The following is a 57,671-nucleotide window of genomic DNA, read 5'->3' on the forward strand; positions in this document are numbered from 1 at the left end:
CAGCTGATAGAAACAGAAGCCACTGGAGCACCTCAAAAACACCATCATACACTAAATCAGTAAGTTGGCAGCATCACCAATTTTGTCAAAGAGGGACTGATAAACACTGCGTTCACTGGTCGTGGTGGTCGCGGCTGAAGAGGTATGTTCCTGAACAGACATCAACATATTCCTTTTATGTTCCTTTACTATTCCTGCCGATTTAGCGGAGGAAACCCTGTAGAGCGTTAAATCTCTTCTGGCATCATAGTTGCCAGCTCATTACGCAATTCCTGACTCAGGGCTGGATCCTTAAGGATTGTTTCCAGCTCGCGACGAAAAGCAGCGTTATCGAGTAAGTTAGATTTCAGGTCACGTAGTAAGTTACGCATAGCCAACAGAACACGTAATTGTGGGATATTTCGTGCGACCTGCTCAGGTTCAAAATCGCGGATATTCTTAAAGGTAAGGTTAATATCGTCCTTTCTGTCATCATCAGCTAACGTATTTTTAACACTTAAATTAACCACTGGTGAAAACTTGGCCAACACATCGTTAAAATTATTTTTATTAATATCTATCTTTTCACGCTCAGATAATGGTCGCTGCTCTCTGCCATTACTGAAATCACCGACAGTTAGTAGTTTTAAAGGCAATTCAACTTTCTTTTGAACGCCTCCGGTGTGTAAATCTAACTTAATATTAACGCGTGCCGTCGGCACTTCATTCTGAAAACTGTCACCCATACGTCCCTCTCAGACCGGCGACTCCTGCCGGTATTTTGCGTTTCCTAATGGAGCACGTTCCAATCGCTCAACATGTTTCTTACAACGTCATTTCTGCAGGCAGTTAACAATGGCTGTTGATGACAATTAACTATTATAATTATCACGCTAATGCAATCCGATATATTCCATAGGTAAAAACATGATCAATGTCATTAATTAATCGAATAACACATTATGTTTTTATATTTAAAATGACAATCAAGAAGATATTTATCTAATACAAACAACAATAATTATTTAATGATTGATGCATTCATTTAACGAATGCATTAATCATTAAATATCATTTACCATGAGAATATTTACTGTCATTTATATAAATATAGATACTCATTTAAATATAAGTGCTATCAATCTAATCATAAATAAAAAAAACCGGAGATATACTCCGGCTTTTCATATCTCACTCATGAGCGAGCAGAAAGATTAGTCTTCCTTCACCACAATCAGCGGTTCGATATCGCTCTCTTTTTTAATCACCAGCGACTCGTCACCACGCAGGCAGGTACCGCCATAGTTACCACCTACGGTAAAGGTACAAACCTGGATATATTTACCGGCAACTTTTGGCAGACACCAAAGCTGCTGATAAATGTTCTTCTGCTCGGCAAACTTACCGCTGGTTTTATCCAGTAGCTCTTCCTGATGACTCACCAGATCGATGTTGCTGCCACAACGTCCTGCAATAGGTTTCACCGCATAACCGGTTTGCGCCAGCTCTTCATTAACAGTGAAATCCGTATCAAGCAGATAACGGTGGTGCGGGAACAGTTGCCAAAGGATCGGCAGAATCGCTTTGTTGCCAGGGATAACCGTCCACAGAGGTTCGAAGACCAGCACTTCCGGGCGCAGCAACACATCGATTAAGCGCACTTCCTGATTCGTATGCCCGGTACGAATTGGCACCGCGGCGTACTCCGTTTCGCTAACCTCGCGCACCTGTTCAATTGCGGTTTCCCACGCCCAGGTCTTCCAGACGCAGTTCACCAGACGACCGTCCCCGTCAATCAATTGACCGGCGTCATCCCAGCGCAGTTCATCCAGACCTCGCAGAATTTTGCTGTCAAACCCGGCCTGACGCAGCGCCTGCTGCATAAACTGCGCGTGATAGTTTTCCTCGATATCCTTATCCTGCATGATGTGGACAAACGGACGTGCGCGGCTGTGCTTCCAGGCACCTGCCAGTTCGTTGATCAACCCTTCAGCCGGGTTGTGTCCCTGCCCTGTGTAACCACGCTCGGCCCATCTTTCGAGAATCAAACCGGCTTCGGTATGGCACGATGCGGAATCGGCGTTGTACTCATACACCTTCAGTCCACGTTCATCCATACAGAAATCCATACGCCCCGTAATCATATGATGCCGACGACGCTGCCAGGAAAGGCGCAGGCGCGGCCAGAGGATTTTCGGGATATCAAACAGCGCCAGCAGGTTGTCGTCTTTCAGCACCTTGTCGGTCGCATGCAGATACATCAGGTGCAGCTCGTTGGTGGCTTTAATCAGCTCCTGCTCGGCGCTCTCGGTAATGGTGAAGTACTGATGAGGGTCCTGATTAATCACATGCCCATTCGCCAGCACGTAGGCTTTTTGCAGCGGATCCTGTTCATCCAGCCATTTGCCGTCAAACTGCCCATTATCTTCCAGTCGCGCACCGCTGATTTTCAGCGAGTCATTGGCGATCTCCGGCTGCGGCAGGCTGTAACGGGTATCATCGGTCTGAATCATCCAACCAAGGATAGTGGTGTCGTCAAAGGTATCACACAGGGTATAACAACCGTTCTCAACCACCATCTCCAGTTCGCGGGTCCACTGCTGTCCGGGAGGCAACGGCGTATGGAGCACGTTCTGCTCGGCAATACGGATTTTGTTTTCCAGCAACTGGGTGACGACCGCCACATGCCCGGTATCTTTAAATTCGCCGCCTTTTTGCCAGATAAGCAGAGCGCCTGCTACCGGCGCGCGGGGCGAACCATTCGGAAATGCCTGTAACGGTAGGATGTTGTCATTCACTACTTCGCGCAGGAAGCGTAAGGAGAAGATCTCCCAGGCCATACCCACATCGGTGAAGACCATGCCATAGTTTAGGAAGAGAAAGCGGCGTGCGAACTCTACGCACTGCCATTTGTGGCCCATGTATTCATCGTCGATATAGCTGCGAAATGCCGCATCATCGTCGTAGTCCCGTGGGTCGAGGGAGCTGTAATCTGAAGAGTAGATTGCTACGCCACCTGGGGCGTAGCCCAATAATGTCCCGAATGGGGCATCCTGACTGGTCGTTCCTTTGCTCATGCACCTTACCTCAAAACAATACAGCCTGAGCAGGTTGGCGTGAATTTTTCGCTCTGGTTGCCTGCTCTGCGACACTAACCGGACAGAGGTCGACATCATCATACACCTCAACGCAGCGGCTGGCGCTCAGAGGCGAAAAATTCACAGCAGGAACTACGCTTTGGTCAGGGTGACCGGTACGCTTTTATACGCCGGAGTCAAACTTTGTGTATCTACTGCATCCAGCGAAAGCAGGACATTCGCTTCAGGCAGATAAGCGCCAATTGAGCCAGCCGCCATGTTGTAAATCACCACCGTTAAGCCGTACATGATGCGATCCGCGCAGGGCTGACCGTTGTCGTCCAGCGCCTGAACGTTGACCACATCACCCTGGCTCAGACCGCGGCTCGTTGCTTCTTCGGCGCTTAAAAACACCACATCCCGACGACCGGTAATGCCACGATAGCGATCGTTCATACCATAAATCGTGGTGTTGTACTGATCGTGGCTACGCAACGTCGCCAGCACCAGCGCATCGGCAGGCTGATGTTCCCGCTCCACCGCCCGCTGATTACTGACGATAAAGTTGGCTTTGCCATTCGCCGTTTGCCATTCACGGCGCGAAGCAGGCGTATCCATACGAAATCCGCCCGGCTCGGCAATACGTGCGTTGTAATCGTGGAACGCCGGGATCACGGCTTCAATGGCGTCACGGATCAACGCGTAGTCCCCGGTAAATGCTTCCCAGTTGATCGGTGAACGCGGTAGCGTGGCACGCGCCATGCCCGCCACAATCGCGGGCTCCGATTTTAGCCAGCGGGAAGCCGGCTTCAGCGCGCCGCAGGAAGCGTGAACCATCGACATAGAATCTTCGACGGTCACCGACTGGATCCCCGTCGCCTGCATGTCGCGCTCCGTTCGGCCTAATGCAGGTAGCAGGTAGTTATGCTTTGCCAGCAGCAGATGAGATCTGTTCAGTTTGGTCGCCACATGGACCTGCAGATCCAGATTTTTCATCGCCGCAAAGGTACGCTGCGGCTGGGGCATCGCTACCGCCAGATTGCCGCCCATGCAGATGAGCGCTTTTGCATCTCCCCGCTCGATGGCCCGAATACTCTCCACGCTGGAGCGGCCATGTTTGCGCGGAACACGGATAGAAAAATGCTTCTCAAGGCGTTGCAGGAAGTCTTCGGACGCCGCTTCGTTGATCCCTACAGAACGATCGCCCTGCACGTTAGAATGACCGCGTAACGGGCAGATCCCCGCCCCCGGCTTACCCATATTGCCTTTCAGCAGCAACAGATTTACCAGCTGCTGGACGTTCTCGGTGCCGTTTTTATGCTGAGTGATGCCCAGACCATAACAAACAATCGTGGCGCTGGATTTACTGTAGCTGTGCGCCAGATCTTCCATCTGACTGCGCGTCAGGCCCGAGTCCTGTTCCAGCTCAGCCCAGTTATGCTGACGTAAGTCGTCATACAGCGCTGCATATCCCGCGGTATGTTGGTCGATAAACGCATGATCGAGCGTCGGCTGCTGATCCAGTAGGATCCGCGCTTCGTCCATTTCGATTAGCGCCTTCATTATGCCTTTGAGCAACGAGGCGTCCCCGCCCATTTTTACCTGGTAGTAGTCGTTGCTCAGCTCCGTCGCCTGACCGGTGAACATCTCTTTCGCGCTTTGCGGGAAGCTAAAGCGCTCAAGCCCCCTTTCGTTCAGCGGGTTGATGGAGATAATTTTGGCTCCTCGTTTGGCAACGTCGCGCAAGGTGGTCAGCATGCGCGGATGGTTAGTGCCAGGGTTATGCCCGATACAAATCACCAGATCGCAGTGGTCAAAATCATCAAGTTCAACGGTCCCTTTCCCAAGGCCAATAGCGGGCGTTAGCCCTGCGCTGGTCGGTCCATGGCACATGTTTGAGCAATCAGGGAAGTTACTGCTGCCATATTCGCGGGCAAACAACTGATACAGGAACGCCGCCTCATTTGACGTTCTGCCGGAGGTGTAAAACTCAACCTGCTCCGCTGAGTCATAGCTGCGCAGACGCACGCCGATCTCCCGAAAGGCGATATCCCAATCCACCGCCTGCCAGGTGTCTGACGCTGCATCGTATTTCATTGGATGCGTCAAACGTCCAATGTTTTCCAGCTCATAATCGCTGTAGTGCCACAGCGTGGAAACCGGGTGACAGCTGAAAAATTCCGGTGACGCTTTCTTACTGGTTGTCTCCCAGGAAACCGCCTTAACGCCATTTTCGCATAGCTCCATTGGCGCACGATGCCCTGGGTCCGGCCACGCACATCCCGGACAATCGAACCCTTTCACCTGGTTCATTTTGAACATCGCGATAATGTCGCGCGCAACAGCCTTTTGCGAAAACACCGAAGCAGTGACGGCTTTTACCGCGCCCCACCCACCCGCAGGGCCCTGATAACCGCTTACTCCTGGAACACCATTTTTCATTATTACTGCTTATTCGCCGCCAATTTTTGATGGTGAATACGGTAGCAATTTCCGTCCAACATTGATTTCCTCTTCATGGAGTACGGGCCAGGTACAATGAACGGGTTAGATTTATCTTCCCCTTTCAGCACAAAGCGACATAAAGTCCCAATCTGTTAAATTGAGTTCTACCTAACTGCTACACTGCATCAACACAACCACTCAGAAGGCAGGTCAATATGTCAGACAATACCTATCAGCCCGCGAAAGTCTGGACGTGGGAAAAGTCGAACGGCGGCGCATTCGCCAATATCAACCGCCCGGTTTCCGGTGCCACCCACGAGAAAACGCTGCCGGTTGGCAAGCATCCGCTACAGCTCTATTCGCTGGGTACGCCAAACGGGCAGAAAGTGACGATTATGCTGGAGGAGTTACTGGCGCAGGGCGTGAAGGGCGCGGAATACGATGCCTGGATTATCCGCATCGGCGATGGCGATCAGTTTTCCAGCGGCTTTGTTGAGGTGAATCCGAACTCGAAGATCCCGGCACTGCGTGACCACTCGCAAAACCCACCGGTTCGCGTATTCGAATCTGGCGCAATACTGCTCTATCTGGCGGAAAAATACGGTTATTTCCTGCCGCAGGATTTGGCAAAACGTACCGAAACGCTGAACTGGTTGTTCTGGTTACAGGGTGCGGCGCCGTTCCTCGGCGGTGGTTTTGGTCACTTTTACAACTATGCGCCGGTAAAAATTGAGTACGCTATTAACCGCTTCACTATGGAAGCCAAGCGCTTACTCGACGTGCTGGATAAGCAGTTAGCACAGCATAAGTTTGTGGCTGGAGATGAATACACCATTGCCGATATGGCGGTCTGGCCATGGTTTGGCAATGTGGTGCTGGGTAACGTGTACGACGCGGCAGAGTTCCTCGATGCAGGAAGTTACAAGCACGTGCAGCGCTGGGCAAAAGAGGTTGCCGCGCGTCCGGCAGTTAAGCGAGGTCGTATTGTAAACCGCACTAACGGGCCGCTGAACGAGCAGCTTCATGAACGTCATGACGCCAGCGACTTCGACACCAATACCGAAGATAAGCGCCAGGGTTAAAATGCCTGATGGCGACGCCGGGGCGTCTTATCAGGCCTACAAAGATGCCATGCCGTAGGCCGGATAAGGCGTTTGCGCCGCCATCCGGCATAAAATCACGCGCTGGTGACGTCGTACTCCATGCGGCGAAGTGCGTCTAACGTGGCTTTAGCTTCATCTTCATCAATGATGCTCATGGCGAACCCTACGTGCACCAGCACCCATTGCCCGACCAGCTCAGCGGTATCACCTTCACAAATTAGGGCAATATTGACATCACGTTTGATGCCGCACACTTCAACCTGCGCAAGCTGGTGAATATCTTCACCAACGGCCAGAACCTGACCAGGGACTCCAATACACATATCTGACTCCGCCCCATAGCAACCTATGGGTTATTCGACTTCAATACTTTTCACTTTCAGTGAATCGCCTGCATCAACCCGCAGACGATCGCCCTGACATAGTGGACACTGCGCATCATGCTGGGTGATTTCCACAACCTGACTGCAATCCCAGCACCATGCCTGGGCTGGTTTGTAATCAATATGCAGCTCACACCCTTGCGCCAGCGTGCCCTGACAGACGATGTCGAAACTGAAACGGACGGCGCTCTCTTCAACGCACGAGAGCGCTCCGATTTCCAGCCAAACGCCGGTTACACGTTTGACACCGTGCTGCTCTGCCTGCTGTTGAACAATCTCAACCGCGCTCTGACAAAGGGACAGCTCATGCATTTTCGCAGTTCCGACGACCCAGCAGTAGCGCGCGACGATTTAGCTGCGGCGCATTCGGATCGCTCACCGGCAGCGATAACAGCATGCGCGCGCAATCGTCAGTCAGACGCACACCTTCTTGCGCCGACATGCTGTGCGAAAGCGGCGACATCAGTGAACAGGAAAGGTATTGCGATACGCCATCCAGTTCACCAACGGTAAAGGTCATCTCGCCATACGGCAGACGCAGCCCGATTTTTTCGCTGACTTTACGCACCGGCCAGATCTGGTCCGGCCCGGGGAAAATCAGTGCGCTGAGCATCCAGGGTGTGATAACACACCCCGTCCACTGTCCTTCAAACAGCGTAAAATCAGAGACATACACCGGCATGTTCGGATGCAAGAAAGAGAGATCGTGCATCGAACGCCGGGCAACCTCTTCAAACGCTGCCTGAATCTGCGTCTTCGGGGCCGTCTGAAAACCGACAAACTCCTCAGACATGAGCCGCCTCCCGAGGGATCGCTTCAACGCCTGATTCGCGAAGCGCGGCAAGAACCTGCTCCAGCGCCGGTTCAATCATCGCTTCAACCGTTGGCGTTAGCCCGATATGCGGTTCCAGCGATTCCGGAATAACGCCGACTAAGGTCAGCTTTTTCGGAAACTCGCCGGTAAAACGCAGGGCCGACAATACGTCGGCCAGGCCAAGCTGGTGCGGTGAGATTTTGTTGGTAAACAGCGCCGGGATCTCTTCATCCCGCAGGATCATCATCGTTCCTGGCGTGTTTTTCTTCGACACAATGGCGTCAGCAATGATCAGATGATCTCTGTTCGCCATATCGCCGAGAAGCTCCATCCCAGCCGTACCACCGTCCAGAACATCAACAAAGTCTGGCAGGATGTACCGTTGCTCTAATGCCTCAACGATACGTACCCCGATGGCTTCGTCGGTCAGCAAAATATTGCCGACCCCTAAGACTAATATCCGCATTACAGAACCTTAACTGAGACCACTTCGTTCCCGTCAACGTCCACCACATGCACCGCACATGACATACAAGGGTCGAAGGAGTGAATGGTACGAACCACTTCCAGCGGTTTGTTTGGATCGGCAATCGGCGTACCTACCAGCGAGCGCTCATATGGTCCCACTTCATCATTAAAGTTACGTGGGCCAGAGTTCCAGGTTGACGGTACAACCGCCTGGTAGTTGCTGATAATGCCGTCTTTAATCACCATCCAGTGAGACAGCATACCGCGTGGCGCTTCGAGGAAACCAACACCTTTGAATTCACCCGTTGCCGGAATATCCGGTTTCACGAAGGTGGTGTGGTCGCCCTTACCGATGTTCACAATCAGCGCGTTGTACTGATCCTGCAGAACGTTCTGCAGTTCACAGCAGTGAACGGTACGGCCAATAATACGGCCCAGCGTAGAGTGCAACTGCGACACTTCGATAGTTTTACCAGTCAGCTTGGTGTAAATCGCGATGATTTCATTCAGCTTGGCATGGGTAGACTCGCGTTTGGCCGCCAGTTTACACAGCATGTTGGCCAGCGGACCCACTTCAACCGTTTTACCGTAGAAGGTCGGTGCTTTAACCCAGGAGTATTTGCCGTCGTCTGACCAACCGGTGTAATCAGGAACCGTTGTGCCTTCCCACGGAGCCTGCGGCGCTTCGTCTTTGTACCACGCGTGTTTCGCACTCTCCTGAATCCCTTTGATCAGGTACTCATCTGAGTGAGAGGTGATCGGACGATAGGTCGAAAGATCGGCATCGGTGATATAACCGCCCGGGAACAGGAAGCTGCCGTTTTTACCGTCTGTCGGGAATTCCGGCGCACTCAGGTAGTTAACCGCACCCTGACCACGTTCCAGCCACTCAGGATAGAACGCAGCAATAACCGCGGTATCAACCTTGTACACCTGCTCAACGAAGTCGCTCAGCTTATCGATGAAGGACTTGATGTACATCAGGCGTTCAAGGTTCAGCACGCCGAGGCCGTCAAGGTTAATTGGGTTAGCAACCCCACCTACCGCCAGGTTCTGGATGTGCGGCGTTTTACCGCCTAACAGTGCCACAACGCGGTTGGCATCACGCTGGCATTCCAGCGCTTGCAGGTAGTGTGCGACCGCAATCAGGTTCACTTCCGGCGGCAGCTGCATTGCCGGGTGACCCCAGCAACCGTTAGCAAAAATGCCTAACTGACCGCTGGCAACAAGATCTTTGATCTTGTTCTGAACCTTGGTGAACTCTTCTGCGCTATTCAGGTGCCAGGAGGACACGCCGTTCAGCATGGCAGACGCTTTCGCTGGGTCGGCTTTCAGTGCAGAAGTGATATCCACCCAGTCCAGCGCAGACAACTGATAGAAGTGAACAATGTGGTCATGCGTGGTGTGCGCGGCCAGAATGATGTTACGGATATACTGTGCGTTCACCGGAACATCAATATTCAGCGCACTTTCTGCTGCACGAACGGAAGAGATAGCGTGAGTGGTCGTACAAACGCCACAGATACGCTGCACAATCATCCAGGCATCGCGCGGATCGCGGTTTTTCACGATCTCTTCCATGCCACGCCACATGGTGCCGGAAGCCCATGCTTTAGATACCACGCCATTTTCGATTTCGCAGTCGATGCGTAAATGACCCTCAATACGGGTTACCGGATCAATAGTAATTCTCTGGCTCATGCTTTGCTCGCCTCATGACGATTTTGATCGTTTTGTTTTAAAGGAGGAAGTATCGGCAGTAGACGAATGAGTACGATGTATGCACAAATCTCAATAGCCACAAAACCAATAGAAATCAACAGCTCTTCCCAGGTCGGGAAGTAGTGGTAGCCACCACCAGGATTGAACGCCACCAGCGAATAGGACAGACGCCATGTTGCACAACCCAGCAACGCGCTCAGCGCAGACAGATACAGCATGCGCGAGTCATTACGCAGCTTAGTGACGCGCAGCACCACCAGCGGGAAGACCATCAGCACGACTTCAAGCCAGAACATCAGGGAGTAAAGATCGCCTGAGAACGCATAGGACAGCTTGTCGCGATAGATCAGTTCGCCAAAGCGCAGGACGACGAAAATCGCCAGCAGCACGCTGATGGTATTCGTCAGCTTGATGAACAAACTTTTCTCGTCCGGACCGTTACCTTTCAGACCGGCTTGTACCAACGAGCCTTCAAAGATGACGATCGAGAAGCCCATAATAAAGGCGGTTAATACCGAGAAAAGCGGCAGCATTTCATAAGCTTGCCATAGCGGATGCACCTTATAACCCGCAGAAATCATCAATGAACCCATTGAAGACTGGTGCATGGTTGGCAGCAGCGCGCCGAGGGCAATAATAAAGAACATCACTTTATTCAAACGTTTGAGGGAAACTTTCCACCCCAGACGTTCAAACAGAGCCGGAGCAAATTCCAGCGCCATGATGCCGATATAGATGGTCATACAGACCGCCGTTTCGAACAGTACCGAGTTCACGTTGAAGTGGCCCGGAATGTAGAAATACGGCAGGTTCCAGTAACGACCGACGTCAATGGTGATCGACAGACCACCCAGCGAGTAGCCAAACAGGCTCGCCAGCAGCGCCGGACGAACCAATGGATGGTATTGTCCTCTGTTGAAAACGTACACCGCCCATGCCAGCGCCCAACCGCCGCACGCGAAGCCAGTACCAATCAACAGGTCAAACGCGATCCATACACCCCATGGGAAACCGCCGTTCAGATCGGAGACTGAGCCCAGTCCGAAGACCAGACGTTTCACGATCAGGAGCATACACAGGACGATAAGCGGCCCAAAAATAATGACCGGTTTGCTGATTATTTTTCCGCCCAGCGGTTTAGGATCATGACTCATGATCGTCTCCTCCATCGTGATGGTCGTTTTTCGTGTTACGACGAACCAGCACGGTTAAGCCCGCCAGCGCAGCCAGGGGTAATATCATGCCCTTGTACAGGGAATGTTGAACATGTTCGGAACGCGCACCAGTTGAAAGATCATCCAGCTTCGGCAGATCCAAATCCTCGTAAGGAACACCCGTCAGTACCATAACCTGCGTACCACCGCCTTCTTTCTCACCGTACAGGTGCGGGTAGTACTTCGGTACCGTATGCAGATAGGTATCGCCTGCTTTCACCGTCTGACGCGGATAGTGGTATTCGCTACCAGGCTTCAGCGCGAGACGTTTTTTCGCCTCAGCCATCAGCTCTTCACGCGTACCAAAAATCACCGCACCGGCAGGGCACACTTCAACACAACCCGGTAAACCACCTTTGTCCAGACGCTCAACGCCTTTCTGGTTACACAGTTCACATTTGTGAAGCGCACCAAACGGGTTGTTGTAGTCGTACTTAGGCACGTTGTACGGGCAGGCGACCATACAGTAACGACAGCCCGTGCAGACATCTTTGTCATAATGGACGATGCCGGTTTTCGGATCTTTCTTCAGCGCGGAGACCGGGCAAACGGAAACGCAGTTCGGATCAACACAGTGCATGCACTGTTTCTTGATGTATGCGTAGCCATTTTCTTCCTGGTCTTTGTTAACGCCTGTTCCGCTACGCCACACCTGAATGATGTTATTGGTATACGGCGACAGTTTGTCGTTGTTCGACCAGGTTTGCTCGCCTTCCGGGTTACGCGCCGGGAAGTTGATATCCTGACACTTGGTGACACAGGCCTGGCAGCCTACGCACAGCGTCGAGTCATAGAGCATCCCAAGAGAACCTGGGATCGGCGGACGGTTTTCTGCAGCCGCATGGCTGATGGACGGCGCTGCGCCCAACAGCAATGCCCCGCTGGAGGCTGCTTTTATAAAGTTACGTCTGTTCACGGTTATTCTCCCCGTGAGTCAGCGTTATCTTTCTTCTGCTGACGCCCCAGTTCACGAACCGCCATCACGCTGACACCGGCAACCAGTCCTACTACGCCACCCAGCAGTCCAATCGCCCCGGCAGAAACATTGCCGCCTTCTTTCATGTTGACGTCAGGTTTCTCGGAACGCGGCGTTTGGTTTTCCACATGAGCAAGCTGGTGAATACCTTTATGGAAGCCGACGCCTTCTTCGTTACAGCCGTAGCAAGGGTGACCGATAGCCACCGGCCACACGCCACCCACATCGCAGAATTGCAGCGTTGAGCAGTTGCCGTAGGTTTCTGGCCCTTTACAGCCCAGATGGTAGAGGCACCAACCTTCACGGTGGCCTTCATCACCAAACTCTTTAGCAAAACGACCAGCATCGAAGTGCGGGCGACGTTCGCAGTGTTCGTGAATCAAACGGCCATAGGCGAATGTCGGACGGTTTTTGGTATCCAGCTTCGGCGGCTTACCATAAGTGATGATATGCGCGACCGTTGCGAGGAAGTTATGCGGGTTCGGCGGACAGCCGGGGATGTTGATGATGGTTTTGCCTGGCAGAACTTCTTGCAGGCCGACGGCACCCGTTGGGTTAACGCCAGCGGCAGCAACACCACCCCACGCGGCGCAAGAGCCGATGGCAATGATAGCGGCTGCGCCTTCTGCGGCCCGGCGGATGTGATCCACGATCGGCTCACCGGCAACCATGCAGTAAATACCATTATCTTTCAGTGGGATAGAACCATCTACTACCAGAACATATTGCCCTTTGTACTTCTCCAGAGCGTTATGTTTGTTCTCTTCGACCTGATGGCCGAAGGCGGCAGAGAGCACCTCATGGTATTCCAGAGAGATTGTCTCCAGAACGAGGTTTTCCACTGTAGGGTGTGTCGCGCGAAGCAGCGATTCAGTACAACCCGTACACTCCTGAGCACCAATCCAGATAACCGGTGGGCGCTGAGGACGAGAAACTGATTCGGCCATTTCTGCGGCGGCTTTGCTACTGAGCCCCATGGTAGCGGCCAGTGCTGCACAAAGCTTCATGAAATCACGGCGATTAATGCCGCTCGAATTGATGAGAGAGTTATCTCCAGTCATTTTATAGTTATTCCGTTGCGAAGACCTGGCTTTTATTTTGCACCATTCGCATGTTGCATATTGCGATCGGCGCGCCATTACCACACTTTTTATATGGTTATGTGCATTATAATACTTCGGCGGAGCAACAAAACGAAGGCGTAGGTCAATAGTGTAATTAATTAAAGCAAGATAATACCCCTTTCGGATCAAGCTTCGAGTCGATAGCCGGCCATGAAAAACCGAATTGTTGTACTGGACTGGTTCTCTTTAAAGAAATCCATCACCATCTCTTTATCCAGCCCATAACGGCGCGTCAGGATCCCCGCTTCCCACGCGCTGAGCTGTCGATCGCCCGTTTTTTCAAACATTCGATGTGAAAATCCCAGCACAAAACCACGCTTATAATCCGCACAAAAATTCGCCACCGAGCGTGCACTATCCGCACTTGAGGCGTTTAATCCGGCCATCAGACCTTTACCAAAATGGTTGTCCATGCATAACCTCCAATCGCTATATAATAAATTATATAGCGATTTTTTAAGCAAAGACCAGAGGTATCACGAACTTTTTATAACGGCTTAAAAGGACACCCACTCATCCGTTTTAGCGGCCGCAGACGTTTTGCTGTCTGCTGAAGAGGAAGCGGTTTGGCTGGCTGTGTATTGCACATCATTAGCGGAAAGGCGGAACTGTTGCACCGAACGTTGCAGCTCCTCTGTTTGTCGTTCCAACGCTACTGCCGCGGCGGAAACTTGTTCTACCAGCGCAGCATTCTGTTGCGTTACGCTGTCCATCTGCGTGATCGCCACGCTCACCTGCGAGATACCCTTATTCTGTTCTTCCGAGGCAGAGGCAATTTGCTTCATGATGACAGTCACTTCGGTGGCGCCGCGCAGAATCGCCTCCATGGTTAATCCTGTTTCTTTAACCAAACGAGCACCCTGATCAACACGACGCGATGACTCGCCAATCAGCGTCTCAATCTCTTTCGCCGCCCCGGCGCTGCGACTGGCAAGGTTGCGTACTTCACCGGCAACGACGGCAAAACCGCGCCCCTGCTCGCCTGCCCTGGCTGCTTCAACCGCCGCGTTCAGCGCCAGAATGTTGGTCTGGAAAGCAATGCTATTAATAACTGACGTGATTTCCGCGATCTGTTTAGAACTGGCGGCAATGCCGTCCATCGTCTCAACCACTTCCGAAACCAGCGTGCTCCCTTTGCCTGCCGTTTCTGTGGCCGTATCGGCAAGCTGGCTGGCTTCACGCGCATTTTCTGCGTTCAGTTTTACCGTTGCGGTCAGCTGCTCCATGCTGGCAGCGGTCTCTTCCAGTGCCGCTGCCTGTTCTTCAGTACGTGAGGAGAGATCGTTATTCCCGGTCGAAATTTCCGTCGCCCCTCGCCAGATATTGTCACTACCTGAACGGATGGTACTGACGGCTTCACGCAGGCTATCCTGCATCGCGCACAATAACGGCACCAGTTGACCCACACAGTTACGACCAAAATCTTCGATGGGATGGCTGAGATCGCCCTGCGCAATCTGCTGGAACTGTTGGCGAATACGTCCCAGCGGTTTCACCATCATGGAAACAAGGTAGCGGTCGGTAAAGAAAAGGAGGGCAATCCCAAGGATAACGGCGGTGATAATTAGCGTCCGGATGATAGAGGTTTTGCCATCGACCATCACGCGGGTGGTATCGAGTCGCTCGCCTGCCGTGGCGTTAAAACGCTCGGCACTGGCGCCAAATTCACGGCTCAAAGCGGGTGTAATAGTGCTGGCATGCTCCGCAAAGGCCGTAAGCGTACCCTGCTGCGCCAGCTGCATTTGCGGGATCACGCCGTTGTCCAGCAGCGCCTGCCACTTCGTCAGTACTGCGTTAGCGACGTCAGGGTCCATAGGGCCCGGAGATAATGTTTTCATCTCCTGGAGTTTTTTGCTCATATTCTCAAGGGACTGTTGCGCCGGCGCAAAATCAGGCGTTCCGCCACTCATTTTGACATCCATGGCGCGACTTAAGCGCGTTACGAAGCGAAAGTACTGATCGTTGCCCTGACTGAGAACCGTCATCTGATGGACAAGATGACGGTCAATATCATTGCCTTCAGATATTTTTGATAACGAATGAAGACTGAATAAACCCACGCCCGACCAGAGCAGGCAAAAAAGTCCCAGTATTGCCAGCATGACAATACGAATAGTGAAGTTTTTCAGCAAACGCATAATAATTTCCTTGCCGTTGATGAGGAATTCGCCATCAGGCGATACTTATCCTTGTTATCGGCAGGCAGTAGAGAAGATATAATGCGTTCTTTATTTTTTTACTTTCTTAAGTACATCCACTCTCTCTCCACACTATATCAATATGAATGCTAATGAAATTAGGTAGCATTATTATTCAGGTAATTAGTTATAAGCATTAAATAATCTATTGTTTTCTATCGCAAATATTTGTTAAACCACGCAAGAGTACGTTCCCAGGCTAAATCAGCGGCAGCTTTATCATAACGGGGGGTCGAATCGTTGTGAAAGCCATGATTAACGCCGGGATAGATATAGGCTTCATAGACTTTCTTATTGGCCTTAAGCGCCGCTTCATAGGCAGGCCATCCCTCATTAATACGTGTGTCTAATTGCGCATAGTGCAGTAATGAAGGCGCGTTTATTTTGGGGACATCTGATGCAGGAACCTGCCGCCCATAAAAAGGCACCGCGCAGGCCAGTTCAGGGAAAGCTACAGCAGCGGCATTCGACACACCACCACCGTAGCAAAATCCGGTGATACCTACCTTTCCCGTCGTCCCTGAATAAGATTGCATAAATTCAATGGCGGCAAAAAAATCGTTCATCAACTTTACGGGGTCAACCTGCTGCTGCAATTCCCGACCTTTATCATCATTGCCAGGATATCCCCCTACCGAACTTAATCCATCCGGCGCAAGTGCCATAAAGCCCGCCTTCGCCACCCGCCTCGCCACATCTTCAATATACGGATTCAGCCCACGATTCTCATGCACTACCACCACCGCCGGAACTTTCCCTGTCACCTTCGCAGGTTTAACTAAATACCCCCGCACATCACCATGCCCTTCAGGCGAAGGATAGGTAATATATTCCGCCAGAATATCGGGATCGGTAAATTCTACCTGCGTTGCGAGGGCATAATTGGGTTTCAATAAATTGAATAAAGCCAACGCCGTCATGCCACCCACTGCATATTTCGCTGCCAGATTGAGAAACTCGCGTTTCGTTATTTTGCCATGCGCGTAATAGTCATAGTAGTCGAGCAGTTCTTGCGAAAAATCTTTGGCAGTCAAACGCGGCATCGTCGCACTCCTGATTGATGTTTTTTTAAGCAAAGCACAGTGACCTGTTTTTGCCCAGTTTTTCATCTCAGTGTGACCTGGTGAACGGGATATTCACCGTGAACCCGCTAGAATAGAAACGTTGTTTCGAAATTCACCTGCACTAAGGAGATCTCATGGCCTGGTTTGCCAATCCTGAACGTTACGAGCAGATGCTCTATCGCTACTGTGGGCGCAGCGGTTTGCGTTTACCCGCGCTATCGCTGGGTTTATGGCACAGTTTTGGGCACGTTCAGGCGCTGGATTCACAGCGAGCCCTGTTGCGTAAAGCATTTGATTTAGGCATCACGCATTTTGATTTAGCCAATAACTATGGGCCGCCACCAGGCAGCGCAGAAGAGAATTTTGGCCGATTGCTGCGCGAGGATTTTGCACACTATCGCGATGAACTGATTATCTCCACCAAGGCAGGCTATGACATGTGGCCTGGGCCATATGGTTCTGGCGGTTCGCGCAAATACCTGCTCGCCAGCCTCGACCAGAGTCTGAAACGCATGGGTCTCGACTATGTCGATATCTTCTACTCTCACCGCGTTGACGAAAATACGCCAATGGAAGAGACCGCCTCGGCGCTGGCCCACGCCGTGCAAAGCGGTAAAGCGCTGTATGTCGGCATCTCATCCTATTCCCCGGAACGTACGCAGAAAATGGCCGAGCTGATGCGGGAATGGAAAATTCCATTGCTGATCCATCAGCCGTCTTACAACCTGCTTAACCGCTGGGTAGACAGCAGCGGCCTGCTGGATACGCTGGAATCCAACGGTATGGGCTGCATCGCATTTACGCCGCTGGCTCAGGGACTGCTGACGGGGAAATACCTTAACGGTATTCCGGAAGGTTCACGCATGCAGCGTGAAGGGAAAAAAGTTCGTGGGTTAACGGAAAACATGCTGACGGAAGAAAACCTTACCAGCCTGCGTTTGCTTAATGAGATGGCGCAACAGCGTGGACAGTCGATGGCACAAATGGCCTTAAGCTGGCTGCTAAAAGACAACAGGGTAACGTCGGTATTGATTGGCGCCAGTCGACCGGAGCAACTGGAAGAGAACGTTCAGGCGCTGGCGAATCTGACGTTCAGCGCCGAAGAACTGGCGCAGATCGATAAGCACGTCGCGGACGGTAAGCTGAACCTGTGGCAGGCCTCATCTGACAAATAACCGTAGGTAATCCCGTGCCGGGTAGCAACGTTGTTCTTCCCGGCACGTAATACGGGCCAGCCAGCTCCTCACACCTCTTCTGCTTTGATTTCTGGGCGCTGATATTCCGGCCACACCAGCGCGACAAGTGCAGGATAGGCTTCCAGGCTGAACTCCCTGAAGCACTGACGTAAGTTAAGCACGTCCAGATCGGCATGCGGGACTTTCTCGCCACTTAGGCAGCGTTTTTTAATATTGTCGTAATATTTATACACCGCAGAGTTGAGATCGCTGCAACGCCGCTGTGCATCAAATAGCCCTGGCGTCTCATTCAGCTCCACCATTGTCATCCGTTTGATCGTCGAGTGGATAAAATCGATATATTCGTGATTGACACGCCAATACCAAACCGGAGTAATCGAATTCATCAGTACCGAGAAATGATCTTCACCCTCTTCTTTACTCAGTATTTCCGGCTGGTTTTCAGCGTATCCATTTTCTGCATTACGGTTTTTATTTGCACTGTGCATCAACAAAAGTACCCCGCAAGTCAGCAATAGCAGGGTAATAACAGAATAAAATATACTGTTCATATACTGGCTCCATTTTTTTTGATTTTAAAATTACGCCATGCTATTGTCAACGCGGCATGGTTTATTTAAAACAACATATCATTGGCATCAAAGGATATTTCAACATGCTTCCCGAGCATCTTGTTCCCTCGCGTTTTCACTTATCCAGCTCACCTGACAATACCACCTCTACAGATAATAGTGAAAATTTGACTCAGGGGAAGATAACATTAAGCGATTACGAATCCGATATTTTGATTAGCTCAACCGCTACCGGTCAGTCACGGAATATGCTATTTGAAGAGTGCGACCGCCATTTAAAAGAGCGTCTATTTCGTGCAGCAAAAATTGAGTCATTCTCTCGCCTGCTCAATTCACTACAGGCAGAAGGCGACATTAATGCACAAGAATTAAGTAAAATTTTGACTCAAAAAACAGCCATCATAAATGAACAGGGCAACAAAATTTGGCTTAATTTAATTACCCGTGAAACCAGCGATCCTATTTTTTATTCTCTGGAAGAGAAATAAAATGAAAGATGTTGAGGATAATAATGTTTATTTGGCTTTAGATAACCATAAAAGCGATGAGTTTGTCTTAAAGCAAAATTTAGCCGTGTTGATTGCCAATAAAAACACGACACTGGAAAGCGTTGCTCAGGAGATAGTCTCTATTCCCGCTGCACTGGTGCGGATGAAATGGCAAAATCGCCGTGAAATATACTCGCTACAGGCTAAAGAAGAGATCTACGGTGCCGCGATCGAAGCCATTATGGAGCAGCAACCAGAACTGCGGGACAAAATCATGGCCCGACTGGAAAGCACCTACCAGCATATACTCGCGCGGGAAACGGCCACCTTACGCCTGACGCGAAAGCTGTCTGAAGGGAACTACGAACCCACCAGAATAACCACGGTCGCGTTAGATGAGAACAGATAAGAACAAGTGTGCGAGGGAGTTGAATCAGGAGAGGCACGCCGGGTAAGGCGGCAACCATTACCCGGCATGATGAGGATTACTTCGCTTTCACAGTCTCTTCGCCAACCAGACCAATCTTCAGGAAGCCCGCCTGATGCAGCGTATCCATCACCTTCATCATGGTTTCATAATCAACGGTTTTATCTGCCCGGAAGAAAATCGTGGTGTCTTTCTTCCCTTCAGTTAGCGCATTTAGCTCGTTAATCATGGTTTCATCCGTCACCTGATTGTTGCCAATAAACATACTCTTATCGGCTTTAACTGACAGGTAAACCGGTTTTTCCGGACGCGGCTGCGGCGTGCTGGTGGAGGCAGGGAGATTCACCTTCACATCTACGGTTGCCAACGGCGCGGCAACCATAAAGATGATCAATAAAACCAACATAACGTCGATAAACGGCGTCACGTTGATTTCATGCATTTCACCGTTATCGTCCAGGTTTTCATTAAAGCTCATTGCCATGGAACATTATCCTACACGTAATTTCTGCGCTGCACGTACCGGATGCGCGGATGCGCTCGCGTTCAGGTCCAGATCGCGGCTTTGCAACAACAGCACCTGTGCCGCGACGTCGCCCAGCATCGCTTTATAGCTGCCAATCTGACGTGCGAAAATGTTGTAGATAACAACCGCTGGAATTGCTGCGACCAGACCGATTGCGGTCGCTAACAGCGCTTCTGCGATACCCGGCGCAACAACGGCCAGGTTGGTCGTTTGGGTTTGTGCAATCCCGATGAAGCTATTCATGATGCCCCATACGGTACCGAACAGACCGACGAAAGGAGAGATAGCCCCGATGGTGGCCAGGTATCCGTTACCGCGGCCCATATGGCGACCTACCGCAGCCACACGACGCTCCAGACGGAAGCCGGTACGCTCTTTAATGCCTTCGTTATCTTCGCTGCCTTCTGACAGTTCCAGCTCGTTCTGCGCTTCGTTAATCAACTGTGCGCCCAGGCTTTTGCCATCGAATCCTGCGGCAATCTCACTTGCCTGATCTAAAGAGCGGGCTTCCGCCAGCAGTTGCTGTTCACGCTTAAGGCGGCGTTTCTGAGTAAATAACTCAAGGCTCTTACTAAAGAAGATAGCCCAGGTGACCACTGACGCCAAAATCAGCCCAATCATCACGCACTTAACCACGATATCGGCGTGCTGATACATACCCCAGACGGAAAGATCCGTCTGCATCAAATTATTACCCACTCTGTATCTCCAGGACGCAAATCACAAAATCTGAGCGTAATCATATCAAAACGACGTCGAATTGATAGTCGTTCTCATTACTATTTACATATTGCCGCACCTTTGGTTTCTTTTCCTTGCGCTCACGCAGTAAAAAAGTCACCAGAAGCATTTTGAGATTATTTTCTACTGTATGGCCGTTCTGCAGGATGCGTCATCTTTGATTCATGGTAGTTTAGACATCCAGACGTATAAAAATAGGTAAGACAACATGGCAGATAAGCAACTTGAAACCAAACTCGTTCACGCAGGACGCAGTAAAAAGTACACGCTGGGCTCGGTAAATAGCGTGATCCAGCGCGCTTCTTCGCTGGTTTTTGACACCGTAGAGGCCAAAAAACAGGCCACGCACAACCGGGCGAACGGCGCACTGTTCTATGGACGTCGCGGAACCCTGACGCATTTCTCTCTTCAGGAAGCGATGTGCGAACTGGAAGGTGGCGCGGGTTGCGCACTGTTCCCCTGCGGTGCGGCGGCCGTTGCCAACACCATCCTTGCCTTTGTGGAGCAAGGGGATCATGTGCTGATGACCAATACCGCCTATGAACCCAGTCAGGATTTCTGTACCAAAATTCTCGGCAAGCTCGGCGTGTCCACCGGCTGGTTCGATCCGCTGGTTGGCGCCGATATCGTTAAGCACATACAGCCGAACACGAAAGTCGTATTTCTGGAATCTCCCGGCTCTGTCACTATGGAAGTGCATGATGTTCCCGCTATTGTTGCCGCCGTCAGAAGCGTCGCGCCGGATGCAATCATCATGATTGATAACACCTGGGCTGCCGGGGTGCTGTTCAAAGCGTTGGATTTTGGCATCGATATCTCTATTCAGGCAGGCACCAAATATCTGATTGGTCATTCTGACGGCATGGTCGGCACGGCGGTATCTAATGCCCGCTGCTGGGATCAACTGCGCGAAAATGCCTATCTGATGGGGCAAATGCTGGACGCCGATACCGCCTATATGACCAGCCGTGGACTGCGTACGCTGAGCGTTCGCCTGCGTCAGCACCATGAAAGCAGCTTAAAGGTCGCCGAGTGGCTGGCCAGCCATCCGCAGGTCGCCCGCGTGAACCACCCGGCACTGCCCGGCAGTAAAGGCCATGAATTCTGGAAGCGTGATTTTACCGGCAGCAGCGGCCTATTCTCCTTTATATTGAATAAGAAGCTCAATAATGAGGAGCTTGCTGCGTATCTGGATCACTTCAGCCTGTTCAGCATGGCCTACTCCTGGGGCGGTTTTGAGTCGCTGATTCTCGCCAACCAGCCGGAACACATTGCGGCAATCCGTCCGCAAGGCGAGGTGGATTTCAGCGGAACGCTCATCCGTTTACATATCGGTTTAGAGAATGTTGACGATCTGATTGCCGATTTGGCCGCAGGATTTGCCCGAATCGAGTAAAATTGCCACAGATGGACATATATGCAGACACTTCTGGTGGAAAAGTCTGCAATTGTTGCGTCCGGGATCAAGGCATCCCGGGCAATTCAGGAGTACAATCCACACATAAACGCTGTTCCACAGGAAAGTCCATGGTAGTCATTCAAGATATTGTCTCCGCGCTCTGGCAACACGATTTTGCCGCACTGGCGGATCCGCACGTGGTGAGCGTGGTGTACTTCGTCATGTTCGCCACGCTGTTTTTAGAAAATGGCCTGCTGCCCGCCTCCTTTTTACCCGGAGACAGCCTGTTATTACTGGCAGGAGCGCTGATCGCTCAGGACGTGATGAGTTTTTTACCTACCATAGCTATTCTGACGGCCGCAGCCAGTCTGGGCTGCTGGCTGAGTTATATTCAGGGACGCTGGCTAGGCAACACGCGCACGGTGAAAGGCTGGCTGGCGCAATTACCGGAAAAATACCATCAGCGCGCAACCTGCATGTTTGACCAACACGGTCTGATGGCGCTGCTGGCAGGGCGTTTTCTGGCGTTTGTTCGCACCTTGCTGCCAACGATGGCGGGCATTTCAGGGCTTCCTAACCGTCGGTTCCAGTTTTTTAACTGGCTGAGTGGCCTGCTGTGGGTCACCGTCGTCACCAGTTTCGGCTATGCGCTGAGCATGATCCCGTTCGTTAAACGCCATGAAGATCAGGTGATGACCTTTTTAATGATCCTGCCGATTGCCCTGTTAACCGCAGGTCTGTTGGGAACATTGTTCGTGGTGATTAAAAAAAAATACTGTAGCGCCTGAGTATTATCCGTAGCCGGGGTAATCCCCGGCATTTTGCCTGATGGCGCGCAGCTTTATAGCCTACGGTGTACCTGTCAGGCCTACAAGAAATCAACTCCCCTGCATCATACGAATTCTTGCCGCATCTTCCCCCGGCGTTACGCCAAAGAAACGTTTGAACTCCCGACTGAATTGCGATGCGCTCTCATAACCGACGCGCATGGCAGCCGCACTGGCCTTCATTCCATCGTGAATCATCATCATCCGCGCTTTATGCAGGCGATAACTCTTAAGATATTGCAGCGGCGACGTGCTGGTAACCGCTTTAAAATTATGATGAAACGCCGACACGCTCATGTTCGCCTCTGCCGCCAGCTGTTCTACATTGAGGTTTTCGGTGTATTTGGTTTCAATCCGCTTCAGTACCCGGCTTATCAAACTGAAATGCGTCTGGCGACTGACCAGCGCAAGCAAGGCACCGCCACGCGGCCCGGTCAACACATGGTAGAGGATCTCGCGAATAATCTGTTTCCCCAGAATACGCGCATCCAGCGGCCGCTCCATTACATCCAGCAGGCGCTCTGCGGCACAGAGAATTTCGTCAGAGAGTGTCGCAGAGTTAATCCCACTGGCAGCCATGGCGGGCTGGAACAGTTCGTCTTCCCCAATGTCCATCAGCAGCTCCTGCAATTGCAGAATATCGACATTCAGGTAAATACCGGCCAGAGGAACCTCCGGCGTCGCATAGGTTTCACATTCAAAGGGTAAAGGTACGGTTAGCAGCAGGTATTCGTTGGCGTCATAGCGAAATATGCGCTCATTGATGTAACCAATTTTATGTCCCGAAAAGAGAAATATGATGCCTGGCTGATACATGACTGGTGTACGTGCCGCCGGCTCCGTACCGTATAGCAGGCGGACATCTGGCAGCAGTTCGTTAAGTCTATTTTCATTGCTTTTCAGCTGCTTAATTTTATCTGTCAGCAGAAGGCAGATCTCATCACGGTTCATGGAGCACCATTTCATCATCGGTTTTCGACCCTGACATAATGCGCAGATTTATCCGTTTTCTCCAGCAGTCTGTAGAAATGGGCAAGACATCGGCAGAAATGAGCATTGAGAGCAGCGCGGCGGGCGACCACAATGTTCATCATCCGGCAGACACTCTCCTGCCCTCTTTTATTACCCACCAAAGGGAACGAGCAATGAACAACTTTAATCTCCATACCCCAACACGTATTTTGTTTGGTAAAGGCGCGATTGCTGAGCTGCGCGATCAAATTCCTCAGGACGCTCGCGTACTGGTTACCTACGGCGGCGGCAGCGTGAAAAAAACCGGCGTCCTGGCACAGGTTCAGGACGCGCTAAAAGGCCTGGATGTGCTGGAGTTTGGCGGTATCGAGCCAAACCCGTCTTACGAAACGCTGATGAACGCAGTAAAAATCGTGCGTGATGAGAAAGTGACGTTTCTGCTGGCAGTAGGTGGCGGTTCAGTGCTGGACGGCACCAAATTCATCGCGGCAGCGGCACAGTACGCTGACAGCATCGATCCATGGCGCATTCTGGAAACCCACGGCAGCGACGTAACAAGCGCCATCCCGATGGGCTCCGTATTAACCCTGCCTGCAACCGGCTCTGAATCTAACTCCGGCGCGGTAATTTCGCGTAAAACCACCGGCGATAAACTGGCCTTTATGACCCCGTTTGTGCAGCCAGTATTTGCCGTACTGGATCCGGTTTACACCTACACCCTGCCGCCGCGTCAGGTTGCAAACGGCGTTGTGGATGCTTTTGTTCATACCGTGGAACAGTATGTGACTTATCCGGTAGACGGGAAAATTCAGGATCGCTTTGCCGAAGGCATTCTGCTCACGCTGGTAGAAGAAGGTCCGAAAGCCTTGCAGGAGCCGGAAAACTACAACGTGCGTGCGAACGTCATGTGGGCGGCAACCCAGGCGCTGAACGGCCTGATTGGCGCAGGCGTACCGCAGGACTGGGCAACGCATATGTTGGGCCATGAACTGACCGCAATGCATGGTCTGGATCATGCTCAAACGCTGGCCATCGTTCTGCCAGCGCTGTGGAATGAAAAACGTGATACCAAGCGTGCCAAACTGCTGCAATACGCAGAGCGTATCTGGAATATCACCGAAGGTTCCGACGACCAGCGCATCGACGCCGCCATTGCCGCTACCCGTACTTTCTTCGAACAAATGGGTGTACCCACTCGCCTGTCTGACTACGGCCTGGACGGTAGCTCTATCCCGGCATTGCTGGAAAAACTGGAAGCACACGGTGGTACGCAACTGGGCGAACATCAGGACATTACGCTTGAAGTCAGCCGTCGGATTTACGAAGCTGCCCGCTAAGGTTTTTTAACCTCCGCCTTTCGTTTTTGGGTATTTATACCAGGCTTAAGTCACACCTAACTCACCGGGGGCTGCCCCGGTGACTGTAATCCAGGGGGGGAATTATGACCGGTCCAACCATTATCAAACTACAGGATGGTAACGTCATGCCGCAACTGGGCCTGGGGGTCTGGAAGGCAAGTAACGAAGAAGTCATCACCGCCATTCATAAAGCGCTGGAAGTGGGGTATCGCTCAATTGATACCGCTGCTGCGTACAAAAACGAAGAAGGTGTCGGCAAAGCAATACGCGATGCTGGCGTACCACGGGACGAGTTATTCATCACCACCAAGCTGTGGAATGATGACCAAAAACGCCCCCGGGAAGCCTTGCTCGAAAGCATGGAAAAACTCCAGCTTGATTACCTCGATCTATACCTGATGCACTGGCCGGTTCCGGCGATCGACCACTACGTTGAAGCGTGGGAAAACATGATCGACCTGCAAAAAGAAGGTCTTATTAAGAGCATCGGCGTGTGCAACTTTCAGATCAATCATCTCCAGCGGTTGATGGATGAAACCGGCGTACCTCCAGTGATTAACCAGATCGAACTTCATCCGCTTATGCAACAGCGCCAACTGCACGCCTGGAACGCAACGCATAAAATCCAGACCGAATCCTGGAGCCCGCTGGCGCAGGGCGGCAAAGACGTCTTTGATCAAAAGATCATCCGTGACCTCGCCGAGAAATATGGCAAATCACCGGCGCAGATTGTCATCCGCTGGCACCTGGATAGCGGGCTGGTGGTGATTCCGAAATCAGTCACCCCGGCGCGTATCGCAGAAAACTTTAACGTCTGGGACTTCCGCCTGGATAAAGACGAATTAGGCAAAATCGCGAAACTCGATCAGGGCAAACGTCTGGGGCCAGACCCGGATCAGTTCGGCGGTTAACCCCTTCCCTCCAGCCCGACACTCTCGTCGGGCCTTTACTGATTTGAAATATCAGGAAACAATTCACGCACATATATTGATGTATTTCTTGCAGTCGCTGGAGCAGCATTACGCAACATAACCTGTTAATTATTAAATAAATATATTTATTTAATGAATATATTCACCATATCCATAGGTGCGTAAGCGTGACTGAGAAAAAAAGTAGCGGAGTCAAATGGCTCCCATTAATTCTTATAATATTCATTTCTGCCGGACTGTGGCAACTTACCCCTCCCTCGGGGTTAAGTGCGCCAGCCTGGCATTCGGCAATTATCTTCGTCGCGACGATTGCCTCTATCGTGGCAAAAGTTTTACCCATCGGCGCGGTCGGCATTATTGGGATTACGGTTTTTGCACTCGCCTATGCTGCCGGGGATAAAACCGCCAGCGGCGCTATCACCACGGCACTGAGTGAGCTGAACAGTTCACTTATCTGGCTTATCGTCGTGGCTTTTATGATTGCCCGCGGATTTATCAAAACTGGCCTCGGACGACGCATTGCGCTGCAGATGATCCGTCTGCTCGGCAAGCGCACGCTGGGACTCGCCTATGGTCTGGCTTTTGCCGATCTGATCCTCTCCCCGGCAATGCCGAGTAATACAGCACGCTGCGGCGGCGTCATCTATCCGATTGCTGACTCTCTGGCACGCAGTTTCCATTCGAACCCGGAAGATGAGTCCCGCAGTAAAATCGGTACCTTTCTTATCACCTGTATTGGCAACGTCAACGACGTCACCGCCGCGCTCTTTATGACCGGCTATACCGGCAACCTGTTGGCGGTGAAACTGGCGGCCAATGCAGGCGTCACGCTGACCTGGGGCGGCTGGTTTATGGCGGCGCTGCTGCCATGCCTGGTGTCCTTACTGCTGGTTCCACTGCTGGTCTACTGGATCGTGCGCCCGGAAATTAAGCACACGCCGGATGCCCCGAATCTGGCGCGCAAAGAGCTGGCGGAAATGGGCAGTATGTCTCGCGGCGAATGGCTGATGCTGGCTACCGTCGGCGTACTGCTGGTGCTATGGATTTTTGGCGATACGTTAGGCGTCGACGCCACCACTGCCTCGTTCGTGGGGCTGTCCATTTTATTGCTAAGCGGTGTTCTGAGCTGGGAAGATGTGAAGAGCGAGAAAGGTGCATGGGACACACTGATTTGGTTTGCCGCGCTGTTGATGATGGCGAACCAGCTGAAAAAACTGGGCTTCACCACCTGGTTTGGCAATCTGATCGGCGATAGCCTGAGCAGTACTATGCACGGTACCAGTTGGGTGATCGTCCTGCTGCTGCTGAACGCCGCCTACTTCTATACCCACTACTTTTTTGCCAGCGGTAATGCACAGATTGCCGCGCTGTACGCCGTTTTCCTCGGCGTCGGTCTGCATCTGAATATTCCCGCAGCCCCCACGGCATTAATGCTGGCCTTCACCAGCAGTTTGTACTGCTCGCTCACCCAGTACACCCACGCTCGCGGTCCAATCCTGTTTGGTGCCGGGTATGTTCCAACGGGCGTCTGGTGGCGCACAGGATTTATCATCAGCTTGTTTAACCTGGCGGTGTTTATCACCGTGGGTCTGATGTGGTGGAAGGTGTTGGGTCTGTACTAAACTGACTGCGTCCAGACGAATCACCTTACCTGCGGAGAAAAGGAATGACCTGTATTTTCTGTCAAATAGTTGAAGGTAAAGCCCCCTGCCATAAGGTCTGGGAAGACGAGCATCATCTGGCTTTTCTGTCGATTTTCCCGAACACCGACGGTTTTACCGTGGTGATCCCGAAAAAGCATTATCCCAGCTATGCCTTCGATATGCCGCCGCAGGCACTGGCTGATCTGATGCTGGCAACCCAAAAAGTGGCTAAGAAACTGGATAAGGCTTTCCCGGATGTCAGTCGTACAGGGATGTTCTTCGAAGGTTTCGGCGTAGACCATGTACACAGCAAATTAAGCCCCATGCATGGCACTGGCGATCTAACCCACTGGAAACCGATTGAAGCGCGGCAGAATAAATTTTTCGAGCAATATGAAGGATATCTGTCGTCACATGACCACGAACGAGCGGATGATGCAAAACTGGCCGCATTAGCGGCCAGAATTCGTGAAGCATAAATACTGCGTCTTTCTACCGGATGGCGGTACAAGGAACTTATCCGGCCTACAAAACTGTGCTGTACGTAGGCCGGATTAGCTTTCACCATCGGGCAAGACAGATTAGCGCCCTGCCACTTTCCCGCGTTTTTTGTTTGCAGCAGGCGTCTGGCGCTGATGCGCCACCGGTGTGTGCTTGGTCAACGCCGGACGGGTATGACGGTTCTGGCGACGCGCTTCGCGCATCTCTTCCAGCGTAGGTGCCGGGACCAGACATTCGCGACGACCGCCGATCAGATGCTTTTTACCCATATCTTCCAGCGCCTGGCGGATTAACGGCCAGTTAGCTGGATCGTGGTAACGCAGCAGGGCTTTATGCAAACGACGCTGCTTATCACCTTTCGGCACCACCACATCTTCACTCTTATAACCAATTTTACCCAGCGGGTTTTTCCCGGTGTAATACATGGTTGTGGAGTTCGCCAACGGCGATGGATAGAAGTTCTGCACCTGATCCAGACGGAAACGACGTTGCTTCAGCCACAACGCCAGATTCACCATATCTTCGTCACGCGTACCTGGGTGCGCGGAAATAAAGTACGGGATCAGATACTGCTCTTTACCCGTCTGTTTAGAGTAGGTATCGAACAATTCCTTAAAGCGATCGTAGCTGCCCATCCCCGGCTTCATCATCTTCGACAGCGGGCCTTCTTCGGTATGCTCTGGCGCAATCTTGAGATAACCGCCAACGTGGTGGGTCGCCAGCTCTTTGATATAGCGTGGGTCTTCAACCGCGATGTCATAGCGCACGCCCGAAGCGATGAGGATCTTTTTAATGCCTTTCAAATCACGCGCTCGACGATAAAGGTTAATCGTCGGTTCGTGGTTGGTGTCCATATGCGGACAGATATCCGGGTAGACGCATGACAGACGACGGCAGGTCTGTTCCGCGCGCGGTGACTTACAGCGCAGCATATACATGTTTGCCGTTGGGCCGCCGAGATCGGAAATCACGCCGGTAAAGCCCGGAACGGTGTCGCGAATGGCTTCGATTTCATTGATGATCGAGTCTTCAGAGCGGCTCTGGATGATACGACCTTCGTGCTCGGTGATCGAACAGAACGAACAGCCGCCAAAGCAGCCACGCATAATGTTGATCGAGAAACGGATCATCTCATAGGCCGGAATGCGGCTGTCGCCATACGCCGGATGCGGCACGCGTTTGTACGGCAGCGCAAAGACGCTATCCATCTCTTCGGTAGAGAGCGGAATGGCTGGCGGGTTGATCCAGATGTAGCGATCGCCGTGCTTTTGCATCAGCGCACGCGCACAACCTGGGTTGGTTTCGTGGTGCAGGATACGCGACGCATGCGCATACAGCACTTTATCGCCCTTCACTTTTTCGAAGGACGGCAGCAGCACGTAGGTTTTTTCCCACGGTTTCGGGCGCGGCGGCAGTACGGTTACCGCTTTCGCTTCCTGCTTTTTCGGTGCGACCGGTTTGTTGTCAGCACACGGCAGATCTTCACCATACGGATGCGGGATCGGGTCAATCTTGCCCGGCGTGTCGAGGCGCGTGGAATCCACCCCACTCCAGCCCGGCAGCGCTTCTTTAACCATAATCGCAGTGTTACGCACGTCGCGGATCTGATCGATGGTTTCGCCCATCGCCAGACGATGCGCCACTTCCACCAGCGGACGTTCGCCGTTGCCGAACATCAGCATGTCGGCTTTGGAATCCACCAGAACAGAGCGGCGAACGGTATCAGACCAATAGTCATAGTGCGCGGTACGGCGCAGGCTGGCCTCAATACCGCCGAGAATAACCGGCACATCTTTCCATGCTTCTTTACAGCGCTGGGTATAGACCAGCGTGGCGCGGTCCGGACGTTTGCCCGCAACGTTGTCCGGTGTGTAGGCATCGTCATGGCGCAGTCGGCGATCTGCGGTGTAGCGGTTGATCATCGAGTCCATGTTGCCTGCGGTCACACCAAAGAACAGGTTCGGTTTGCCCAAACGCATAAAATCGTCTTTGTTGTTCCACTCCGGCTGGGCGATAATCCCTACGCGAAAGCCTTGTGCTTCCAGCATACGTCCGCAAATTGCCATGCCAAAGCTGGGATGATCGACGTATGCATCGCCGGTAACCAGAATGATGTCGCAGCTATCCCAGCCAAGTTGGTCCATTTCGTCGCGTGACATCGGCAAAAACGGTGCCGGGCCAAAACAGGCAGCCCAGTACTGCGGCCAGGAGAAAAGGTCTCTGTCCGGCTGGATCAGGGATATTGCGCTCATAATGCTTCCAAAAATGGTAAAAAAATAATCAAAGGCCGAGGATTATACGCTGTATATCGGCAAGAAATGAAGTGGAGTCTGAACCAGACCAGTAGAAAGTTATATAAATTGTTAAATTTTACGACGATCATTTTTATCAATCATAATTAACACCATGCCAGCCAGCTGAGATAACTCTTTTTCGGCGGGGGATTTTTCATTGCGACTCAACGATTCACTGCATATTTCCCAGTTACGGGTTGTTGTTCACCTGTGCGGATTTCTGGTTCTTCTCTACAGCTTTTCTATGCTGCCACCGATGCTCATCGCTTTGTTAAATAAAGAGCGGAGCTTGTTCGCTTTTTTCAGCACATTTATGACTTTCTTCACCCTCGGCGGCGGGGCGTGGTTGGCAACCAAACATGCGGGTATTCAACTGCGCACCCGGGATGGTTTCGTCATTATCGTCCTGTTCTGGCTGTTGTTTTCGTTTATCAGCGCGATGCCGATGTGGATGGACGATGGCTTAAACCTCTCTTTTGCGGATGCCCTGTTTGAAGGAGTTTCTGGAATTACCACTACAGGCGCAACGGTGATTGATGACGTCAGCGCCTTGCCGAAGTCGTATCTGTACTATCGGGCTCAGCTCAATTTTATTGGCGGTCTGGGTGTTATTGTCCTCGCCGTAGCGGTATTGCCGCTGCTGGGTATTGGTGGCATGAAGCTGTATCAGTCTGAAATGCCGGGCCCTTTTAAAGAAGAGCGCCTCACGCCAAGACTTGCTGATACTGCACGTACGCTGTGGATGACCTATGTCATTCTGGGTCTGATCTGTACTCTGGCCTTCTGGGCTGCCGGGATGTCGTTTTTCGACGCCTTATGCCACGGGCTTTCGACGGTCTCTCTCGGCGGATTTTCCACTCGCAGCGAGAGCATCGGCTTTTATAACAGCCATGCCATTGAGCTTGTCGCCGGGATATTTTCACTGCTGTCTGCATTTAACTTCACCCTCTGGTACGTTGCTATCGTGAAACGTACCTTCAAACCCTTTCGTCGTAATGCCGAATTGCGTTTCTTTTTGCTTATTGCGTTGGTGGTCACTCTGATCGCCACCTGGCAAGTTTGGCGGGCAGGCATGTACGGATTAACGGACAGCCTGGTGCATGCTTTTTTTCTGGCCAGTTCGATGCTGACAGATAATGGCCTGTCGACGGCGGATTACGCGCAGTGGCCTTCGCACACGATCTTCATGCTGCTCAGCGCCAGTTTCTTCGGCGGTTGTGTGGGATCGACCTGCGGGGGGATTAAGGTGCTGCGCTTTTTGATTATGTTCAAGCAGTGCCGCCAAGAGTTACACCAGCTCGCGCACCCTCGCGCCCTGCTGAATATCAAAGTGGGCAATAGCGTGGTAAGCGACCGGGTAGTGCGTTCGGTATGGAGCTTTTTCTTTCTCTACGTTTTGCTCACCAGCTTTTTTATCTGGGCGCTCAATCTGATGGGCTACGATCTATTCTCCTCTTTCGCCACCGTCGCCGCCTGCATCAACAATATGGGGCTAGGATTTGGCGTCACCGCCACGACATTTGGCACCTTAAACGAGGAAGCAAAGCTACTGATGTGCGCGGCCATGATCATGGGGCGTCTGGAGATTTACCCCATTCTGATCCTGTTCTCGCGCATGTTCTGGCGGGCGTAACGAATACCCCGGCGCATTACGGCGCCGGGTTCACCAACATCTGTCCGATTGAGCCACGATCCGCCATTTCCAGCGTCTGGCTATTAAAGTAGAACGGGAAATGGGCCCAGGAAGGCTGTCCGTAATAAACCAGTAATTCAACCTGGCCATCAACCCAGACAGTATCTTTCCAGCCTCTGTCTTCCGGGAACGGCATCGCGCCATTCACATTACGGATCAGGAACGAGACGCCTTCAATATGGAAGGACTGAGGCATATCCGCCCGCACCGTCCAGCGCTCCCAGGAGCCCTGCTGGGCAGTAATATCCATACGATTGACGTCCCACAGCTGACCGTTGATGCCAGGATCGTCGTCCAGGCTGATATCACGGCTGCGAATCGGCGAACCGCTGAGGATTTCCGTTGGCAGCAGGCGCATTGGCAGGCTGTCAGTCACCAGCGGCAGAAGACCTGTCGGGCGCAACGTCAATACCAGCGTGGAGATGAGAATACTGGAAGGCTCAAAGAACCCGCGGATCCTGTCGACAATACTGGCCGCCTCACCACAGGTGATAGAGACCTCATTACCATTAGTCATATCCACCAGGATCTCACGACGCTCGCCCGGAGCCAGCGAGAGCTGCTTCACCGAAACAGGCGCAGGTAAAAAACCCTGATCGCCGGAAATCACATGCAGAGCACGGCCATCACTCATTTGCAGCTGGTAACGACGCGAGTTTGAAGCGTTCAGCAAACGCAAGCGCACCCAGCCGCGGGAGACTTCGACATACGGGCTTTGCGCCCCATTGACCAGCAGCGTATCACCGACAAAGCCACCGCTGCCGGGCTCGCTGTATTCCGGCGTGCCAAAGTTGTCCAGCCGCTTGTCCTGGATAATGACCGGAAAATCATCCACGCCATAGTGGTTGGGAATAGATAGTGATTTACTCACTTCATCTTCAACCAGCCACATCCCGGCAAGACCGTTATAGACCTGCTGAGCAGTACGATTTGGCGTATTAGCGTGATACCACAACGTGGCGGCATTCTGGCGAATCGGTAGCACCGGCGCCCAGTCAGCATTCGGGGACATCATGCGCGCCGGGCCGCCCATCAGCGGGCCAGGTACCTGTAACCCGGCGACGGTCATCGAGACATTTTCAGTCAGACGGTTGCTGTAGATAAGCTTGACGTCATCCCCTTTCCAGACGCGGATTGTCGGTCCCAGATAGCGGCCGTTAATTCCCCAGACAGGTGCGCGCGTGCCTTGCGTAAAGGACCAGTGCGCACGTTGCAGCGTCATAAATAGCGGCTGCCCCCGGCGGGATTCCAGCAGCGGAGGCACGGGTAACGGTTGTTGCTGACCGGCAGCATTAGCCTTCAGCGGAACAGCACCTGCACACAGTGCGATCCCCGATGCCTGAATGAACTGACGCCGACTGAATGACATATAAACTCCATAAAAAACTGGCTATTAACACGCAGGAAGTCATTTCCTGTAAAAAACCCGAATTGCGCGGATTAAACCTTACCGGCGGCTTCCCGCTCAGCAACTTCTTTATCGAGTTCTGCGATTTTTTGTTCCATCAGCGTGCGGCAATGCGCTGCCAGTTCACGAACCTGATCTTTCCCAAAGTGGCTAATATCCACCGGCGGCAACATCTCGACAATCGCCAGACCATTATTGAGTCGATTGAGTTTTATCTTGTTCGAGGTTGTGGAAACGCACACCGGAATGACCGGGACACCTGCAGCAATCGCTGCATGGAACGCACCGGTTTTAAACGGCAGCAGACCGCGACCACGGCTACGCGTCCCTTCCGGGAACATCCAGATAGAAATGCGACGTTTTTTGAAATGATTCACCACGGCAGCAATGGTGCTGTGCGCTTTAGCGCGGTTGTTTCTGTCAATCAACAGGTTACCGGTTAACCAGTACAGCTGCCCGAAGAAAGGGATCCACAGCAGGCTTTTTTTACCTACTGTCACCGTCGGCGGCTGAACGATATTCGCAGCGGTAACCATGTCATAGTTGTTCTGATGGTTACAAATATAGATAGCATTACCATAGTTCTGCGCGTCTGCCGGCATGCGGCACTCGACCTTCAGGCCATAAAGGGGAGCCAGGCGGCCAAACATATGACCGAACGTTGCGACGTGTTTTGGATTTCGTGGGCTGAACAGACAGTATATGCAACCGAAAATACAGACCAGAACGCAGTAAATAACAGTAATAATTAAACGAAAAATATATAGCATAACAACCTCTAAGGCCTAAGAGCCTGGCATTTTACGTCACCTGATTCATCATGCGGTATCAGGTTAGGGCTTTGTTAAGGGCGGCTCTCTGGAAAAGCGTATTGTTAATCGCAACGCACGAATAAACAACGGTTTCACGGGAATTTTTAACGTTGGCTCTCCCTGGGCTTTAACAGGGAGAGCCGGACGGTAGCGTTATTCTTCGCTGTCGCCGTGACTGGCGCGTCGAGGCGAGTCAATCTCAATGCTGTCGATACGCTGCAGACCACGCATTAGCGTGCCGCGACGACCGCGCTCACCGGTCACTTTCTGCAACTCTTCAGGACGCAGTTTGATTTTGCGCTTACCGACGTGGATGGTCAGCGTGCTCTGCGGCGGCAGCACGTAAAGTTGCGCCAGACCATCCTCGCCTTTCGCCGCTTCCGCTGAAGGGATATTAATGATCTTGTTCCCTTTGCCTTTCGACAACTGCGGTAAATCGCTCACCGGGAACATCAACATGCGACCGGCCTGGGTAATAGCCAGTAGCATATCTGTTTCATCTTCAATCACTACTGGCTTCATGACTCGTGCATTTTCTGGCAGCGTAATCAATGCCTTGCCTGCGCGGTTACGTGCGACCAGGTCATTGAAGGTGCAGACAAAACCGTAGCCCGCATCGGAGGCCATCAGCAGTTTCTGATCGTCGCCTTCCATCAGCATGTGCTCAACCGTCGCGCCTGGCGGCAGCGTGAGCTTCCCGGTCAGCGGTTCACCCTGACCACGCGCCGACGGCAGCGTAATCGGGTCGATGGCATAGCTGCGTCCGGTCGAGTCCACGAACACCACCGGCTGGTTGCTCTTACCCTTCACTGCCGACTTAAAGCTGTCGCCCGCTTTATAGCTTAATCCCGGTGCATCGATGTCGTGGCCTTTGGCGCTACGCACCCAGCCACTCTGGGACAACACAATGGTCACCGGCTCAGATGGCAGCATGTCGTGCTCGCTCATCGCCTTCGCTTCTTCGCGCTCCTGCAACGGAGAACGACGATCGTCGCCATAGGCGTCTGCATCGGCCTGCAGCTCTTTCTTCAGCAGGTTACTCATTTTACGTTCGGAAGCCAGAATGGCCTGCAACTGATCGCGCTCTTTCGCCAGCTCATCCTGCTCACCGCGGATTTTCATCTCTTCGAGTTTGGCAAGGTGGCGCAATTTCAGCTCAAGGATGGCTTCAGCCTGGGTTTCAGAAATGCCAAACCGCGACATCAGCTCAGGCTTAGGTTCATCTTCATGACGAATAATTTCGATTACTTCGTCAATGTTGAGGAACGCCACCAGCAAACCTTCAAGGATGTGCAGGCGCTTGAGCACTTTTTCCAGACGATAATTCAGGCGGCGACGCACGGTATCGCGGCGGAACGCCAGCCATTCGGTGAGGATCTCCAGCAGGTTTTTCACCGCCGGACGACCATCAAGACCGATCATGTTCAGGTTGATACGGTAGCTCTTTTCCAGATCGGTAGTGGCAAACAGGTGGTTCATCACCTGCTCCATATCCACACGATTAGAGCGCGGGACAATCACCAGACGGGTCGGGTTTTCGTGATCCGATTCGTCGCGCAGGTCGTCTACCATCGGCAGCTTTTTATTGCGCATTTGAGCAGCGATCTGCTCCAGCACTTTTGCCCCGGAAACCTGATGCGGCAGCGCGGAAATCACCACCGCGCCGTCTTCTTTCGTCCATACCGCACGCATACGTACGGAGCCGCGTCCGTTCTCGTAAATCTTACGAATTTCCGCGCGCGAAGTAATGATCTCCGCTTCGGTCGGGTAATCCGGCCCTTGCACGATGTCCAGCAACTGATCCAACGTCGTTTTCGGCTGCTCAATCAGGGTAATCGCTGCTTTTGCCACTTCACGCAGGTTATGTGGCGGAATGTCCGTTGCCATACCAACGGCAATACCGGTCGTGCCGTTCAGCAGAATATTTGGCAGACGCGCAGGCAGCATCTTCGGCTCCTGCATGGTGCCGTCGAAGTTTGGCACCCAGTCCGACGTTCCCTGACCGAGTTCGCCCAGCAAGACTTCCGCATATTTAGACAGGCGTGATTCGGTATAACGCATCGCCGCGAAGGATTTCGGATCGTCCGGTGCCCCCCAGTTCCCCTGCCCGTCAACCAGCGGGTAACGGTAAGAGAACGGCTGCGCCATCAGCACCATCGCTTCATAGCAGGCGCTGTCGCCATGCGGATGGTATTTACCCAGCACGTCACCGACGGTACGGGCGGATTTTTTAAATTTGGCGCTGGCATTCAGCCCCAGTTCGGACATCGCGTACACGATGCGACGCTGAACGGGTTTCAAACCATCGCCAATAAACGGCAACGCCCTGTCCATGATGACGTACATGGAATAGTTCAGATAGGCGTTTTCCGTGAATTCATGCAGCGCCAGGCGCTCTGCCATATCGCTCATTAATCGTGGTTCCTCAACTTTGTACCCCTCTATTGAAGGGCAATATTGCCGCAGATACTACCCTATCTGGCGTGTTGAGTCACAAAGAAAAGGGCCGCGAATGCGGCCCTGATGGGGATTACTTAGCAACTTTGGTAATCTGTTTCACGTCGATTTCAACGGAGTTCCAGTCTTTATCCACTTCACCCTGGATTTCAACCACATCCTGCGGTGTGACGGTTACGCCGTTCCAGCGCTTGTGGTCGATATCCACATTCACCGTGCCGGTCGCATCTTTAAACACGTACAGGTCGTCGGAAATACGCTCAACGATGTTCCCACGCAGGGTAACCCAAGTGTCATCACGCAGTGATTTGGCGCTTTCTACCGTCGTGCTGCTACCGTTCGGGCCGACAAATCCGCCGTTTTGGCTCTGCGTGGTGGTTGTCGTTGGCCCAGAGAAGCCGCCCTGCTGAGCTGCCAGAACAGGTGCGGAACACAGTGCCATTACGGCAACCATTGCAGCTAATTTTTTCATCGTCATGTCTCCCTTTCATGTTGGTTTACGACTATTAAATAAGTTAATCCTTAACAAGTTCTTAAGGCAAAAAAAGATACTTTTTTTGCTGTACAGAGACTGTAGCCACAGGTTTACTGACTGCAAATGAGTTATCGCAGGGATGAACATATGCGTATTTTACTGATCGAAGATGACACGTTGATTGGCGATGGCCTGAAAACAGGTCTGAGTAAAATGGGTTTCAGCATCGACTGGTTTACCGAAGGTCGCCAAGGGAAAGAAGCACTCTACAGCGCACCTTATGATGCGGTAATCCTCGACCTGACGCTGCCGGGCATAGACGGACGGGACATTTTGCGCGAATGGCGAGCCAACGGAAAGCAGGAGCCTGTGCTGATTCTGACCGCTCGCGACGCGCTGGCAGAACGCGTTGAAGGCCTGCGCCTGGGCGCAGATGACTATCTGTGCAAACCCTTTGCGCTGATCGAAGTTGCCGCCAGACTGGAGGCACTGGTACGTCGTGCCAGCGGCCAGGCCAGCAACACATTGTGCCATGGCCAGGTAACGCTCGATCCCGGCGCGCTGGTCGCCACGGCGGCGGGTGAACCTTTGTCACTCAAACCTAAAGAGTTCGCGCTGCTGGAACTGCTGATGCGCAACAAAGGTCGCGTCCTGCCCCGCAAACTGATTGAAGAAAAACTGTATACCTGGGACGAAAATGTCTCCAGCAATGCGGTTGAGGTCCACGTCCATCACTTACGCCGTAAGCTCGGCAGCGACTTTATCCGTACCGTGCATGGCATTGGCTATACCCTGGGTGACGCATGAAACTCACACAACGCCTCAGCCTGCGAGTCAGGCTAACGCTTATTTTTCTGATTCTGGCATCAGCGACCTGGGCCGTATCCAGTTTTGTGGCCTGGAGGCAGACTACCGATAATGTCGATGAACTGTTTGATACGCAGCTGATGCTGTTCGCCAAGCGGCTTAGCACGCTGGATATCAGCGATGTCACCACCTCAAGCACGATGGCCCGCACGCCAAAAAAACTGAAACATGGCCATATTGATGACGACGCACTGGCGTTTGCCATCTACTCCACCGACGGCAAAATGGTGCTACACGATGGCGACAATGGCCAGGATATTCCCTACAGCTACAGCCGGGAGGGGTTTAGCGACGGCCAACTCAGGGGCGACAACGATTCCTGGCGCTTCCTGTGGCTGAATTCCGCTGATGGAAAATATCGCATTGTGGTGGGCCAGGAGTGGGAATACCGGGAGGATATGGCGCTGTCGATCCTTACCGCACAGTTAACCCCGTGGCTGGTTGCGCTGCCGCTGATGTTGCTGATCCTGGTGGTCATGCTGAGTCGCGAACTCAGGCCGCTAAAAAAACTGGCGCAAGCTCTGCGCTGGCGCGCCCCGGAGTCAGAAGAACCGCTCGACCCGAAAGGTGTGCCAAGCGAAGTGCGCCCGCTGGTTGAATCGCTTAATCAGCTGTTTACCCGTATCCACTCTATGATGGTCCGCGAACGACGCTTTACCTCTGACGCTGCTCACGAGCTACGCAGTCCGTTGACCGCGCTGAAGGTGCAAACCGAAGTGGTGCAACTGTCAGACGACGACCCGCAAACGCGGGAAAAAGCGCTGGTGCAGCTGCATGCGGGAATTGAACGCGCCACCCGACTGGTCGATCAGCTCCTGACGCTTTCGCGCCTCGACTCCCTCGATAATCTTCAGGATGTGGCAGAAATCTCGCTGGAGGAGCTACTGCAATCCGCGGTGATGGATATCTACCACCCGGCCCAGCAGGCGCATATTGACGTACGTTTGCAGATTAACGCACACAATATCACGCGCACAGGACAGCCGCTGTTGCTGAGCCTGATGGTACGAAATCTGCTGGATAATGCCATTCGCTACAGTCCGCAGGGGAGCATTGTGGAAGTGACGCTCAACGCCCGTAACTTCAGCGTCAAAGATAATGGTCCTGGCGTTGCGCCGGAGGTACTTACACACATCGGTGAACGCTTTTATCGTCCACCGGGACAAAGCGTGACCGGCAGCGGCCTCGGCCTGTCGATTGTCCGCCGTATCGCAACACTGCATGGAATGTCAGCCTCGTTTGGCAATGCCCCGGAAGGTGGCTTTGAAGCAAAAGTCAGTTGGTAATTGCGTTATTGTTGCTCACATAGCAAAAGACTTTGCACATTTTGCTAATTTCACCGCACCGCTGGTGGGAGTAAAATCGTCCTCAAACGTATTTCCTTGAGGACACAAAATGAGCAACATTCTAATTATCAACGGGGCGAAAAAATTCGGCCATTCTAATGGTCAACTGAATGACACCCTGACCGAGGTCGCGGACGGTATCCTGCGCGACCTCGGGCATGATGTTAAAGTCGTACGCGCAGACAGCGATTATGACGTAAAAGCAGAAGTGCAGAATTTCGTCTGGGCCGATGCGGTTATCTGGCAGATGCCTGGCTGGTGGATGGGCGCACCGTGGACCGTGAAAAAATACATCGATGACGTGTTTACCGAAGGTCACGGTACGCTGTACGCCAGCGACGGCCGCACACGTTCAGATGCCTCTAAAAAATACGGCTCCGGCGGGCTGATTCAGGGCAAAAAATACATGCTGTCCCTGACCTGGAACGCACCGATGGAAGCCTTCACTGAAAAAGACCAGTTTTTCCATGGCGTTGGCGTTGATGGCGTCTATCTCCCGTTCCATAAAGCAAACCAGTTCCTGGGAATGGAAGCGCTGCCGACCTTTATCACCAATGACGTGATTAAAATGCCGGACGTCCCGCGTTATATCGCAGAATATCGCAAGCATCTGACCGAAATTTTTGGTTAACTGGTAACCTGGAATTAGAAGGAGTTAACCATGCTTACCGTTATTGCAGAAATCCGTACACGTCCAGGTCAACATCACCGCCAGGCGGTACTGGATCAGTTTGCCAAAATCGTTCCGACCGTACTGAAAGAAGAAGGCTGCCACGGCTATGCGCCGATGGTGGATCATGCCGCAGGTGTGAGTTTTCAGACCACAGCGCCAGATTCAATCGTGATGGTTGAGCAGTGGGAAAGCATCGCGCATCTTGAAGCGCATTTGCAGACCCCGCATATGAAAGCCTACAGCGAAGCCGTGAAAGGTGACGTGCTGGACATGAATATTCGTATTCTGGAGTCGGGCATTTAAGATTGTCGATTTGCCGGGTGACGCTTAGCTATCCGGCATAAATCGCTTCGTCAGATGAGAGCCGGATAAGGCATTTTACGCCCGTCTCCGGCTTTTCTACATGCAATTACCCTTCGAGATCCGCCAGGTCGCCTTTCTCTTGCAACCAGTTTCGACGATCTTCAGAACGCTTTTTGGCCAGCAGCATATCCATCATTGCGTTGGTACGCTGATCGTCTTCATCATCGATAATGAGCTGCACCAGGCGACGGGTGTTCGGATCCAGCGTAGTTTCACGAAGCTGCATCGGGTTCATTTCACCCAGACCTTTAAAGCGCTGCACGTTCGGCTTGCCTTTCTTGCGCTTTAACTGCTCCAGTACGCCCGCTTTCTCTTCTTCCGTCAGCGCGTAATACACCTCTTTACCAAGGTCGATACGGTATAACGGCGGCAGCGCCACGTAGACGTGACCGTGTTTCACCAGCGTGCGGAAGTGTTTCACAAACAGCGCGCACAGCAGCGTGGCGATGTGCAGGCCATCGGAGTCCGCATCCGCCAGGATACAGATCTTGCCGTAGCGCAATTGGCTCAGATCGTCGCTGTCCGGATCGATGCCGATCGCCACGGAGATATCGTGAACCTCCTGCGAAGCCAGCACTTCATCGGAAGAGACTTCCCAGGTATTGAGGATCTTACCTTTCAGCGGCATGATCGCCTGATATTCACGATCGCGCGCCTGCTTGGCCGATCCGCCCGCCGAGTCACCTTCGACAAGGAACAGTTCGGTGCGATTAAGATCCTGTGCGGTACAGTCCGCCAGTTTACCCGGCAGCGCCGGACCGCTGGTCAGCTTTTTACGCACTACTTTTTTCGCCGCACGCAGACGACGCTGCGCGCTGGAAATCGCCATCTCAGCCAGCAGTTCGGCTGACTGCACATTCTGGTTCAGCCACAAACTGAATGCATCTTTCACCACACCAGAGACGAATGCCGCACACTGACGCGAAGAGAGGCGCTCTTTGGTTTGTCCGGCAAACTGCGGATCCTGCATTTTTACCGACAACACATAAGCACAGCGATCCCAGATATCTTCCGCCGACAGCTTCACGCCACGCGGCAGGATGTTACGGTATTCACAGAACTCGCGCATCGCATCCAGCAGTCCCTGACGCAGACCGTTAACGTGCGTACCGCCCTGCATGGTTGGGATCAGGTTCACATAGCTTTCGGTCAGCAGCTCGCCGCCTTCCGGCAGCCAGAGCAGCGCCCAGTCCACCGTCTCCGTCTCACCGCTGAAATTACCGATAAACGGTTTTTCCGGCAGCGTCGGTAGGCCATTCACCGCTTCGCTCAGATAGTCATTTAAACCATCCTGGTAGCACCAGCGCTGCTCGCTATTGTTGACCTCATCCTTAAAAGTGATCTCAACGCCTGGGCACAGTACCGCTTTTGCTTTCAGTACGTGCGTTAAGCGCGAAACAGAAAAACGCGGGCTGTCAAAGAAGCTTTCATCCGGCCAGAAGTGCACGCTGGTCCCGGTATTGCGTTTGCCGCAGGTACCGACAACCTGTAAATCCTGCACTTTATCGCCATTCTCAAACGCGATGTTGTATACCTGCCCGTCGCGGCGCACGTTCACTTCCACACGTTTGGACAGGGCGTTGACGACGGAGATACCCACACCGTGCAGACCGCCGGAGAACTGGTAGTTCTTGTTAGAGAACTTGCCGCCCGCGTGCAGACGACAGAGGATCAGCTCAACCGCCGGAACGCCTTCTTCAGGGTGAATATCTACCGGCATGCCGCGTCCGTCATCAATGACTTCCAGTGACTGGTCGGCATGTAAGATCACGTCCACGCGTTTTGCGTGACCCGCCAGTGCTTCATCCACACTGTTATCAATCACTTCCTGTCCAAGATGGTTCGGACGGGTCGTATCGGTGTACATCCCAGGGCGACGGCGTACCGGCTCAAGCCCAGTGAGTACCTCAATGGCATCAGCGTTATAAGTTTGCGTCATGGTTTAAATAAGCAATTCGAATTGATCGTCAGAAACTGTGCAGTCCAAGGAAATCGACAATCGGGTTGAAATAATCTTCGAAGCCCGTGAATGCGTGGTTTCCGCCCTCAATAACTGTCTGACGGCAGGAGGCGTAATACGCCACCGCCTGGCGGTAGTCCAACACTTCATCGCCCGTTTGTTGGAGCAGCCAGATCAAATCCGGCGCTTCCAGCGGGTCAATCTGCATGACTTTAAGATCGTAAATATGGCGTGACTCTAGCACATATTGCTGCCCCGTGTAGGGGTTCTCGTTTTGACCGAGATAGTCGACCAGCAGTTCATAAGGCCGTACGGCAGGGTTCACCACCACTGCCGGCAGCATAAAACATTGCGACAGCCAGGTGGCGTAATAACCGCCTAAAGAGGAACCGACAATCCCCAGCGACTCTCCGCCATGTTCAAGAATGATCGATTCCAGCATCTCTGCGGCCTGCGCTGGATACGGCGGCAACTGCGGCACGATCATCTCAACGTGCGGATGGTGCTCCGCCAGCCAGTTTTTCAGTAAACACGCCTTCGCCGAACGTGGAGAGCTATTAAATCCGTGAAGATAGAGAAGCGTAGACATCAGTAGCCTTCTGAAGCGGTATCAGGGTGGAACCGATTACCCTGCAGACGACGTACCTGAGTCTGCAATGTTCCGTCGGCAAAAAGCTCCAGCGTCCGCCAGCCTGGGCTGATGGTATCCAATGTGAAGTTGGAACAGTGCGGTTTAAACTGCACGCAGGTCGACGGCGTCGCCAGCAGACGGCGACCGTTCCAGTCCAGATCCAGTTCCTGATGAATATGCCCGCACAATAGATACCTGGCGCGAGGATAATTCACCAGCACGTTATCCAGCTCAGCGGCATTACGCAGACTGTGCTGATCGAGCCAGCTGCAGCCTGCAGGCAGAGGATGATGATGCAGAAGCAACAAGGTATTACGCTCTGGCGCATCAGCAAGTTTACGCTCCAGCCATTCGAGCTGGAATTCACTTAACTCACCGTGGGGAACGCCGAACACCTGGCTGTCCAGCAACAATATTTGCCACTGTTCGCCAATGAAAACGCGTTTGGCCGGGGAAATGCCCGCATCCTGCAGCGCGCTGTACATTGCCGGCTGAAAATCGTGATTGCCCGGTAGCCAAACGCAAGGCGCACGAAAACTTGCGATGCCCTCAGCAAAATGCTGATAAGCCGCAGCGGATTGATCCTGCGCCAAATCACCCGTCGCGACGATCAGATCGTACTCAGGCGACTCTGCATGTATTGCATCCAGTACGGATTGATAGCTGTCCCAGGTGTTCACACCCAGCAGCGTTTCATGCTTTTCGGCAAACAGGTGAGTGTCTGTAATTTGTAAGATCCTGACTCTGGCCTCACCAGCCAAAGGAAGGGTTAACAGGCTTTCCAAATGGTGTCCTTAGGTTTCACGACGCTAATAAACCGGAATCGCCATCGCTCCATGTGCTAAACAGTACCGTAACCAGTCGGCCAGAAACTGATTAATTTGATGCTTTTCGTCGCGTTGATGCAACTTTTTATTTGGATAATCATACCGCGCTTTGAAGCGAAAGATCTGCTGACTTGAACACACTTCAGCCACCCTTGCGTCATGATACAGGCGCACAGTCAATGACGGCAGGCTCCAGTAAGTGACGGCCGGTGCCGTTTGTTCGATCGCGACAAGCGTAGTGTATCGGGTCGATTCAACGATCGTTAACCGATATTGTGCGTTTGCTACCTGATAGCTCACTGTTTCACCGGCTGCATCATTACGTGGCAGCAGGCGGCGCAATTGCGAATAGTTGGTTTCGCACAGACGCATCATTTCAGGGAAGTCAGGTGTGTAACGCTTCATTTTTTCCACTCAGTTTTTAACTCTTGATAGTGCAGCTGTAACCATTGCAAGGCGATGACAGACGCTGCGTTGTCGATTTTCCCCTCTTCTACCCATTGGTAAGCCTGTTCCCGGCTTACCACATGAACACGAATATCTTCGTTTTCATCAGCCAGACCGTGTATTCCGCTCGCGGTCGTGGCGTCCACTTCGCCGACTAAAATAGACAGACGCTCACTGGTGCCACCCGGGCTTGCCAGATAGCTCAGAACGGGTTTCGTCCTTTTAACTTCCAGCCCGGCCTCTTCCATTGCTTCACGACGGGCTACATCTTCAACGGTTTCGCCCTCTTCGATCATTCCGGCTACCATTTCCAGTAGCCACGGGCTTTCGCTGGTATCAAATGCCGCAATACGAATCTGCTCGACCAGCACAACTTCATCCCGCTCAGGGTCAAAGGGTAGCAAGACAGCCGCGTGTCCGCGCTCAAAAATTTCGCGCGTTACCTCACCGCTCATCCCCCCGTTAAACAGGCGGTGGCGAAACCGATAAAGATCCAGTGAAAAAAAACCGCGGTATAGCGTTTCTCGTGCAATAATTTCTACATCATTTTTAGTGAAAGTCATTGGCAAGTTGTCTGGTTTACGCATTGTGCTGTCCTGAAACCAATAGTGATTAAAATGTGAATTTCAAGGTCGTTTGACTGATGTTTGAACGCCCTTGTGTTAAATTGATGCAAATTAACGCCGTATGGCACGTAACGCCAACTTTTTGAAGTGGCGGATTCTGCTAGAATCAGCAAATATTTTTACAATTTGATCAGCGCTAAATACTGCTTCACAACAAGGAATGCAAATGAAGAAATTGCTCCCCATCCTTATCGGCCTGAGCCTGTCGGGGTTCAGTACTTTGAGCCAGGCAGAAAACCTGATGCAGGTTTATCAGCAAGCACGCCTGAGCAACCCGGAATTGCGTAAATCCGCCGCCGATCGCGATGCTGCATTCGAAAAAATTAACGAAGCGCGTAGTCCATTGCTGCCGCAACTGGGTTTAGGTGCCGATTACACCTACAGCAATGGCTACCGTGATGCAAATGGCGTCAACTCCAATGCAACCAGCGCATCTTTGCAGTTAACTCAGTCTATTTTTGACATGTCTAAATGGCGTGCCCTGACGCTGCAAGAAAAATCAGCGGGCATCCAGGACGTGACCTATCAGACCGATCAGCAAACGCTGATCCTGAATACCGCCACAGCCTATTTTAACGTATTGAACGCAATTGACGTGCTTTCTTATACCCAGGCACAGAAAGATGCGGTCTATCGTCAGTTAGATCAGACCACTCAGCGTTTTAACGTTGGCCTGGTTGCCATCACTGACGTACAGAACGCCCGTTCACAATACGATACTGTACTGGCGAACGAAGTTACCGCGCGTAACAATCTGGATAACGCGGTAGAACAGCTGCGCCAGGTAACCGGTAACTACTACCCGGAACTGGCTTCACTGAACGTTGATGGTTTTAAAACCAACAAACCGCAGGCGGTGAACGCGCTGCTGAAAGAAGCAGAAAACCGCAACCTGTCATTATTGCAGGCCCGTTTGAGCCAGGATCTGGCACGTGAGCAGATTCGTCTGGCGCAAGATGGTCATTTACCGACTCTGAATTTGACTGCCTCTACCGGCGTTTCTGACACCTCTTACAGCGGCTCTAAAACCAACACCTCCCAGTACGACGACAGCAACATGGGCCAGAACAAAATTGGTCTGAGCTTCTCGCTGCCGCTGTATCAGGGCGGAATGGTTAACTCGCAGGTGAAACAAGCGCAGTACAACTTTGTTGGCGCGAGCGAACAGCTGGAAAGCGCGCACCGCAGCGTGGTGCAGACCGTGCGTTCTTCGTTCAACAACATTAATGCTTCCATCAGTAGCATTAACGCGTACAAACAAGCGGTTGTCTCGGCCCAAAGCTCTTTGGATGCGATGGAAGCCGGCTATTCCGTAGGTACACGTACCATCGTGGATGTGTTGGATGCCACCACCACGCTGTACAACGCCAAGCAGCAACTGGCGAATGCGCGTTATACCTATCTTATTAACCAGTTAAACGTCAAATCTGCGCTCGGTACGCTGAACGAGCAGGATCTGGTAGCACTGAACAATACGCTGGGTAAACCCGTATCCACGACTCCGGATACGATCGCGCCGGAAAACGCGCAGCAAGATGCCGCGGCGGACGGTTATACGTCCAACAGCGCGACGCCTGCGGCTCAGCCAACGGCCGCGCGTTCAACCAGCAGCAACGGCAACAACCCGTTCCGTAACTGATGCTGATGACGGGGCTTCGGCCCCGTCTGAACGTAAGACAACGTAAAGATCCGCCCTTCTTCCGCATTCTCGCCTCTTACCGCTTCAATTTCGACCAGTCATCCTCTATTCTGAGCAGAGTTACCACTGGGTACTGGAAGACATAAATGAAACGGACAAAATCTATACATCACGCCTCGTTCCGCAAAAGCTGGAGCGCGCGCCATCTGACTCCTGTCGCCCTGGCAGTTACCGCTGTGTTTATGCTCGCGGGCTGTGAAAAGAGCGACGAAACGGTTTCGCTTTATCAGAACGCTGACGACTGCTCTGCAGCTAACCCGGGTAAAAGCGCCGAATGTACTACTGCGTTTAACAATGCGCTGAAAGAAGCTGAACGTACCGCGCCAAAATACGCCACTCGTGAAGACTGTATCGCTGAATTCGGCGAAGGCCAGTGCCAGCAGGCTCCTGCGCAAGCAGGTATGGCGCCGACCGGTGAAGGCCAGGCTCAGGCGCAGAATCAAAGCAGCGGCAGCTTCTGGATGCCGCTGATGGCGGGCTACATGATGGGCCGACTGATGGGCGGCGGAATGGGCGCTCAGCAACCGCTGTTCAGCTCGAAAAACCCAGCCAGCCCGGCTTACGGCAAATACACGGATGCCAGCGGTAAAAACTACGGTGCAGCAACGCCGGGTCGCACCATGACCGTACCGAAAACCGCTATGGCACCGAAACCTGCCACCACCTCTACCGTAACCCGCGGCGGATTTGGTGAGTCTGTGGCCAAACAGAGCACCATGCAGCGTAGCGCAAGCGGCACCACCACACGTTCAATGGGTGGCTGATCGTCATGGAAAGAGTCAGTATTGTTGAGCGCCCGGACTGGCGCGACAAAGCCACCGAATACGGTTTCAATTTTCACACGATGTACGGCGAGCCGTACTGGTGTGAAGACGCGTACTATAAGCTCACCCTTGCTCAGGTAGAAAAGCTGGAAGAGGTCACCGCAGAGCTGCATCAAATGTGCCTCAAGGTGGTGGAAAAGGTCATCGCCAGCGATGAGTTGATGACCAAGTTTCGCATTCCGAAGCATACCTGGGGCTTTGTCCGCCAGTCCTGGCAGACGCAGCAACCGTCGCTCTATTCACGTCTCGATCTGGCATGGGACGGCACGGGTGAACCCAAGCTTTTAGAAAACAACGCCGATACGCCAACCTCGCTGTACGAAGCCGCGTTTTTCCAGTGGATCTGGCTGGAAGATCAGCTCAATGCGGGCAACCTGCCGGAAGGCAGCGATCAGTTCAACAGTCTGCAGGAAAAACTGATCGAGCGTTTCACCGAGCTGCGTGAGCAGTATGGTTTTCAACTGCTTCATCTGACCTGCTGTCGTGATACGGTGGAAGATCGCGGTACGATCCAGTATCTACAGGATTGCGCGGCCGAAGCTGAGATCGCTACAGAATTCCTCTATGTAGAAGATATTGGTCTTGGTGAAAAAGGTCAGTTCACCGACATGCAGGATCAGGTAATCGCTAACCTGTTCAAGCTCTATCCATGGGAATTCATGCTGCGTGAAATGTTCTCCACCAAGCTGGAAGATGCTGGCGTTCGCTGGCTGGAACCGGCCTGGAAGAGCATTATCTCCAATAAAGCACTGTTGCCGCTGTTATGGGAAATGTTCCCGGACCATCCGAACCTGCTGCCAGCGTACTTCGCCGAAGACGATCATCCGCAGATGGATAAATTCGTCGTCAAACCGATCTTCTCACGCGAGGGGGCTAACGTCTCCATTGTTGAGAACGGTAAAACGATCGAAGCAGTGGAAGGGCCGTACGGTGAAGAAGGTATGATCGTGCAGCAGTTCCATCAGCTACCGAAGTTTGGCGACAGCTATATGCTGATTGGCAGCTGGCTGATCAACGATCAACCAGCCGGGATCGGCATTCGTGAAGACCGCGCGTTGATCACACAGGATCTGTCACGTTTCTATCCGCATATTTTTGTCGAATAATTGAGAGTGCCGGGTGGCGGCTCCGCCTTACCCGGCCTTCAGCATGAACTTATTGCCCGATAAGCGCAGTGCCATCGGGCATTCATCATCCAACCTGCACCGACAACATACTTAAACTTCCCATCTCAATACCATCTACCGGGATCGTGACAGACTCTTTACCGTCCCATGCCCCGAGTACATACAGCAGCGGCAGATAGTGATCCGGCGTCGGGTTTGATAACGATCCACCTTCATGATCGAGATAGTTCACCAATGGGTGCTGCTCAACCGGTCCCTGCCATGTCAGGTTTGCCTTAACATAATCATTGAATGAAGTCGCCCACGGATAAGGCGTGTTCTCACCGTGCCAGCGCGCAGTGCGCAGGTTATGCACCACGTTACCACTGGCCACCAGCATAATGCCCTCATCACGCAGCGCCGCCAGCTTACGGCCCATCTCAAAATGCCATGCCGCGGGTTTGGTGCTATCAATGCTCAGTTGCACCATCGGAATATCCGCATTCGGGTACATCTTGATCAGCACGCCCCAGGAACCGTGGTCAAAACCCCACGCTTCTTTGTCCAGGGTAACAGGCACTGGAGCAAGCAAGTTAACCAGATGCTGTGCCAGTTCAGGCGAACCAGGAGCCGGGTAATGGGTGTCATATAATGCTTGCGGAAAACCGCCAAAATCGTGGATCGTTTTGGGGGCTTCCATCGCAGTCACACCCGTTCCACGGGTGAACCAGTGCGCCGAGACCACCACAATGGCTTTCGGACGCGGCAACGTTTCCCCCAGTTGCTGCCAGGCACGGGTATAAACGTTATCTTCCAGAACATTCATCGGGCTACCGTGGCCCAAAAACAATGCTGGCATACGAGTTGAAGACATGATGATATCCTTACTGAGGGAGTCATTTTGATACCACCACAATACGCTTATTCGGTTGATGAAGAACTCAGATAACCATGATGAAGATCATCAGTTATTTTGACGATCCAACCCGGACAGCAGATTGATAAGGAGTTTTATTTGTCGATGTCAGTACCTTTACTTCTGACTTTACTGGCAGGTGCCGCCACGTTTATCGGCGCATTTCTCGGCGTGTTAGGGCAAAAACCGTCTAACCGCGTTCTCGCCTTTTCTTTAGGCTTCGCCGCCGGGATTATGCTACTGATCTCCCTTATGGAGATGCTACCTGCTGCGCTGGCCGCTGAAGGTATGTCGCCAGTGCTGGGCTACGGAATGTTTATCGTCGGCTTACTGGGCTACTTTGGTCTGGACCGTCTATTGCCGCACGCGCACCCTCAGGATCTGGTACAAAAAACAACGCAGCCTCTACCCGGCTCTATTAAACGCACCGCGATTTTATTAACGCTCGGCATCAGCCTGCACAACTTTCCTGAAGGGATTGCGACGTTTGTTACCGCCAGTAGCAACCTTGAGCTGGGCTTTGGTATTGCCCTCGCCGTTGCATTGCACAATATTCCTGAAGGATTAGCGGTGGCGGGTCCCGTCTATGCCGCCACAGGCTCCAAACGTACGGCGATATTCTGGGCAGGGATTTCAGGTATGGCAGAAATACTGGGCGGCGTACTGGCGTGGTTAATTCTCGGTAGCCTTATATCACCGGTGGTGATGGCGGCAATAATGGCGGCTGTCGCAGGTATTATGGTGGCGCTGTCCGTCGATGAATTGATGCCGTTGGCAAAAGAGATCGATCCCAATAATAATCCCAGCTATGGGGTGTTATGTGGAATGTCGGTGATGGGGTTAAGCCTCGTCATCCTCCAGTCGATGGGAATCGGATAATCCAGAGGGCGGATGCCACTCTGCAAATTTACAGCATCCGCTCATCCATAGCAGAATATGAAGGACTAATCCTGTTCCTTAATCGCGCTGTTATCTTCACCAGAACGGCGAAAGAGTTTGTTTCGCGCTTCAAGTAAGGCATCTCTGTCCTGGCGGAATGCCCGACAATAACGTTTCATATGACAATAATAACCCACCGCAACGAGTGCAATTAATACAATCCAATACCAGGCAATAAACATTCTTCTACCCTTAAAATTTAACATCATTAAACATTTAACGTTAAAATTTTACACAACCTTATTCTGACATACTCATATAGTGGCATATTTCAGAAACAAATATATGATTTCGATCATATAAATCAGCGGCTAAGCTATTAGCCAAACTCGTTATAAACAATTAAAACAATGTCGACAAGATCACACTACGCAATAATAAATATTGTTCTTAAAATATCGCACTCATACTATCCAGAAAATAATAAAAATTAGCTCCTGCAGAATAATACATTTCATCAACATTAATTAATACATTGTGAATGTGTAGCATTAGTAATACCATTTTATTTTATCAAAATAGTAAAAACATAATATATTCAGCAAAATTATATTTATAGGTAATATAAGGAGATATATCCATGTTTACACAATACCGAAAAACACTTCTGGCTGGGACTCTGGCACTGACATTTGGATTGGCAGCAGGAAACTCTCTTGCCGCTGGTTTTCAACCGGCCCAGCCTGCAGGAAAATTGGGCGCAATAGTAGTTGACCCTTATGGAAATGCCCCGCTTACTGCGCTGGTTGAATTAGATAGCCACGTTATTTCAGATGTTAAAGTTACCGTCCATGGTAAAGGTGAAAAAGGCGTTCCGGTGACTTATACCGTCGGCAAAGAGTCGCTCGCCACGTACGATGGCATTCCTATTTTTGGCCTTTATCAAAAGTTCGCAAATAAGGTAACCGTTGAATATAAAGAAAATGGCAAAACCATGAAAGATGATTACGTGGTGCAAACATCCGCCATCGTTAATCACTATATGGATAACCGCTCTATATCTGATTTACAGCAAACAAAAGTGATTAAAGTAGCACCGGGTTTTGAAGATCGCCTTTATCTGGTGAATACCCATACCTTTACCCCGCAGGGTGCAGAATTCCACTGGCATGGTGAAAAAGATAAAAATGCCGGCATCCTGGATGCGGGTCCGGCTGGCGGCGCACTCCCTTTTGATATCGCACCCTTTACCTTTGTCGTCGATACGGAAGGCGAATATCGGTGGTGGCTGGATCAGGACACCTTCTATGACGGCCACGACATGGATATCAACAAGCGCGGCTACCTGATGGGTATTCGTGAGACACCGCGCGGCACATTCACCGCCGTACAAGGCCAGCACTGGTATGAATTCGATATGCTGGGCCAGATTCTGGCCGACCATAAACTACCGCGCGGATTCATGGATGCATCACATGAATCGATCGAAACGGTCAATAACACTGTATTGCTGCGCGTAGGTAAACGCGACTATCGCAAAGAGGATGGTCTTCACGTGCATACCATCCGCGACCAGATTATTGAAGTCGATAAATCTGGACGTGTTGTTGACGTGTGGGATCTAACCAAAATTCTCGACCCGATGCGTGACGCGCTGCTGGGTGCGCTGGACGCAGGCGCGGTATGCGTCAACGTGGATCTCGCTCACGCAGGCCAACAGGCGAAACTGGAGCCAGATACCCCCTATGGTGACGCCCTCGGCGTTGGTGCGGGCCGTAACTGGGCTCACGTCAACTCCATTGCCTATGACGCTAAAGATGACTCCATCATTCTTTCTTCCCGCCATCAGGGTGTCGTCAAAATCGGTCGCGATAAACAGGTGAAATGGATTCTGGCACCGTCTAAAGGCTGGAATAAGTCGCTGGCAAGCAAATTGTTAAAACCGGTTGATGATAAGGGCAATGCGCTGAAGTGTGATGAAAACGGTAAGTGCGAGAATACTGATTTCGATTTTACCTACACCCAACACACCGCCTGGCTCTCCAGCAAAGGAACGCTAACCATCTTTGACAATGGCGATGGGCGTGGACTCGAACAACCGGCGCTACCAACAATGAAATATTCCCGGTTCGTCGAATATAAAATTGACGAGAAAAAAGGAACCGTTCAGCAAATTTGGGAGTACGGGAAAGAGCGCGGTTATGATTTCTACAGTCCTATCACGTCGGTAATTGAATATCAAAAAGACCGCGACACCATGTTTGGATTTGGTGGTTCTATTAATTTATTTGACGTTGGACAGCCAACCACCGGCAAAATCAACGAAATTGACTACAAAACAAAAGAAGTCAAAGTCGAAATTGATGTCCTTTCCGATAAACCAAACCAAACGCACTACCGCGCATTACTGGTTCGCCCACAACAAATGTTTAAATAGTATCGTTAGATTAAGGATTAATTATGTCATCTAAATGGATTACTTCATTATTTAAAAGCGTGGTATTAACGGCGGCGCTGGTAACACCATTTGCAGCATCGGCTTTTACTGAAGGTACTGACTATATGGTGCTGGAGAAACCGATTCCCAATGCTGATAAAACGTTGATCAAAGTATTCAGCTATGCCTGCCCATTCTGCTACAAATATGATAAAGCCGTGACCGGCCCGGTGTCAGAAAAAGTTGCCGATCTCGTCGCCTTCACACCTTTTCATCTCGAGACCAAAGGAGAATACGGTAAACAGGCCAGTGAAGTATTTGCAGTAATGATTGCGAAGGATCAGGCCGCAGGGGTCTCATTGTTTGACGCCAAATCACAGTTCAAAAAAGCCAAGTTTGCTTACTACACTGCCTACCACGACAAGAAGGAACGCTGGTCTGACGGTAAAGATCCCGCTTCATTCATCAAAACAGGGCTGGATGCTGCGGGTATGAGTCAAGCAGACTTCGAGAACGCCTTAAAAGAACCCGTAGTTCAGGAGACCTTGGAAAAATGGAATGCGGCCTATGATGTTGCCAAAATCCAGGGGGTTCCGGCTTACGTCGTCAATGGTAAGTTCCTGATCTACACCAAAAGCATCAAATCGATTGATTCCATGGCTGAGCTTGTCAGAGAGCTGGCGACAAAATAAACAGGGAACCGGCTATGGATTTTATCAAAGGATTGTGGCGAGACTTATGTACCGCACCGGTTGATACCCTGGTGAGATGGCAGGAGCGACGCTTTTTGTGGTTGCTAATGGCTTGTGCCATGGGTGGGTTAATTATTCTGGCGCACTCGTTCTTCCAAATCTATCTCTACATGGCCCCTTGCGAGCAATGTGTATACATCCGCTTTGCCATGTTTGTGATGGTTTTCGGTGGGCTGATCGCGGCAATAAACCCTAAAAACCTCATCCTAAAACTGGTCGGCTGCATTGCGGCATTTTATGGCAGCATTATGGGAATTAAGTTTTCAATCAAACTTAATGGCATCCATTATGCAGTACATAACCCGGACCCGGATTCACTCTTTGGTGTACAGGGATGTTCCACCGATCCGACATTCCCTTTCAATTTGCCGCTGGCAAACTGGGCTCCAGAATGGTTTAAGCCCACTGGAGATTGCGGCTATGACGCACCTGTCGTTCCCGATGGCGTAGCGCTCAGCAGTACGCAAAAGTGGTTTGTCGATCTGTACCAGCAGTCCGAAGGCTGGTATCTGCTCCCGCCATGGCATTTTATGAATATGGCGCAGGCCTGCCTGCTCGCCTTTGGTTTGTGTTTAGTGCTGTTGCTGGTAATGAGCGGAGCCTGGGCACTTAAACTGGCCAGAAAAAAATAGCCAGGCCGCAATAACAAAAAACCGAAGCCAGAAAACTGACTTCGGTTTTTTTATCCCTACCACGGTTGTCGCGGTAGTCAGCAATTAGCTGGCTTTGCGCTCATGCGCCTGACGGTAAGCCACCAGGTCTTCGATAGTAACCACAGCCATATTATGCTTACCGGCAAATTCGATGCATTCTGGCGCACGCGCCATGGTGCCATCGTCATTGGTCAGTTCGCACAGCACACCCGCCGGTTTAAACCCTGCCAGCGTCATCAGGTCGATGGTTGCTTCAGTATGACCACCGCGGGTCAACACGCCACCTGCCTGAGCACGCAGCGGGAAAACGTGCCCCGGACGGTTAAGATCGGAAGGTTTAGCGCCATCCTTAATTGCCGCACGTACCGTAGTAACACGGTCTGCAGCGGAAACGCCGGTGGTCACGCCTTCTGCGGCTTCAATGGTCACGGTAAAACCGGTACCGTAAGCGCTGGTGTTGTTTTCCACCATCATTGGCAGATCGAGCTGTTTGCGTCGGTCTTCAGTGATGCACAGGCATACAATACCGCTACCGTGACGGATGGTCAGCGCCATCTGTTCAACAGTCATGGTTTCTGCCGGGAAAATCATATCGCCTTCGTTTTCACGGTCTTCGTCGTCAAGCACCATTACACCGCGTCCTTCACGCAGCGCAGACAGCGCATGTTCAACACGTTCGAAAGGCGTACCAAAAGAGGAAAGTAGCGTCTGATTCATGGTAAAAAAACCTCACTAAAATTATGGTTACCAGAATCAGGGCAGTCTTAGGAGTACCGTCTAAGCGGCAAAAAAATAACGTGAGCGGGTCCATGCCCGACTGGATCGTTACTCTCTCCCATCCGGACTCTAACCGTCGGCCCCGGAATTACACCGGATCTGCTGACCTTTTTGCCGTAACAAAAAGCGCTCGCGGGCTTTCAACATCAGTTGATTTACCGCCGGTGGGGAATTTCGCCCCGCCCTGAGAATAAGCGGGTTAACTATAACGCTATTGATTACCTTCATCAACGCCTTTACTCGTCTTAGCTTCACACAATTCTGGTTTATGCCTGTGTCAGTTCGCACTACAATAGGCAGCAACACGTACCAGTTCAGGGAAACCACAATGATTGACCCGAAAAAAATTGAGCAGATTGCTCGTCAGGTTCACGAGTCGATGCCGAAAGGGATCCGCGAGTTTGGCGAAGACGTCGAGAAGAAAATTCGTCAAACGCTGCAGTCACAGCTGACCCGTCTGGATCTGGTAAGCCGCGAAGAATTCGATGTACAGACTCAGGTTTTATTGCGCACGCGCGAAAAGCTGGCGATGCTTGAGCAACGTCTGACTGAGCTTGAATCACGTGATAAAACGGCAGAAATTAAACCTGCCCCCGCGATCCCGTCAGTCGATCCGCAAGAGTAAAAACGACAACGGGCCGCAAGGCCCGTTTTTCTGTTAGTGTTCCAGTTCTAGCTTCCTGGCTTCCGTCGCCTGCTGGCAGTACAGCGCATAGCGTTTGCAAAACCAGCTACGATGTTCTTCATCCATGTTCCCGGTTATCGCCTGGATATCAATGGGATGGCCCTCAGCCTGCATCCTGGCAAAACTACGGGCCAGGAAATCGAAATTGTTTAGTGAATACATATTGCTGTTCATGAGCATACCCTCCAGTTATTGAATATCTGCTAAGGCCATATGCTTTTTCTAATTTCAGTATTTCCCTGGATACGAAGTTATTCTGTACATATTGTGCGCAAAACTACTGCGCGGGTTCACAGTTTCCTATGAAATCTAAGAAGGCTTGAAGTATGGCGGGTATATCAGGGAAAGAGGCGCAGCGGCTGAAGAATAAAGCGAAAAAAAGCCGGATTGTGACGCGCAAACGTCTTATCCGGCCTGTAATCGGTACATCCTGTAAGCCTGAAGGAACTTCGCTTATCCGGCTATCAGGTCAGGGTTCACTTATCGCTGTCTTTCTGGATCTTCTTGATGATATTAGTCGTGGAGCAGCCATCTTCGAAGTTCAGCACCAGCACTTCACCGCCGTTCGCCCACACCTCTTCACTGCCCGCAATCTGCTCCGGCTTATAGTCGCCGCCTTTGACCAGCAGATCCGGCAGAATGCCAGCAATCAGACGCTGCGGCGTATCTTCTTCAAAAGAGACCACCCAGTCGACAGATTCCAGCGCGCCCAGTACGATCATACGCTGTTCCAGCGGGTTGACCGGACGCGTTTCACCTTTCAGACGTTTGGTCGAAGCATCGCTATTGACCGCCACGATCAGGCGATCGCCCAGCTTGCGCGCATTCGCCAGATAGGAAACATGGCCCGCATGCAGGATGTCGAACACACCGTTGGTCATTACCACTTTCTCGCCGCGCTTGCGGGCGCTGGCAACGGCCTGTTTCAGCTCAGATTCGCTCATCACGCCAAAGCCAGTATCAGCCCGACCGCGCACGGCGTTTTCCAGCTCGATCGGTGAAACGGTAGAGGTCCCCAGCTTACCAACGACAACACCGGCTGCGGCGTTAGCAAAATAGCACGCCTCTTCCAGTGAGTTACCCGCCGCCAGCGTCGCCGCCAGCACGCCAATAACCGTATCGCCTGCACCGGTCACGTCATACACTTCCTGCGCCTGCGTCGGCATATGCAGCGGCGATTTGCCCGGTTGCAGTAACGTCATCCCCTGCTCGGATCGCGTGATCAGCAGTGCGGAAAGGTCGAAATCAGCAATCACTTTCATGCCGCGTTCAACCAGTTCATCTTCGCTTTTGCACTTGCCCGCCACCGCTTCAAACTCAGACAGGTTCGGCGTCAGCAGCGTTGCGCCACGGTAGCGTTCAAAATCGGTTCCTTTCGGATCGATAAGCACCGGCACCCCAGCCTTACGCGCCAGAGCAATCATCTGCTGCACGCTTGCCAACGCGCCTTTGGCGTAGTCGGAGAGCACCAGAGCACCGATAGAACCCAGCGCCTGGTTAATACGCTCGTGCAGCGGCTGCGGATCCACACCTTCAAAACCTTCTTCGAAATCCAGGCGAATCAGCTGCTGATTGCGGGAAAGCACGCGCAGTTTGGTGATCGTCGGATGGGTCGGCACGGATACGAAATCGCATTTTACGTTTACATCCGTCAGCGTTTTGCTCAGCGCACGCGCCGCGTCGTCAATACCGGTCAGGCCCACCAGGCGCGAATTCGCTCCCAGAGAGGCAATGTTCATCGCCACGTTTGCTGCGCCACCGGGACGTTCTTCGATGGTATCCACTTTTACCACCGGAACAGGCGCTTCAGGTGAAATACGGCTGGTAGGACCGTACCAGTAGCGATCCAGCATCACATCACCGACAACCATGACTCCTGCACGTTCAAACTCTGGCAGAGTTACTTTCATTCCTG

General features: G+C 52.1%; 56 protein-coding genes and 1 riboswitch. Of the genes, 23 read left to right on the plus strand and 33 right to left on the minus strand.

The genetic code is table 11. From position 1 onward, the window contains the following. Positions 1-227 precede the first annotated feature (227 nt). The 3 genes from tssB to OGX92_RS19330 all read right to left on the minus strand — a co-directional run bounded on the left by tssB (position 228) and on the right by OGX92_RS19330 (position 5,498). A complete protein-coding gene (tssB, locus tag OGX92_RS19320; RefSeq protein WP_048225523.1) occupies positions 228-725 on the minus strand; it encodes a type VI secretion system contractile sheath small subunit in 498 nt (165 codons plus the stop codon). Positions 726-1,193: 468 nt separating this feature from the next. After that, on the minus strand, positions 1,194-3,056 hold the full coding sequence (gss, locus tag OGX92_RS19325) for a bifunctional glutathionylspermidine amidase/synthase (RefSeq protein ID WP_003828343.1): 1,863 nt from the start codon (positions 3,054-3,056) through the stop codon (positions 1,194-1,196). Between the two features lie 153 nt (positions 3,057-3,209). Beyond that, positions 3,210-5,498 (minus strand): FdhF/YdeP family oxidoreductase, encoded by a 2,289-nt coding sequence (locus OGX92_RS19330; protein ID WP_286586970.1) that lies wholly within the window; start codon positions 5,496-5,498, stop codon positions 3,210-3,212. A 218-nt stretch (positions 5,499-5,716) separates the two neighbouring features. Here OGX92_RS19330 and yghU point away from each other — a divergent pair, with 218 nt between their 5' ends. Beyond that, positions 5,717-6,583, plus strand: coding sequence for a glutathione-dependent disulfide-bond oxidoreductase (yghU, locus tag OGX92_RS19335; protein WP_003828346.1), 867 nt, complete (start codon positions 5,717-5,719; stop codon positions 6,581-6,583). Between the two features lie 95 nt (positions 6,584-6,678). Here the strand turns inward: yghU and hybG are convergent, their stop codons facing one another. The 11 genes from hybG to yghX all read right to left on the minus strand — a co-directional run bounded on the left by hybG (position 6,679) and on the right by yghX (position 16,546). Next, the gene (hybG, locus tag OGX92_RS19340) at positions 6,679-6,927 is read right to left on the minus strand and encodes a hydrogenase maturation factor HybG (RefSeq protein ID WP_003024459.1); all 249 of its coding nucleotides are present in this window, start codon (positions 6,925-6,927) and stop codon (positions 6,679-6,681) included. Positions 6,928-6,957: 30 nt separating this feature from the next. Then, positions 6,958-7,299: a hydrogenase maturation nickel metallochaperone HypA gene (hypA, locus tag OGX92_RS19345; protein ID WP_003828349.1), complete on the minus strand. Its 342-nt coding sequence runs from the start codon at positions 7,297-7,299 to the stop codon at positions 6,958-6,960. Beyond that, positions 7,292-7,780: a hydrogenase-2 assembly chaperone gene (hybE, locus tag OGX92_RS19350; RefSeq protein WP_003828350.1), complete on the minus strand. Its 489-nt coding sequence runs from the start codon at positions 7,778-7,780 to the stop codon at positions 7,292-7,294. The genes hypA and hybE overlap by 8 nt, the downstream gene beginning before the upstream one ends. Then, complete coding sequence (locus OGX92_RS19355; protein ID WP_003828351.1) at positions 7,773-8,267, minus strand: HyaD/HybD family hydrogenase maturation endopeptidase; 495 nt, start codon at positions 8,265-8,267, stop codon at positions 7,773-7,775. Before OGX92_RS19355 ends, hybE begins: the two co-directional genes overlap by 8 nt. Next, complete coding sequence (hybC, locus tag OGX92_RS19360) at positions 8,267-9,970, minus strand: hydrogenase 2 large subunit (RefSeq protein WP_003828353.1); 1,704 nt, start codon at positions 9,968-9,970, stop codon at positions 8,267-8,269. Before hybC ends, OGX92_RS19355 begins: the two co-directional genes overlap by 1 nt. Beyond that, positions 9,967-11,145 carry a Ni/Fe-hydrogenase cytochrome b subunit gene (gene hybB / locus OGX92_RS19365; RefSeq protein ID WP_003828354.1) on the minus strand — a complete coding sequence of 393 codons (1,179 nt, stop codon included), beginning with the start codon at positions 11,143-11,145 and terminating at the stop codon, positions 9,967-9,969. The genes hybC and hybB overlap by 4 nt, the downstream gene beginning before the upstream one ends. After that, positions 11,135-12,121 carry a hydrogenase 2 operon protein HybA gene (hybA, locus tag OGX92_RS19370; RefSeq protein WP_003828357.1) on the minus strand — a complete coding sequence of 329 codons (987 nt, stop codon included), beginning with the start codon at positions 12,119-12,121 and terminating at the stop codon, positions 11,135-11,137. The genes hybB and hybA overlap by 11 nt, the downstream gene beginning before the upstream one ends. 2 nt (positions 12,122-12,123) lie before the next feature. After that, positions 12,124-13,242, minus strand: coding sequence for a hydrogenase 2 small subunit (gene hybO / locus OGX92_RS19375; RefSeq protein ID WP_003024486.1), 1,119 nt, complete (start codon positions 13,240-13,242; stop codon positions 12,124-12,126). Positions 13,243-13,430: 188 nt separating this feature from the next. Continuing rightward, positions 13,431-13,718 carry a DUF2623 family protein gene (locus tag OGX92_RS19380; RefSeq protein ID WP_003024490.1) on the minus strand — a complete coding sequence of 96 codons (288 nt, stop codon included), beginning with the start codon at positions 13,716-13,718 and terminating at the stop codon, positions 13,431-13,433. An 84-nt stretch (positions 13,719-13,802) separates the two neighbouring features. After that, entirely contained in the window at positions 13,803-15,443 is a 1,641-nt protein-coding gene (locus tag OGX92_RS19385) for a methyl-accepting chemotaxis protein (protein WP_063941825.1), read from the minus strand. Positions 15,444-15,658: 215 nt separating this feature from the next. Continuing rightward, on the minus strand, positions 15,659-16,546 hold the full coding sequence (gene yghX, locus OGX92_RS19390) for a YghX family hydrolase (RefSeq protein ID WP_286586984.1): 888 nt from the start codon (positions 16,544-16,546) through the stop codon (positions 15,659-15,661). A 155-nt stretch (positions 16,547-16,701) separates the two neighbouring features. On the opposite strand from yghX, the gene OGX92_RS19395 reads away from it, so the two are divergent. Then, a complete protein-coding gene (locus tag OGX92_RS19395) occupies positions 16,702-17,742 on the plus strand; it encodes an aldo/keto reductase (protein WP_032945003.1) in 1,041 nt (346 codons plus the stop codon). 68 nt (positions 17,743-17,810) lie between these two features. On the opposite strand, the gene OGX92_RS19400 is transcribed toward OGX92_RS19395, so the two are convergent. Beyond that, positions 17,811-18,314: an ESA_00282 family adhesion-associated protein gene (locus OGX92_RS19400; protein ID WP_003828365.1), complete on the minus strand. Its 504-nt coding sequence runs from the start codon at positions 18,312-18,314 to the stop codon at positions 17,811-17,813. A 104-nt stretch (positions 18,315-18,418) separates the two neighbouring features. Between OGX92_RS19400 and OGX92_RS19405 the strand changes: the two genes are divergently transcribed. Continuing rightward, positions 18,419-18,823, plus strand: coding sequence for a hypothetical protein (locus tag OGX92_RS19405; protein ID WP_003828367.1), 405 nt, complete (start codon positions 18,419-18,421; stop codon positions 18,821-18,823). Position 18,824: 1 nt separating this feature from the next. After that, positions 18,825-19,232, plus strand: a complete 408-nt coding sequence (locus OGX92_RS19410; protein WP_148361476.1) for a cytoplasmic protein — start codon at positions 18,825-18,827, stop codon at positions 19,230-19,232. Between the two features lie 76 nt (positions 19,233-19,308). Here the strand turns inward: OGX92_RS19410 and exbD are convergent, their stop codons facing one another. After that, positions 19,309-19,734, minus strand: coding sequence for a TonB system transport protein ExbD (gene exbD, locus OGX92_RS19415; protein ID WP_003828370.1), 426 nt, complete (start codon positions 19,732-19,734; stop codon positions 19,309-19,311). 6 nt (positions 19,735-19,740) lie between these two features. Continuing rightward, the gene (gene exbB / locus OGX92_RS19420; protein ID WP_267394880.1) at positions 19,741-20,475 is read right to left on the minus strand and encodes a tol-pal system-associated acyl-CoA thioesterase; all 735 of its coding nucleotides are present in this window, start codon (positions 20,473-20,475) and stop codon (positions 19,741-19,743) included. A gap of 250 nt (positions 20,476-20,725) precedes the next feature. On the opposite strand from exbB, the gene metC reads away from it, so the two are divergent. Together metC and yghB are read left to right on the plus strand one after the other, a co-directional pair. Next, complete coding sequence (gene metC / locus OGX92_RS19425; protein WP_003828372.1) at positions 20,726-21,913, plus strand: cystathionine beta-lyase; 1,188 nt, start codon at positions 20,726-20,728, stop codon at positions 21,911-21,913. Positions 21,914-22,044: 131 nt separating this feature from the next. Next, a complete protein-coding gene (gene yghB, locus OGX92_RS19430; RefSeq protein WP_003024510.1) occupies positions 22,045-22,704 on the plus strand; it encodes a DedA family general envelope maintenance protein YghB in 660 nt (219 codons plus the stop codon). 90 nt (positions 22,705-22,794) lie between these two features. On the opposite strand, the gene OGX92_RS19435 is transcribed toward yghB, so the two are convergent. Continuing rightward, positions 22,795-23,694 carry an AraC family transcriptional regulator gene (locus OGX92_RS19435; protein ID WP_032934199.1) on the minus strand — a complete coding sequence of 300 codons (900 nt, stop codon included), beginning with the start codon at positions 23,692-23,694 and terminating at the stop codon, positions 22,795-22,797. Positions 23,695-23,888: 194 nt separating this feature from the next. On the opposite strand from OGX92_RS19435, the gene yqhD reads away from it, so the two are divergent. The 4 genes from yqhD to OGX92_RS19455 all read left to right on the plus strand — a co-directional run bounded on the left by yqhD (position 23,889) and on the right by OGX92_RS19455 (position 28,127). Continuing rightward, positions 23,889-25,052 (plus strand): alcohol dehydrogenase, encoded by a 1,164-nt coding sequence (yqhD, locus tag OGX92_RS19440; protein ID WP_126317410.1) that lies wholly within the window; start codon positions 23,889-23,891, stop codon positions 25,050-25,052. Between the two features lie 104 nt (positions 25,053-25,156). Further along, entirely contained in the window at positions 25,157-25,984 is an 828-nt protein-coding gene (gene dkgA / locus OGX92_RS19445; RefSeq protein ID WP_286586971.1) for a 2,5-didehydrogluconate reductase DkgA, read from the plus strand. 188 nt (positions 25,985-26,172) lie between these two features. After that, on the plus strand, positions 26,173-27,627 hold the full coding sequence (locus OGX92_RS19450) for a DASS family sodium-coupled anion symporter (protein ID WP_286586972.1): 1,455 nt from the start codon (positions 26,173-26,175) through the stop codon (positions 27,625-27,627). Between the two features lie 44 nt (positions 27,628-27,671). Next, positions 27,672-28,127, plus strand: a complete 456-nt coding sequence (locus tag OGX92_RS19455) for an HIT family protein (RefSeq protein ID WP_008785817.1) — start codon at positions 27,672-27,674, stop codon at positions 28,125-28,127. A 102-nt stretch (positions 28,128-28,229) separates the two neighbouring features. Here the strand turns inward: OGX92_RS19455 and OGX92_RS19460 are convergent, their stop codons facing one another. Continuing rightward, positions 28,230-30,401, minus strand: a complete 2,172-nt coding sequence (locus tag OGX92_RS19460) for a YgiQ family radical SAM protein (protein ID WP_286586973.1) — start codon at positions 30,399-30,401, stop codon at positions 28,230-28,232. Between the two features lie 199 nt (positions 30,402-30,600). On the opposite strand from OGX92_RS19460, the gene OGX92_RS19465 reads away from it, so the two are divergent. Beyond that, positions 30,601-32,076 carry a TrkH family potassium uptake protein gene (locus OGX92_RS19465; protein WP_286586974.1) on the plus strand — a complete coding sequence of 492 codons (1,476 nt, stop codon included), beginning with the start codon at positions 30,601-30,603 and terminating at the stop codon, positions 32,074-32,076. A 16-nt stretch (positions 32,077-32,092) separates the two neighbouring features. Here the strand turns inward: OGX92_RS19465 and ftsP are convergent, their stop codons facing one another. The 4 genes from ftsP to OGX92_RS19485 all read right to left on the minus strand — a co-directional run bounded on the left by ftsP (position 32,093) and on the right by OGX92_RS19485 (position 37,285). Continuing rightward, on the minus strand, positions 32,093-33,505 hold the full coding sequence (gene ftsP, locus OGX92_RS19470) for a cell division protein FtsP (RefSeq protein ID WP_008785819.1): 1,413 nt from the start codon (positions 33,503-33,505) through the stop codon (positions 32,093-32,095). A 71-nt stretch (positions 33,506-33,576) separates the two neighbouring features. Continuing rightward, on the minus strand, positions 33,577-34,314 hold the full coding sequence (plsC, locus tag OGX92_RS19475) for a 1-acylglycerol-3-phosphate O-acyltransferase (RefSeq protein ID WP_003024540.1): 738 nt from the start codon (positions 34,312-34,314) through the stop codon (positions 33,577-33,579). 195 nt (positions 34,315-34,509) lie between these two features. Then, positions 34,510-36,768 (minus strand): DNA topoisomerase IV subunit A, encoded by a 2,259-nt coding sequence (gene parC, locus OGX92_RS19480; RefSeq protein ID WP_123267912.1) that lies wholly within the window; start codon positions 36,766-36,768, stop codon positions 34,510-34,512. A gap of 118 nt (positions 36,769-36,886) precedes the next feature. Then, positions 36,887-37,285 (minus strand): YgiW/YdeI family stress tolerance OB fold protein, encoded by a 399-nt coding sequence (locus OGX92_RS19485; protein WP_003024544.1) that lies wholly within the window; start codon positions 37,283-37,285, stop codon positions 36,887-36,889. A 150-nt stretch (positions 37,286-37,435) separates the two neighbouring features. Between OGX92_RS19485 and qseB the strand changes: the two genes are divergently transcribed. From qseB to OGX92_RS19505, 4 genes are all read left to right on the plus strand, one after another. Continuing rightward, positions 37,436-38,095: a quorum sensing response regulator transcription factor QseB gene (gene qseB, locus OGX92_RS19490; protein ID WP_003828394.1), complete on the plus strand. Its 660-nt coding sequence runs from the start codon at positions 37,436-37,438 to the stop codon at positions 38,093-38,095. Continuing rightward, on the plus strand, positions 38,092-39,441 hold the full coding sequence (qseC, locus tag OGX92_RS19495) for a quorum sensing histidine kinase QseC (RefSeq protein ID WP_148361471.1): 1,350 nt from the start codon (positions 38,092-38,094) through the stop codon (positions 39,439-39,441). The genes qseB and qseC overlap by 4 nt, the downstream gene beginning before the upstream one ends. 109 nt (positions 39,442-39,550) lie before the next feature. Beyond that, positions 39,551-40,132: an NAD(P)H-dependent oxidoreductase gene (locus OGX92_RS19500; protein ID WP_003828397.1), complete on the plus strand. Its 582-nt coding sequence runs from the start codon at positions 39,551-39,553 to the stop codon at positions 40,130-40,132. 30 nt (positions 40,133-40,162) lie between these two features. Continuing rightward, entirely contained in the window at positions 40,163-40,477 is a 315-nt protein-coding gene (locus OGX92_RS19505; protein WP_003024557.1) for a putative quinol monooxygenase, read from the plus strand. Between the two features lie 106 nt (positions 40,478-40,583). Here OGX92_RS19505 and parE read toward each other — a convergent pair whose 3' ends face one another. The 5 genes from parE to nudF are packed head-to-tail and all read right to left on the minus strand — an operon-like array spanning position 40,584 to position 44,989. Next, positions 40,584-42,476, minus strand: coding sequence for a DNA topoisomerase IV subunit B (gene parE / locus OGX92_RS19510; RefSeq protein ID WP_003024571.1), 1,893 nt, complete (start codon positions 42,474-42,476; stop codon positions 40,584-40,586). Positions 42,477-42,504: 28 nt separating this feature from the next. Beyond that, a complete protein-coding gene (yqiA, locus tag OGX92_RS19515; RefSeq protein ID WP_003024575.1) occupies positions 42,505-43,086 on the minus strand; it encodes an esterase YqiA in 582 nt (193 codons plus the stop codon). Next, complete coding sequence (gene cpdA, locus OGX92_RS19520; protein ID WP_008785825.1) at positions 43,086-43,913, minus strand: 3',5'-cyclic-AMP phosphodiesterase; 828 nt, start codon at positions 43,911-43,913, stop codon at positions 43,086-43,088. Before cpdA ends, yqiA begins: the two co-directional genes overlap by 1 nt. Positions 43,914-43,937: 24 nt before the next feature. Next, positions 43,938-44,360: a DUF1249 family protein gene (locus tag OGX92_RS19525; RefSeq protein ID WP_003024582.1), complete on the minus strand. Its 423-nt coding sequence runs from the start codon at positions 44,358-44,360 to the stop codon at positions 43,938-43,940. Beyond that, entirely contained in the window at positions 44,357-44,989 is a 633-nt protein-coding gene (nudF, locus tag OGX92_RS19530) for an ADP-ribose diphosphatase (RefSeq protein WP_048225550.1), read from the minus strand. The genes OGX92_RS19525 and nudF overlap by 4 nt, the downstream gene beginning before the upstream one ends. Positions 44,990-45,188: 199 nt before the next feature. Here nudF and tolC point away from each other — a divergent pair, with 199 nt between their 5' ends. The 3 genes from tolC (at position 45,189) to OGX92_RS19545 (ending at position 48,657) form a co-directional block, all read left to right on the plus strand. Further along, positions 45,189-46,667 carry an outer membrane channel protein TolC gene (tolC, locus tag OGX92_RS19535; protein WP_126957673.1) on the plus strand — a complete coding sequence of 493 codons (1,479 nt, stop codon included), beginning with the start codon at positions 45,189-45,191 and terminating at the stop codon, positions 46,665-46,667. A 146-nt stretch (positions 46,668-46,813) separates the two neighbouring features. Further along, positions 46,814-47,491, plus strand: coding sequence for a DUF1190 family protein (locus tag OGX92_RS19540; protein ID WP_003024591.1), 678 nt, complete (start codon positions 46,814-46,816; stop codon positions 47,489-47,491). 5 nt (positions 47,492-47,496) lie between these two features. Continuing rightward, entirely contained in the window at positions 47,497-48,657 is a 1,161-nt protein-coding gene (locus OGX92_RS19545) for a glutathionylspermidine synthase family protein (RefSeq protein ID WP_003828411.1), read from the plus strand. Positions 48,658-48,742: 85 nt separating this feature from the next. Here the strand turns inward: OGX92_RS19545 and ygiD are convergent, their stop codons facing one another. Then, positions 48,743-49,531, minus strand: coding sequence for a 4,5-DOPA-extradiol-dioxygenase (gene ygiD, locus OGX92_RS19550; RefSeq protein ID WP_126317407.1), 789 nt, complete (start codon positions 49,529-49,531; stop codon positions 48,743-48,745). A 147-nt stretch (positions 49,532-49,678) separates the two neighbouring features. Here ygiD and zupT point away from each other — a divergent pair, with 147 nt between their 5' ends. Continuing rightward, on the plus strand, positions 49,679-50,452 hold the full coding sequence (gene zupT, locus OGX92_RS19555; protein ID WP_003024600.1) for a zinc transporter ZupT: 774 nt from the start codon (positions 49,679-49,681) through the stop codon (positions 50,450-50,452). 65 nt (positions 50,453-50,517) lie between these two features. Here the strand turns inward: zupT and OGX92_RS19560 are convergent, their stop codons facing one another. Continuing rightward, entirely contained in the window at positions 50,518-50,694 is a 177-nt protein-coding gene (locus tag OGX92_RS19560) for a hypothetical protein (protein WP_003828416.1), read from the minus strand. 398 nt (positions 50,695-51,092) lie between these two features. Between OGX92_RS19560 and assT the strand changes: the two genes are divergently transcribed. The 3 genes from assT to dsbI are packed head-to-tail and all read left to right on the plus strand — an operon-like array spanning position 51,093 to position 54,273. Then, positions 51,093-52,889: an arylsulfate sulfotransferase AssT gene (assT, locus tag OGX92_RS19565; protein WP_003828419.1), complete on the plus strand. Its 1,797-nt coding sequence runs from the start codon at positions 51,093-51,095 to the stop codon at positions 52,887-52,889. 23 nt (positions 52,890-52,912) lie between these two features. Beyond that, the gene (locus OGX92_RS19570; protein ID WP_286586975.1) at positions 52,913-53,581 is read left to right on the plus strand and encodes a thiol:disulfide interchange protein DsbA/DsbL; all 669 of its coding nucleotides are present in this window, start codon (positions 52,913-52,915) and stop codon (positions 53,579-53,581) included. A 14-nt stretch (positions 53,582-53,595) separates the two neighbouring features. After that, complete coding sequence (gene dsbI / locus OGX92_RS19575) at positions 53,596-54,273, plus strand: protein-disulfide oxidoreductase DsbI (RefSeq protein ID WP_003828423.1); 678 nt, start codon at positions 53,596-53,598, stop codon at positions 54,271-54,273. A gap of 84 nt (positions 54,274-54,357) precedes the next feature. Here the strand turns inward: dsbI and ribB are convergent, their stop codons facing one another. Next, positions 54,358-55,011: a 3,4-dihydroxy-2-butanone-4-phosphate synthase gene (gene ribB / locus OGX92_RS19580; RefSeq protein ID WP_003828424.1), complete on the minus strand. Its 654-nt coding sequence runs from the start codon at positions 55,009-55,011 to the stop codon at positions 54,358-54,360. A gap of 106 nt (positions 55,012-55,117) precedes the next feature. Beyond that, positions 55,118-55,267, minus strand: a riboswitch (FMN riboswitch). A 132-nt stretch (positions 55,268-55,399) separates the two neighbouring features. Between ribB and ubiK the strand changes: the two genes are divergently transcribed. Continuing rightward, the gene (gene ubiK / locus OGX92_RS19585) at positions 55,400-55,696 is read left to right on the plus strand and encodes a ubiquinone biosynthesis accessory factor UbiK (RefSeq protein WP_003828426.1); all 297 of its coding nucleotides are present in this window, start codon (positions 55,400-55,402) and stop codon (positions 55,694-55,696) included. Between the two features lie 33 nt (positions 55,697-55,729). On the opposite strand, the gene glgS is transcribed toward ubiK, so the two are convergent. After that, positions 55,730-55,936 carry a cell surface composition regulator GlgS gene (gene glgS / locus OGX92_RS19590; protein WP_008785836.1) on the minus strand — a complete coding sequence of 69 codons (207 nt, stop codon included), beginning with the start codon at positions 55,934-55,936 and terminating at the stop codon, positions 55,730-55,732. A 296-nt stretch (positions 55,937-56,232) separates the two neighbouring features. Next, positions 56,233-57,666, minus strand: coding sequence for a bifunctional D-glycero-beta-D-manno-heptose-7-phosphate kinase/D-glycero-beta-D-manno-heptose 1-phosphate adenylyltransferase HldE (gene hldE, locus OGX92_RS19595; protein ID WP_003828429.1), 1,434 nt, complete (start codon positions 57,664-57,666; stop codon positions 56,233-56,235). Between the last annotated feature and the right edge of the window lie 5 nt (positions 57,667-57,671).

The organism is Citrobacter sp. Cpo089 (genome assembly GCF_030332695.1).
Taxonomy (GTDB): Bacteria; Pseudomonadota; Gammaproteobacteria; order Enterobacterales; family Enterobacteriaceae; genus Citrobacter; species Citrobacter portucalensis.

Coding starts and splice junctions, on each gene's coding strand:
- tssB (WP_048225523.1), bottom strand. CDS start 725: ATGGGTGACAGTTTTCAGAATGAAGTGCCGACGGCACGCGTTAATATT.
- gss (WP_003828343.1), bottom strand. CDS start 3,056: ATGAGCAAAGGAACGACCAGTCAGGATGCCCCATTCGGGACATTATTG.
- OGX92_RS19330 (WP_286586970.1), bottom strand. CDS start 5,498: ATGAAAAATGGTGTTCCAGGAGTAAGCGGTTATCAGGGCCCTGCGGGT.
- yghU (WP_003828346.1), top strand. CDS start 5,717: ATGTCAGACAATACCTATCAGCCCGCGAAAGTCTGGACGTGGGAAAAG.
- hybG (WP_003024459.1), bottom strand. CDS start 6,927: ATGTGTATTGGAGTCCCTGGTCAGGTTCTGGCCGTTGGTGAAGATATT.
- hypA (WP_003828349.1), bottom strand. CDS start 7,299: ATGCATGAGCTGTCCCTTTGTCAGAGCGCGGTTGAGATTGTTCAACAG.
- hybE (WP_003828350.1), bottom strand. CDS start 7,780: ATGTCTGAGGAGTTTGTCGGTTTTCAGACGGCCCCGAAGACGCAGATT.
- OGX92_RS19355 (WP_003828351.1), bottom strand. CDS start 8,267: ATGCGGATATTAGTCTTAGGGGTCGGCAATATTTTGCTGACCGACGAA.
- hybC (WP_003828353.1), bottom strand. CDS start 9,970: ATGAGCCAGAGAATTACTATTGATCCGGTAACCCGTATTGAGGGTCAT.
- hybB (WP_003828354.1), bottom strand. CDS start 11,145: ATGAGTCATGATCCTAAACCGCTGGGCGGAAAAATAATCAGCAAACCG.
- hybO (WP_003024486.1), bottom strand. CDS start 13,242: ATGACTGGAGATAACTCTCTCATCAATTCGAGCGGCATTAATCGCCGT.
- OGX92_RS19380 (WP_003024490.1), bottom strand. CDS start 13,718: ATGGACAACCATTTTGGTAAAGGTCTGATGGCCGGATTAAACGCCTCA.
- OGX92_RS19385 (WP_063941825.1), bottom strand. CDS start 15,443: ATGCGTTTGCTGAAAAACTTCACTATTCGTATTGTCATGCTGGCAATA.
- yghX (WP_286586984.1), bottom strand. CDS start 16,546: ATGCCGCGTTTGACTGCCAAAGATTTTTCGCAAGAACTGCTCGACTAC.
- OGX92_RS19395 (WP_032945003.1), top strand. CDS start 16,702: ATGGCCTGGTTTGCCAATCCTGAACGTTACGAGCAGATGCTCTATCGC.
- OGX92_RS19400 (WP_003828365.1), bottom strand. CDS start 18,314: ATGAACAGTATATTTTATTCTGTTATTACCCTGCTATTGCTGACTTGC.
- OGX92_RS19405 (WP_003828367.1), top strand. CDS start 18,419: ATGCTTCCCGAGCATCTTGTTCCCTCGCGTTTTCACTTATCCAGCTCA.
- OGX92_RS19410 (WP_148361476.1), top strand. CDS start 18,825: ATGAAAGATGTTGAGGATAATAATGTTTATTTGGCTTTAGATAACCAT.
- exbD (WP_003828370.1), bottom strand. CDS start 19,734: ATGGCAATGAGCTTTAATGAAAACCTGGACGATAACGGTGAAATGCAT.
- metC (WP_003828372.1), top strand. CDS start 20,726: ATGGCAGATAAGCAACTTGAAACCAAACTCGTTCACGCAGGACGCAGT.
- yghB (WP_003024510.1), top strand. CDS start 22,045: ATGGTAGTCATTCAAGATATTGTCTCCGCGCTCTGGCAACACGATTTT.
- OGX92_RS19435 (WP_032934199.1), bottom strand. CDS start 23,694: ATGAACCGTGATGAGATCTGCCTTCTGCTGACAGATAAAATTAAGCAG.
- yqhD (WP_126317410.1), top strand. CDS start 23,889: ATGAACAACTTTAATCTCCATACCCCAACACGTATTTTGTTTGGTAAA.
- dkgA (WP_286586971.1), top strand. CDS start 25,157: ATGACCGGTCCAACCATTATCAAACTACAGGATGGTAACGTCATGCCG.
- OGX92_RS19455 (WP_008785817.1), top strand. CDS start 27,672: ATGACCTGTATTTTCTGTCAAATAGTTGAAGGTAAAGCCCCCTGCCAT.
- OGX92_RS19460 (WP_286586973.1), bottom strand. CDS start 30,401: ATGAGCGCAATATCCCTGATCCAGCCGGACAGAGACCTTTTCTCCTGG.
- ftsP (WP_008785819.1), bottom strand. CDS start 33,505: ATGTCATTCAGTCGGCGTCAGTTCATTCAGGCATCGGGGATCGCACTG.
- plsC (WP_003024540.1), bottom strand. CDS start 34,314: ATGCTATATATTTTTCGTTTAATTATTACTGTTATTTACTGCGTTCTG.
- parC (WP_123267912.1), bottom strand. CDS start 36,768: ATGAGCGATATGGCAGAGCGCCTGGCGCTGCATGAATTCACGGAAAAC.
- OGX92_RS19485 (WP_003024544.1), bottom strand. CDS start 37,285: ATGAAAAAATTAGCTGCAATGGTTGCCGTAATGGCACTGTGTTCCGCA.
- qseB (WP_003828394.1), top strand. CDS start 37,436: ATGCGTATTTTACTGATCGAAGATGACACGTTGATTGGCGATGGCCTG.
- qseC (WP_148361471.1), top strand. CDS start 38,092: ATGAAACTCACACAACGCCTCAGCCTGCGAGTCAGGCTAACGCTTATT.
- OGX92_RS19500 (WP_003828397.1), top strand. CDS start 39,551: ATGAGCAACATTCTAATTATCAACGGGGCGAAAAAATTCGGCCATTCT.
- OGX92_RS19505 (WP_003024557.1), top strand. CDS start 40,163: ATGCTTACCGTTATTGCAGAAATCCGTACACGTCCAGGTCAACATCAC.
- parE (WP_003024571.1), bottom strand. CDS start 42,476: ATGACGCAAACTTATAACGCTGATGCCATTGAGGTACTCACTGGGCTT.
- yqiA (WP_003024575.1), bottom strand. CDS start 43,086: ATGTCTACGCTTCTCTATCTTCACGGATTTAATAGCTCTCCACGTTCG.
- OGX92_RS19525 (WP_003024582.1), bottom strand. CDS start 44,360: ATGAAGCGTTACACACCTGACTTCCCTGAAATGATGCGTCTGTGCGAA.
- nudF (WP_048225550.1), bottom strand. CDS start 44,989: ATGCGTAAACCAGACAACTTGCCAATGACTTTCACTAAAAATGATGTA.
- tolC (WP_126957673.1), top strand. CDS start 45,189: ATGCAAATGAAGAAATTGCTCCCCATCCTTATCGGCCTGAGCCTGTCG.
- OGX92_RS19540 (WP_003024591.1), top strand. CDS start 46,814: ATGAAACGGACAAAATCTATACATCACGCCTCGTTCCGCAAAAGCTGG.
- OGX92_RS19545 (WP_003828411.1), top strand. CDS start 47,497: ATGGAAAGAGTCAGTATTGTTGAGCGCCCGGACTGGCGCGACAAAGCC.
- ygiD (WP_126317407.1), bottom strand. CDS start 49,531: ATGTCTTCAACTCGTATGCCAGCATTGTTTTTGGGCCACGGTAGCCCG.
- zupT (WP_003024600.1), top strand. CDS start 49,679: ATGTCAGTACCTTTACTTCTGACTTTACTGGCAGGTGCCGCCACGTTT.
- OGX92_RS19560 (WP_003828416.1), bottom strand. CDS start 50,694: ATGTTTATTGCCTGGTATTGGATTGTATTAATTGCACTCGTTGCGGTG.
- assT (WP_003828419.1), top strand. CDS start 51,093: ATGTTTACACAATACCGAAAAACACTTCTGGCTGGGACTCTGGCACTG.
- OGX92_RS19570 (WP_286586975.1), top strand. CDS start 52,913: ATGTCATCTAAATGGATTACTTCATTATTTAAAAGCGTGGTATTAACG.
- dsbI (WP_003828423.1), top strand. CDS start 53,596: ATGGATTTTATCAAAGGATTGTGGCGAGACTTATGTACCGCACCGGTT.
- ribB (WP_003828424.1), bottom strand. CDS start 55,011: ATGAATCAGACGCTACTTTCCTCTTTTGGTACGCCTTTCGAACGTGTT.
- ubiK (WP_003828426.1), top strand. CDS start 55,400: ATGATTGACCCGAAAAAAATTGAGCAGATTGCTCGTCAGGTTCACGAG.
- glgS (WP_008785836.1), bottom strand. CDS start 55,936: ATGCTCATGAACAGCAATATGTATTCACTAAACAATTTCGATTTCCTG.
- hldE (WP_003828429.1), bottom strand. CDS start 57,666: ATGAAAGTAACTCTGCCAGAGTTTGAACGTGCAGGAGTCATGGTTGTC.